The 57,671-nt window shown below is 64.3% G+C and carries 50 protein-coding genes and 1 pseudogene (2 of these 51 only partly in view); 27 read left to right on the top strand and 24 right to left on the bottom strand.

Translation table 11 applies throughout. From position 1 onward, the window contains the following. Both C404_RS43650 and C404_RS43645 read right to left on the bottom strand, forming a co-directional pair. A protein-coding gene (locus tag C404_RS43650) for a carboxyl transferase domain-containing protein (protein WP_021195115.1) crosses the window boundary here: on the bottom strand, window positions 1–2,861 show its 5' portion. 457 nt of this gene lie to the left of the window's left edge; 2,861 of the gene's 3,318 nt are visible here — the first part of the coding sequence; it begins with the start codon at window positions 2,859–2,861; its stop codon lies beyond the left edge, outside the window. Window positions 2,862–2,875: 14 nt separating this feature from the next. After that, a complete protein-coding gene (locus C404_RS43645; RefSeq protein WP_021195114.1) occupies window positions 2,876–4,579 on the bottom strand; it encodes an AMP-binding protein in 1,704 nt (567 codons plus the stop codon). A gap of 202 nt (window positions 4,580–4,781) precedes the next feature. Here C404_RS43645 and C404_RS43640 point away from each other — a divergent pair, with 202 nt between their 5' ends. Beyond that, window positions 4,782–5,525: a TetR/AcrR family transcriptional regulator gene (locus C404_RS43640; RefSeq protein WP_031329423.1), complete on the top strand. Its 744-nt coding sequence runs from the start codon at window positions 4,782–4,784 to the stop codon at window positions 5,523–5,525. Here the strand turns inward: C404_RS43640 and C404_RS43635 are convergent. Then, on the bottom strand, window positions 5,509–6,324 hold the full coding sequence (locus C404_RS43635) for an MBL fold metallo-hydrolase (RefSeq protein WP_031329422.1): 816 nt from the start codon (window positions 6,322–6,324) through the stop codon (window positions 5,509–5,511). The genes C404_RS43640 and C404_RS43635 overlap by 17 nt on opposite strands. Before the next feature lie 252 nt (window positions 6,325–6,576). On the opposite strand from C404_RS43635, the gene C404_RS43630 reads away from it, so the two are divergent. After that, window positions 6,577–8,058, top strand: coding sequence for a DEAD/DEAH box helicase (locus tag C404_RS43630; protein WP_021195111.1), 1,482 nt, complete (start codon window positions 6,577–6,579; stop codon window positions 8,056–8,058). A 39-nt stretch (window positions 8,059–8,097) separates the two neighbouring features. Here the strand turns inward: C404_RS43630 and gluQRS are convergent, their stop codons facing one another. Both gluQRS and C404_RS43620 read right to left on the bottom strand, forming a co-directional pair. Continuing rightward, on the bottom strand, window positions 8,098–9,042 hold the full coding sequence (gene gluQRS, locus C404_RS43625) for a tRNA glutamyl-Q(34) synthetase GluQRS (protein WP_021195110.1): 945 nt from the start codon (window positions 9,040–9,042) through the stop codon (window positions 8,098–8,100). A gap of 67 nt (window positions 9,043–9,109) precedes the next feature. Further along, entirely contained in the window at window positions 9,110–10,012 is a 903-nt protein-coding gene (locus C404_RS43620; RefSeq protein ID WP_021195109.1) for a LysR family transcriptional regulator, read from the bottom strand. A gap of 106 nt (window positions 10,013–10,118) precedes the next feature. Here C404_RS43620 and C404_RS43615 point away from each other — a divergent pair, with 106 nt between their 5' ends. Further along, window positions 10,119–10,817 (top strand): pirin family protein, encoded by a 699-nt coding sequence (locus C404_RS43615; RefSeq protein ID WP_021195108.1) that lies wholly within the window; start codon window positions 10,119–10,121, stop codon window positions 10,815–10,817. 78 nt (window positions 10,818–10,895) lie between these two features. Then, window positions 10,896–11,468 (top strand): flavodoxin family protein, encoded by a 573-nt coding sequence (locus C404_RS43610; RefSeq protein WP_021195107.1) that lies wholly within the window; start codon window positions 10,896–10,898, stop codon window positions 11,466–11,468. 185 nt (window positions 11,469–11,653) lie between these two features. Here the strand turns inward: C404_RS43610 and C404_RS43605 are convergent, their stop codons facing one another. Next, entirely contained in the window at window positions 11,654–12,502 is an 849-nt protein-coding gene (locus C404_RS43605) for a sulfurtransferase (RefSeq protein WP_021195106.1), read from the bottom strand. A 149-nt stretch (window positions 12,503–12,651) separates the two neighbouring features. Here C404_RS43605 and dnaE point away from each other — a divergent pair, with 149 nt between their 5' ends. The 5 genes from dnaE (at window position 12,652) to C404_RS43580 (ending at window position 20,226) form a co-directional block, all read left to right on the top strand. After that, a complete protein-coding gene (dnaE, locus tag C404_RS43600) occupies window positions 12,652–16,182 on the top strand; it encodes a DNA polymerase III subunit alpha (protein WP_031329420.1) in 3,531 nt (1,176 codons plus the stop codon). Window positions 16,183–16,266: 84 nt separating this feature from the next. Further along, a complete protein-coding gene (locus C404_RS43595) occupies window positions 16,267–17,334 on the top strand; it encodes a glycosyltransferase (RefSeq protein WP_021195104.1) in 1,068 nt (355 codons plus the stop codon). 65 nt (window positions 17,335–17,399) lie between these two features. Beyond that, window positions 17,400–18,611 (top strand): O-antigen ligase family protein, encoded by a 1,212-nt coding sequence (locus C404_RS43590; protein WP_232317490.1) that lies wholly within the window; start codon window positions 17,400–17,402, stop codon window positions 18,609–18,611. A 12-nt stretch (window positions 18,612–18,623) separates the two neighbouring features. Beyond that, a complete protein-coding gene (locus C404_RS43585) occupies window positions 18,624–19,397 on the top strand; it encodes a glycosyltransferase family 2 protein (RefSeq protein ID WP_021195102.1) in 774 nt (257 codons plus the stop codon). Continuing rightward, complete coding sequence (locus tag C404_RS43580) at window positions 19,384–20,226, top strand: glycosyltransferase family 2 protein (protein WP_021195101.1); 843 nt, start codon at window positions 19,384–19,386, stop codon at window positions 20,224–20,226. The genes C404_RS43585 and C404_RS43580 overlap by 14 nt, the downstream gene beginning before the upstream one ends. A 16-nt stretch (window positions 20,227–20,242) precedes the next feature. Here C404_RS43580 and C404_RS43575 read toward each other — a convergent pair whose 3' ends face one another. Further along, window positions 20,243–21,025 (bottom strand): glycosyltransferase family 25 protein, encoded by a 783-nt coding sequence (locus C404_RS43575; RefSeq protein ID WP_021195100.1) that lies wholly within the window; start codon window positions 21,023–21,025, stop codon window positions 20,243–20,245. 289 nt (window positions 21,026–21,314) lie between these two features. On the opposite strand from C404_RS43575, the gene msbA reads away from it, so the two are divergent. Next, complete coding sequence (gene msbA / locus C404_RS43570; RefSeq protein ID WP_261312787.1) at window positions 21,315–22,982, top strand: lipid A export permease/ATP-binding protein MsbA; 1,668 nt, start codon at window positions 21,315–21,317, stop codon at window positions 22,980–22,982. 52 nt (window positions 22,983–23,034) lie between these two features. Beyond that, entirely contained in the window at window positions 23,035–23,631 is a 597-nt protein-coding gene (locus tag C404_RS43565) for a peroxidase-related enzyme (RefSeq protein ID WP_021195098.1), read from the top strand. A 13-nt stretch (window positions 23,632–23,644) separates the two neighbouring features. Here C404_RS43565 and C404_RS43560 read toward each other — a convergent pair whose 3' ends face one another. Further along, entirely contained in the window at window positions 23,645–24,544 is a 900-nt protein-coding gene (locus tag C404_RS43560) for a LysR substrate-binding domain-containing protein (RefSeq protein ID WP_021195097.1), read from the bottom strand. Between the two features lie 101 nt (window positions 24,545–24,645). On the opposite strand from C404_RS43560, the gene mdlC reads away from it, so the two are divergent. From mdlC to C404_RS43540, 4 genes are all read left to right on the top strand, one after another. Next, window positions 24,646–26,235 (top strand): benzoylformate decarboxylase, encoded by a 1,590-nt coding sequence (mdlC, locus tag C404_RS43555; protein WP_021195096.1) that lies wholly within the window; start codon window positions 24,646–24,648, stop codon window positions 26,233–26,235. Then, on the top strand, window positions 26,235–27,719 hold the full coding sequence (locus C404_RS43550; RefSeq protein WP_021195095.1) for an aldehyde dehydrogenase: 1,485 nt from the start codon (window positions 26,235–26,237) through the stop codon (window positions 27,717–27,719). Before mdlC ends, C404_RS43550 begins: the two co-directional genes overlap by 1 nt. Window positions 27,720–27,726: 7 nt before the next feature. Then, window positions 27,727–28,662 (top strand): ketopantoate reductase family protein, encoded by a 936-nt coding sequence (locus C404_RS43545; protein ID WP_021195094.1) that lies wholly within the window; start codon window positions 27,727–27,729, stop codon window positions 28,660–28,662. A 181-nt stretch (window positions 28,663–28,843) separates the two neighbouring features. Next, entirely contained in the window at window positions 28,844–30,235 is a 1,392-nt protein-coding gene (locus C404_RS43540; RefSeq protein WP_021195093.1) for an MFS transporter, read from the top strand. 24 nt (window positions 30,236–30,259) lie between these two features. On the opposite strand, the gene rng is transcribed toward C404_RS43540, so the two are convergent. The 8 genes from rng to C404_RS43500 form a co-directional block, all read right to left on the bottom strand. Then, a complete protein-coding gene (gene rng / locus C404_RS43535; RefSeq protein WP_004631026.1) occupies window positions 30,260–31,729 on the bottom strand; it encodes a ribonuclease G in 1,470 nt (489 codons plus the stop codon). Window positions 31,730–31,853: 124 nt separating this feature from the next. After that, on the bottom strand, window positions 31,854–32,471 hold the full coding sequence (locus C404_RS43530; protein WP_031329414.1) for a Maf family protein: 618 nt from the start codon (window positions 32,469–32,471) through the stop codon (window positions 31,854–31,856). A 2-nt stretch (window positions 32,472–32,473) separates the two neighbouring features. Next, window positions 32,474–32,944, bottom strand: a complete 471-nt coding sequence (gene rlmH / locus C404_RS43525) for a 23S rRNA (pseudouridine(1915)-N(3))-methyltransferase RlmH (RefSeq protein ID WP_021195091.1) — start codon at window positions 32,942–32,944, stop codon at window positions 32,474–32,476. Window positions 32,945–32,965: 21 nt separating this feature from the next. Then, window positions 32,966–33,604: a ribosome silencing factor gene (rsfS, locus tag C404_RS43520; protein ID WP_031329413.1), complete on the bottom strand. Its 639-nt coding sequence runs from the start codon at window positions 33,602–33,604 to the stop codon at window positions 32,966–32,968. Between the two features lie 72 nt (window positions 33,605–33,676). After that, a complete protein-coding gene (locus C404_RS43515) occupies window positions 33,677–34,387 on the bottom strand; it encodes a nicotinate-nucleotide adenylyltransferase (protein ID WP_021195089.1) in 711 nt (236 codons plus the stop codon). After that, a complete protein-coding gene (hemF, locus tag C404_RS43510; protein ID WP_021195088.1) occupies window positions 34,384–35,292 on the bottom strand; it encodes an oxygen-dependent coproporphyrinogen oxidase in 909 nt (302 codons plus the stop codon). The genes C404_RS43515 and hemF overlap by 4 nt, the downstream gene beginning before the upstream one ends. Before the next feature lie 146 nt (window positions 35,293–35,438). Beyond that, window positions 35,439–36,707, bottom strand: coding sequence for a phosphoribosylamine--glycine ligase (purD, locus tag C404_RS43505; RefSeq protein WP_021195087.1), 1,269 nt, complete (start codon window positions 36,705–36,707; stop codon window positions 35,439–35,441). Window positions 36,708–36,791: 84 nt separating this feature from the next. Continuing rightward, the gene (locus C404_RS43500) at window positions 36,792–37,517 is read right to left on the bottom strand and encodes a YebC/PmpR family DNA-binding transcriptional regulator (protein WP_021195086.1); all 726 of its coding nucleotides are present in this window, start codon (window positions 37,515–37,517) and stop codon (window positions 36,792–36,794) included. Between the two features lie 183 nt (window positions 37,518–37,700). On the opposite strand from C404_RS43500, the gene C404_RS43495 reads away from it, so the two are divergent. After that, entirely contained in the window at window positions 37,701–39,269 is a 1,569-nt protein-coding gene (locus C404_RS43495; RefSeq protein ID WP_021195085.1) for a helicase HerA-like C-terminal domain-containing protein, read from the top strand. Between the two features lie 161 nt (window positions 39,270–39,430). Beyond that, window positions 39,431–39,583, top strand: a complete 153-nt coding sequence (locus C404_RS59335) for a DUF3149 domain-containing protein (protein WP_021195084.1) — start codon at window positions 39,431–39,433, stop codon at window positions 39,581–39,583. A gap of 77 nt (window positions 39,584–39,660) precedes the next feature. Here the strand turns inward: C404_RS59335 and upp are convergent, their stop codons facing one another. Together upp and C404_RS43485 are read right to left on the bottom strand one after the other, a co-directional pair. Then, the gene (upp, locus tag C404_RS43490) at window positions 39,661–40,311 is read right to left on the bottom strand and encodes a uracil phosphoribosyltransferase (RefSeq protein WP_021195083.1); all 651 of its coding nucleotides are present in this window, start codon (window positions 40,309–40,311) and stop codon (window positions 39,661–39,663) included. A gap of 63 nt (window positions 40,312–40,374) precedes the next feature. Continuing rightward, the gene (locus C404_RS43485; RefSeq protein WP_021195082.1) at window positions 40,375–41,859 is read right to left on the bottom strand and encodes an NCS1 family nucleobase:cation symporter-1; all 1,485 of its coding nucleotides are present in this window, start codon (window positions 41,857–41,859) and stop codon (window positions 40,375–40,377) included. Between the two features lie 192 nt (window positions 41,860–42,051). Between C404_RS43485 and C404_RS43480 the strand changes: the two genes are divergently transcribed. The 4 genes from C404_RS43480 to C404_RS43465 are packed head-to-tail and all read left to right on the top strand — an operon-like array spanning window position 42,052 to window position 45,210. After that, window positions 42,052–42,978, top strand: a complete 927-nt coding sequence (locus tag C404_RS43480; RefSeq protein ID WP_021195081.1) for a DMT family transporter — start codon at window positions 42,052–42,054, stop codon at window positions 42,976–42,978. A gap of 18 nt (window positions 42,979–42,996) precedes the next feature. Next, window positions 42,997–43,788 carry an SDR family oxidoreductase gene (locus C404_RS43475; protein WP_021195080.1) on the top strand — a complete coding sequence of 264 codons (792 nt, stop codon included), beginning with the start codon at window positions 42,997–42,999 and terminating at the stop codon, window positions 43,786–43,788. A gap of 10 nt (window positions 43,789–43,798) precedes the next feature. Further along, window positions 43,799–44,239, top strand: a complete 441-nt coding sequence (locus tag C404_RS43470; RefSeq protein WP_021195079.1) for a methylglyoxal synthase — start codon at window positions 43,799–43,801, stop codon at window positions 44,237–44,239. Further along, on the top strand, window positions 44,236–45,210 hold the full coding sequence (locus C404_RS43465; protein ID WP_021195078.1) for a quinone oxidoreductase family protein: 975 nt from the start codon (window positions 44,236–44,238) through the stop codon (window positions 45,208–45,210). Before C404_RS43470 ends, C404_RS43465 begins: the two co-directional genes overlap by 4 nt. A 9-nt stretch (window positions 45,211–45,219) precedes the next feature. Here the strand turns inward: C404_RS43465 and C404_RS43460 are convergent, their stop codons facing one another. The 6 genes from C404_RS43460 to C404_RS43435 form a co-directional block, all read right to left on the bottom strand. Further along, the gene (locus tag C404_RS43460) at window positions 45,220–45,528 is read right to left on the bottom strand and encodes a YkvA family protein (RefSeq protein WP_021195077.1); all 309 of its coding nucleotides are present in this window, start codon (window positions 45,526–45,528) and stop codon (window positions 45,220–45,222) included. Window positions 45,529–45,734: 206 nt separating this feature from the next. Continuing rightward, complete coding sequence (locus C404_RS43455; RefSeq protein WP_049286088.1) at window positions 45,735–46,922, bottom strand: hypothetical protein; 1,188 nt, start codon at window positions 46,920–46,922, stop codon at window positions 45,735–45,737. A 213-nt stretch (window positions 46,923–47,135) separates the two neighbouring features. Beyond that, window positions 47,136–48,296: a BMP family ABC transporter substrate-binding protein gene (locus tag C404_RS43450; protein WP_021195075.1), complete on the bottom strand. Its 1,161-nt coding sequence runs from the start codon at window positions 48,294–48,296 to the stop codon at window positions 47,136–47,138. A 64-nt stretch (window positions 48,297–48,360) separates the two neighbouring features. Continuing rightward, window positions 48,361–49,281: an ABC transporter permease gene (locus tag C404_RS43445; RefSeq protein WP_021195074.1), complete on the bottom strand. Its 921-nt coding sequence runs from the start codon at window positions 49,279–49,281 to the stop codon at window positions 48,361–48,363. A 24-nt stretch (window positions 49,282–49,305) separates the two neighbouring features. Next, a complete protein-coding gene (locus tag C404_RS43440) occupies window positions 49,306–50,415 on the bottom strand; it encodes an ABC transporter permease (RefSeq protein WP_021195073.1) in 1,110 nt (369 codons plus the stop codon). Beyond that, complete coding sequence (locus tag C404_RS43435; RefSeq protein ID WP_021195072.1) at window positions 50,408–51,922, bottom strand: ABC transporter ATP-binding protein; 1,515 nt, start codon at window positions 51,920–51,922, stop codon at window positions 50,408–50,410. Before C404_RS43435 ends, C404_RS43440 begins: the two co-directional genes overlap by 8 nt. Window positions 51,923–52,431: 509 nt before the next feature. Between C404_RS43435 and C404_RS43430 the strand changes: the two are divergent. The 6 genes and pseudogenes from C404_RS43430 to C404_RS43405 all read left to right on the top strand — a co-directional run. Next, a pseudogene (locus C404_RS43430) lies at window positions 52,432–53,647 on the top strand (Bcr/CflA family multidrug efflux MFS transporter). A gap of 254 nt (window positions 53,648–53,901) precedes the next feature. Beyond that, window positions 53,902–54,549: a 5-oxoprolinase subunit PxpB gene (gene pxpB / locus C404_RS43425; protein WP_021195071.1), complete on the top strand. Its 648-nt coding sequence runs from the start codon at window positions 53,902–53,904 to the stop codon at window positions 54,547–54,549. Window positions 54,550–54,578: 29 nt separating this feature from the next. Continuing rightward, the gene (locus tag C404_RS43420; RefSeq protein ID WP_021195070.1) at window positions 54,579–55,607 is read left to right on the top strand and encodes a biotin-dependent carboxyltransferase family protein; all 1,029 of its coding nucleotides are present in this window, start codon (window positions 54,579–54,581) and stop codon (window positions 55,605–55,607) included. Between the two features lie 18 nt (window positions 55,608–55,625). Next, on the top strand, window positions 55,626–56,369 hold the full coding sequence (pxpA, locus tag C404_RS43415; RefSeq protein WP_021195069.1) for a 5-oxoprolinase subunit PxpA: 744 nt from the start codon (window positions 55,626–55,628) through the stop codon (window positions 56,367–56,369). A gap of 57 nt (window positions 56,370–56,426) precedes the next feature. After that, entirely contained in the window at window positions 56,427–57,158 is a 732-nt protein-coding gene (locus C404_RS43410; protein WP_021195068.1) for a DUF969 domain-containing protein, read from the top strand. Then, on the top strand, window positions 57,155–57,671 hold the 5' portion of the coding sequence (locus C404_RS43405; protein WP_021195067.1) for a DUF979 domain-containing protein. It continues 470 nt past the right edge of the window; the window shows 517 of its 987 coding nt (coding positions 1–517); it begins with the start codon at window positions 57,155–57,157; the stop codon falls past the right edge of the window. The genes C404_RS43410 and C404_RS43405 overlap by 4 nt, the downstream gene beginning before the upstream one ends.

Genomic DNA, 57,671 nt, shown 5'->3' with positions numbered 1-57,671 from the left:
TCGGGGCCGACCATGAAGCCTGGCGTGTCGCACAGCGAGACGATGGGCAGATCAAACGCGTTGCACAGCTGCATGAAGCGCGATGCCTTGTCGGCCGCGGCCGAATCGATGGCGCCGCCCAGATGCCGCGGATTGTTGGCGATGCAGCCGAACGCGCGGCCCTCGATGCGGATCAGCGCAGCAATGATGCCCACGCCAAACGCCTGGCGCAGTTCCAACACTGAACCGGTATCGGCCAAGGCTTCGATCACGGTGCGCATGTCGTAGCTGCGCATGCGGTTTTCGGGAATCACGTGACGCAGGTGGCGTGCGTCGCCGGCGTCCCAGTGGGGGAGCGGCCCTTGGAAGTAGCTCAGGTAGCGGCGCGCGGTATCTACCGCTTCAGCTTCGTCTTCGACCAGCACGTCGATCACGCCATTGGGCGCTTGCATGCTGACCGGGCCGACCTCTTCAGGCGCGTACACGCCCAGGCCACCGCCCTCGATCATGGCGGGGCCGCCCATGCCGATGGTGGCGTCGCGCGTGGCGATGATCACGTCGGCGCAACCCAGCAGCGCGGCGTTGCCGGCAAAGCAGCGGCCCGACACGATACCGACGGTCGGCACGAGTCCCGACAAGCGGGCGAAGTGGATGAAGGTCGGGCAGTCCAGGCCGCTCACACCGCGCTTCTCGGTATCGCCCGGCCGGCCGCCGCCGCCTTCGGCAAACAGCACGACCGGCAGCTTCCATTGCTGCGCCAATTCCAGCGCGCGGTCGGTCTTTTTGTGGTTGAAGGTGCCCTGCGTGCCGGCCAGCACGGTGTAGTCGTAGGCGAGCACCATGCAGCGCGCGTCCTGATCGGGGAAGTGCGTGCCGTTGACGGTGCCGATGCCGGTGATGATGCCGTCGGCAGGTGTCGAGCGGATCAAGTCATCGAGCGCACGCCGCTGGCGTTGTGCGGCGATGGCCAGTGCGCCGTATTCGATGAATGAGCCTGCATCGCACAGGTGATCGATGTTTTCGCGTGCGGTGCGCTGGCCCGTCTTGCGGCGGCGTGCGACGGCATCGGGGCGGTTGGCGTCGAGGCCGAAGGCGTGGCGGTCGATGACAGCCTGCAGGTCGGGGCGAATGTGGTCCAGGTCGATCTCGGTGTCGGTGGATTCAGCGTGGTGTTCTGCGTCGCTCGGGAGCAGGGCCACCAGCGGCTGGCCTTCGCGCACCGTGGCGCCGGGTTGTGCGCACACCTGCAGCACTTGTCCAGATGCCGGCGCGAGCACCACATGCTCCATCTTCATCGCTTCAATCACGGCCAGCACTTGCCCGCGCGCCACGGTGTCGCCGGGTTGGGCGTTGAGCTGGATTAGGGCGCCGTCCATCGGTGCGGTCAGCAGTTCGGCATCGTCTGGCAGCGCGTCAAGCAGCGATTCGCCCGATTCGGTATCGTGGTCGTCCCCCACGTCTGCTGACGCGTGGAGCGCAGGATGCGCGCCATCGCTGGCGCTCACCAGCTCGGCCAGGCGCTCATCCAGAAACTTTGTGTGCACGGCGTTGGTCTGCACCCGGGCATCGCTCAGAAGGTCTTGCAGCAGGCGCTTGTTGGTCACCAATCCTTCGATGCGGAACTCGCACAACGCGCGGTAGGTTTGGGCCAGGGTTTGCGCATAGGTGCCGCGCGGCGCATGCACGATCAACTTGGCCAGCAGCGAATCGAAACGCGGGTTGGGGCGGTAGCCGGCGTAGCCGCAGGTGTCGACGCGCACGCCGGGGCCGTTGGGCGGCTCGAACGCGGTGAGCGTGCCGGTGGAAGGATGCGGCTGGCCAGACGCATCGAGCGTCTCAGCGTTGATGCGTACCTGCACGGCATGGCCGCGTGGCGCGATCGACTGGTCGAGCCCAAGTTCCGCCAGTGACGCACCTTGCGCCAGCGCCAGTTGCGTCACCACCAGATCGACGCCCGTCACCATCTCCGTGACGGTGTGTTCGACCTGCACGCGCGGGTTGGCTTCCATGAAGTAGAACGTGGCGTGCGGTGTGCCGGCGCCTTCCACGAGGAACTCAAATGTGCCGATGCCGCAGTAGCCCGCCGCTTTGGCGAGTGTCACCGCTGCATCGGCGATGCGCGTACGCAGTGCATCGTCCAAGGCGGGGCTGGGCGCAATCTCGATCAGCTTCTGGTGACGGCGCTGCAGGCTGCATTCGCGCTCGCCGAGGTGCGCGACGTTGCCTTGCGCATCGGCAACGATCTGGATCTCAATATGACGCGGCGCGGGTACCAGCGCTTCGACATACACCTCGCCGCTGCCGAATGCAGCGGTGGCTTCGGACACGCAGCGCGCATACGCCTCGGCAATCGCCTGAGCATCGTGCACGGCGCGCATGCCGCGCCCACCGCCGCCGGCCACGGCCTTGATCATCATGCCGTGCGAGGGCGGCAGCGCAGCGAAGAATGCTTGCGCATCTTCGAGCGAAGTCGCGCCTCGCGTGCCGTTGACGATGGGAATGCCGGCTTCATGTGCGAGCGCGCGTGCGCGGGCCTTGTCGCCGAAGAGGTCGAGCACGCGCGGTGCTGGCCCGATGAACTGCACGCCCGCCTCTGCACACCGACGCGCAAAGGCGGCATTCTCGCTCAGGAATCCGTAACCGGGGTGGATGGCATCTGCGCCCACAGCGCGTGCGGCGGCGAGGATGGCTTCCCCATCGAGATAGGCGCGTGGGCCGGTGCCGGGCAGGTGCACCGCTTCATCTGCGCGAAGTACATGCAAGGCATCGCGGTCGTCTTCCGAATAAATGGCGACGGAAGGCAGGCCCACCGTGGCGGCGGCGCGGGCAATGCGAATGGCGATCTCGCCGCGATTGGCGATCAGCAGTTTGCGAAACGTCATGGAGCAAGTGTGGGTTAGAGCTGTTCTGCGAGCGGCGCGAGATCTTGCTTGCGCACCTTGCCGGTGGCCGTGAGCGGCAGCGCCTCGACGATGCGTACGATGGGCACCTTGTAGACAGCCATGTTCTCGTGGCACCAGTTGGTGAGCGTGGCGTCGTCCAGCGTGCCGATGGCCTCGGGGCGCAGCATCACGAAGGCGACGGGGCGTTGACCGCGTTGTTCATCGGTGCGGCCCACCACGGCAGAACCGAGGATGGCGGGGTGCTTGCCGAGCATCGCTTCGATCTCCGCAGGGAACACGCTCATGCCGTTGACCTTGAGCATCTCCTTGCGGCGGCCGAGGTAGTGGAGATAGCCGTGCTCGTCGATGCAGCCGATGTCGCCGGTGTGGAACCAGCCATTGCGCAAGGTCTGCGCGGTGGCTTCTGGTTTGTTCCAGTAACCCTTGAGCAGCGTGGGTGTGCGCACGCACAGTTCGCCTTCGGCGCCGATCGGCAACAGCGCTTGCGTGTCGAAATCGCAGATCTTGAAGTCGGTGCCCGGCACCGGCAGGCCCACGAAGATCGGCTGCGAGCGCAGGTCGAAATCATCATCCTGCATGCCGACCGTGAAGCTGTTGCAGGTCTGCGTTTCGGTCATGCCCCAGGCGCTCTCGGCCATCATCGAGCCGGTCAGTTCGCGCCATGCGCGGCGGTATTCGGAGTTCAGCTTCTTCACGAACGATGACACGCCGGTATGCCGCAGCGAGCGCAGGTTGTATTCGTGCACACGCGGATGCGCCATGACCTCGGCTGCACTGTCGACCAGCATTGAACCGTTCGTCACGCGATAGCGCTGCACGCCGGCCATGAAGGCCTCCGCATCCCAGCGCGCAAGCAGCACCAGCGGCACGCCGAGGAACGCAGGGAAGATCAACCCGGTGTTCTCGCCGGCAATCCAGAACTGCGGGTAGAAACTGAGCATGACCGTGTCGGCATTGGCGCGCAACGATACGGCCGAGAACGCGGCGGCCATGTCCACCATATCGCCTTGCGTGTGGATGCAGCCCTTGGGCAGGCCGGTTGTGCCGCCTGTGTAGTTGAGTGCGGCAACAGCATCCAGCGAGGCAGGCGGCAGCGAGATCGGCGTCGTCTTCGCCAGGGCAGGCATCAGGTCGATGGCATCTGCGCAGTCGAGCGGCGGCTCGGTGAGCATCGCCGGAAGCGGTAGCGTCGGTTGCGCAGGGAGGACGTCTGCATAGCGCGTGACGAAGACGTGCCTGAGCGATGTTTCGGCTCGCACATCACGCACCAGCGGCATCAGGCGGTCCAGCACAACGATGGCGCACGGCGTCGCATCGGTGAGCGCATGCATCAGCTCGGCACGCTGCGATAGCGGACTGATCGGCACATACACCGCACCCAGCTTCAGGATGCCAAAGAACACCGCGTTGAACTGCGGACAGTTCGACAGGAACACTGCCACCCGGTCACCCGCGCCAATGCCGTGTTGGGCGAGCAGGGCAGCAAAGCGGTCGGACAGATCATCTAACTGGGCGAACGTGGTGTCGTGCCCGTAGAAGTGGATGGCTGGCTTGTCTGGCGTGGTGCGCGCCCAATGGCGCAGGTAATCGGTGAGGGGCGCGCGCCCTACGGGATAGTGGGGCTCGCGGGGGGTATCGACCGGCCATGCGCGCGCCCAGAGCGCGCGAACGCGGCCGAGATACTCGGACTCGTCCATCGCCAAAGCTTGTCTCCGTTGGGTTGTGCAGTGCGTGCGCAAAGTGACGCCGCACTATCTATACTTATTGGTAATTTTTTATACCAGCGGGTAGAAATATAGGAAGCGCCGTTTGATGCGTCAAGCATTTCAGCGGCGTGATGCCCCCCCAGATGCGCAGACGCGACGGCGCATCCAAAGGCGGCATGCGAGAATGCGCACCATGTCCATCGTCCGCAAATCTGCTGTTTCCGACGTGCAACCGTCTGCTGAAACCGAGGCTCCTGAGGCACCTCCGGCCCCTGCGCCCCCTGCGCCCCCTGCACCCGTTACGCGCCCGCATATCGCCGAGCGCCAGGAGGCGCGCCGCCGGCAGATTCTCGACACCGCCGCCCAGCTCTTCTTCACCAAGGGCTATGCCGGCATGACGATGAGTGACCTGTGCACCGCGTTGGGCGTGACCAAGCCTGCGGTGTACTACTACTTCACCGACAAGTACGAGATCTTCGACATCCTCTGCCGCGAGGCCGCGCAGATCTGCTTGTCGGCCATCCGCGAGACGGCCGATCCGGCGCTGCCGGTGCGGGAGCGTCTACAGGCCTGCCTGCTTGAGATGGCGCGCCGCTGCATCGACTGCCACTACGCCGCCGCGCTTACGTACCGCGACCGCCAATATCTACGCCCCGAAACCGTGGAGTGGCTGCACGGCATGTCGCGTGGCTACTACCGCGATCTGTATGCGCTGCTGGATGAAGGCAAGCGCGCCGGCGTGTTCGACTTTGGCGATGCGCGCGTCGCGGCGCACTCGATGGGCGGCGTGATGGGCTTCATGTACACATGGCACGACCCATCGCGTATCGACGCCAATGTGCTGGCGCACGAGCTGTCGAGCGCCATGATGAAGATCATCCTGCCGGCTGCCCCCAGCCCGGCAGTCTCCAGCCCGGCAACTACGCCCGCGTCTTGAGCGTTGTGCCCGCCGGTGTCTTTGGCATGGCGGGCAGGCGGAAGATCTCTGGTGTCATCAGGTCGATGCCGCAGTCGAGCGTTTCCACCCAATCGATGAAGCGGTTGACCATGGCCTTCCCGCGGAAGGCCTGGCCGTGCTGCGGCACGATCCATTCGATATCCAGCCCGCGTACCATCTGTGCCCACAGCCGGCAGACTCGGTTGCCGCTCATGTAGCGGCGGTGGAAGGGCGCCATCAGTGGCAGGTGCGCGTCAAAGTCCTCCACCGGCTTGGCCGCCACGTTGGCGTGCACCATCGATGCGCCCAGGTCACCCGAAAAGAGAATCCGCGATTCCGGATCGTAGAACTGGAAGTTGCCCTCCGAGTGCAGGAAATGCGCCGGCACTGCCAGCAGGTGCGATTGCCCCAGCGGAATCGCCATGCCCGTATCCGGAATCGGCACGATGCGGCCTTCGGTCTTGCCCACATTGCAGAAGTGCGGCAGAAAGCGCTCCCACACGCGTGAGATCAAGATGTCGCAACTGGAGCTCGTGAGCCAGCGCCCGGCGGAGGCGACGATATCCGGGTCTGCGTGCGAGGCGAGCACGTAATCGAGCTGCTTGGGCGGAAAGTAGCTGTTCATCGCCAGATAGAGCGCGTTGTACGTCATCTGGCCACCTGGGTCGATCAGCGCGCCGTGGCCGTGATTGACGATCAGGAACTGGTTGGTCTGCACTGGCAGGTCGTCGTGATCGTCCACCAGGTCGGAAAACATCAGACAGACATGCCCGGGCGTTTCATAAAGCGTGGTCACCATGGAGGGAGAGGGGCGCAGGTTGGGATGCCCGATGGTCGCGCAGCGTAGGCCTGGGCCTATTGATCCGTGTCAAGGCAGATGGGGTGCCCGCGCGGGCGCCGGCATGCTGTTCATCCGGCCTGTGCCGACCCTCACGTGATAAACTTTTGATTTTTAACGCTTTGCGCGAGCCGCTTGCGGGTTTTCCGCTTGGGTCTGTCGCGCCTGCCATGCCCCTCGGCATGCCGCATCTCCCCTATGAATACTGCAACGATGTCTGAAGCGTCTGAAGCACCGGCCACCGAATCGGTGACATTCGACAGCTTCGGCCTGCATCCGGACGTCCTTCGCGCGCTGACCGAAAGCGGCTACACCAAGCCCACGCCCATCCAGGCTGCCGCCATTCCGGTGGTCACCGCCGGCCGCGACGTCATGGGCGCTGCGCAAACGGGTACCGGCAAGACCGCCGGCTTCTCGCTGCCGATCATCCACAACCTGTTGCCCGACGCCAATACGAGTGCATCGCCGGCACGTCACCCGGTGCGGGCGCTGATTCTCACGCCCACGCGTGAGCTGGCCGACCAGGTGTACGACAACGTCGCCAAGTACGCGAAGTACACGGCGCTGCGTAGCGCAGTCGTGTTCGGTGGTGTCGACATGAACCCGCAGACCGAGCAACTGCGTCGCGGCGTGGAAATCCTTGTCGCCACGCCGGGCCGCCTGCTCGACCACGTGCAGCAGCGCAGCGTGAACCTGTCGCAAGTGCGCATGCTGGTGCTGGACGAAGCCGACCGCATGCTCGACATGGGCTTCCTGCCCGACCTGCAGCGCATCATCAACCTGCTGCCGGCGCATCGACAGACGCTGTTGTTCTCGGCCACGTTCTCGCCCGAGATCAAGAAGCTGGCTGCCAGCTACCTGCGCCATCCGCAAACCATTGAAGTGGCACGCAGCAACGCCACGGCAGAGAACGTCCGCCAGGTCATCTACACCGTGCCGGACAACCACAAGCAGGCCGCGCTTGTGCATCTGTTGAAGCAGCGTGCGGAGCAGGGCCTGCCGCGCCAGTGCATCGTGTTCTCCAACAGCAAGATCGGTTGCTCGCGTCTGGCGCGCGCGCTGGAGCGCGAAGGCATCAACGCCAACGCCATCCACGGCGACAAGACGCAGACCGAGCGGATGCAGACGCTCGAAGCCTTCAAGCAGGGCACCGTTGATGTGCTGGTCGCCACTGACGTGGCCGCGCGCGGGCTCGACATCTCGCAGATGCCGTGCGTGATCAACTTTGATCTGCCGTTCAACGCAGAAGACTACGTGCACCGCATCGGCCGCACGGGCCGCGCCGGCGCCTCGGGTGATGCACTGTCGCTGTTCGCGCCGGGCGACGAGCGTTTCCTGGCCGACATCGAAAAGCTGATCAAGCGCAATCTGCCGCGCGAGCAACTGACCGATTTCGACCCGACCGGCGAACAGGCCCGTGACCGCGAACGCCGCGAGCGCGATGAAAAGCGTGCCCGTGGTGAAGTCCGCCGTGCCCGCGAGCGCGATGAGCGCAATGGCGCCCGTGTGCTGGATCACACCATCGTGCGTCCGGCGTTCCGCCCGTCGGACGATCCGTTCTTCAATCGTCCGTACGAATCGGCGGTGCCTGCTGAATCGGCAGACGCCGCCAAGCCGGCACAACCCGCTGGCCATCCGCGCAGCGCCAAGCGCCCGATCGCAGCGCTCCTCGGTGGCGTGCCGCGCAAGCGCTAAGTCAGTCTGTTGAAAACGGCGGCGATCAAGCCGCCGGGATCACGTAGTTGCCAATCGTGCAAGGCGATTGGCCCAGGCCGGGACGGCGTCCCGGTAAAACCCTTCCAGATCTCCTGCCCGAATCTCCAGCCCCAGATGCCGCGCCGCTTCGGTCAGCGCGGCCAGCGGCTGGCTGCGGTTGATGGCGCGTGCGCCGGTCTGCTTGCTCAGCTTTTCACCGTCTGTGTTGACCACCACCGGCACGTGCATGTAGCGCACGGGTGGTAGCCCAAGCAGTTGCTGCAGATAGATCTGACGCGGCGTCGAGTCGAGCAGGTCGGCCCCGCGCACCACGTCGGTGATGCCCTGTGCGGCATCGTCAGCCACCACGGCAATCTGATACGCCCACATGCCATCGGCGCGCTTGAGCACGAAATCGCCCACAGCTTCGGCCAGGTTCTGACACTGCGTGCCTTGCCAGCGGTCCTCAAAGCAGATTGTGGCGGTGTCGGCCTCCGGCACGCGCACACGCCATGCGCGTGGCGGGCGCCCGTTCAAGCCGTTGCGACAGGTGCCGGGATAGATGAGTGTCTGGTGGCGCAGGCGGCCATTCGCGTCGATGGTGGTAACGGAATCCGCAATCTCGCGACGCGTGCAGCCGCATGGGTAGAGCCGGTCGACGGCCTGCAGTTGTGCCAGCGCTGTTTCGAAACGATGCAGGTGCGCGCTCTGCCATTGCGGTGCTTCGTCGGGCACCAGGCCAAGCGCTTCGAGTGCGGCAAGGATGTCGCGATCGGCGCCGGGCACATTGCGCTGGAAGTCGATGTCTTCAATGCGCACCAGCCACGCGCCACCGTGCACGCGGGCATCAAGCCAGCTTGCCAGCGCAGTGACCAGTGAACCGATGTGCAGCGGCCCGGTAGGCGAGGGCGCAAAGCGGCCACGGTACGTGCCGCGCACCGGTGTGGCAGAAAGATCGGGAAAATCGAGATTGGCTTGGGACAACGCAAAACTCCAGGCACGGATTCCACTATTTTGCGCGATTTTGCCTGCGTACCCTCTGCAATTGCCGCTACTGCATCAGCAGTGCCTGGGCCAAACGCGGGTCTTCCAGCTTGTCGACCCACCATTGCAATGCCTTGCCGCGCATGTTGTTGCGCCATGCCACCTGGAATGTGCCGAGGCGGCGGTCTTCGGTGGTTTCCTTGGCGATCAGCACACCGGAATCCAGATACGGCTGCGCCAGCGGTACCGGCAGCCAACCGCAACCCAGGCCGCGGATCTGCGCCTGGATCTTGTCATCCATGGTTGGCACGACCAGCGTGTCCTGGCCGGCCATGACACCGATGGTGCGTGCCGGCAGATTGCGTGACGTATCGCCCACGGCAACGATGCGTTGGCGCGCGATGGCCGCTGCGGGGACAGGCTCCTGTGCCTGCGCAAGTGGGTGGTGCGTTGCCACCGCAAAGACGAATGGAATGGCGCCAAGCGTGCGCGTCTGTACACCCTGTACCGGCGCGGTGTGTGCGGGGCCAAGCAGCAGATCGGCGCGCCCGGAGAGCAGGGCGTCCCACGTGCCGCCCAGGACTTCACGGCTGAAGCGCAAGCGGGTGGCGGTGTTCTCAGCGTAGAAATCCTGGATCACCGGCAGCAGTGCGCGGAAGTACACAAGGTTATCCAGCACGATGGTCAGCGTGGCTTCCCAGCCGGTGGCCAGGCGCTTGACGCGTCGGGCCAGATCGTCGGCGGCCTGCAGCAGGTGGCGGCCTTCGTCGAGCAGTGCGCGGCCGGCGGGCGTGAGTTCCGCGCGGTGGCGGCGGCGGTCAAACAGCAACACATCCAGGTCATCCTCCAGCTTGCGCACCACATACGTGAGCGCGGAGGGCACCTTGCCCAGTTCATGCGCGGCGGCGGCAAAGCTGCCCTTGCGTTCGATCGCGTCCAAGACTTCCAGGGATTCCAGCGAGAGCGCCATATTCAGAATTTTTGATGGAATGAATCAAAGCCGTACGGCGCAACTATAGCCAATCTGCGTACCATTCACACATCAACGCAGTAATTTGGATAGGAGATTCATCAAAATGATTGAAATCCGCCACTCTCAAGACCGCGGTTATGCAGACCACGGCTGGCTCAAGTCGTATCACAGCTTCTCGTTTGCCGATTACATGGACCCGGAGCACGTCCAGTTCGGGCCGCTACGCGTCATCAACGAAGACCGTGTCGCCGCCGGCATGGGCTTCGGCACGCACGGCCACCGCGACATGGAAATCATCAGCTACGTGCTTGATGGCGAACTGGCGCACAAGGACAGCATGGGCAACGGCAGCGTACTGCGCCCCGGTGACGTGCAACGCATGACGGCTGGGACAGGCGTACGTCACTCCGAGTTCAACCACGCGCAGGACCAGACCACGCATTTTCTGCAGATCTGGGTGCTGCCTGCGGAGTTGAACCTCACGCCTGGCTACGAAGAGCGCCGCTTTGATGATGCAGCCAAGCGTGGCAAGCTGGTACTCATTGCCAGCAGCGACGGACGCAGTGACTCGGTGACGGTGCATCAGGACATGTCGCTGTACGCCGGCAAGTTCGATGGTGCTGAAACCGCCACGCTGCCCATCACCGAGGGCCGCCGTGCCTATGTGCACGTCGTGCGCGGCAAGATCAGCGTCAACGGCTGCACGCTCGTCGGCGGAGACGCAGCCAAGCTGAGCCAGGAAAGTGCGGTGACGCTCACTGGTGGCGAAGACAGCGAAGTGCTGGTGTTCGATTTGCCGTAATGTTGGCGGCGCACGCTGTGTGCGCCGTTTTTCTTTTCCGTTGTTCTCCCGCCGTACCCCAACCCAAAGAGGATTCCCATGGCACGCGTTGCAGTCGTTTATCACAGTGGTTATGGCCACACCAAGAAGCAGGCCGAGGCCGTGTTTGCGGGCGTGCAGAACGCCGGCGCCGAAGCCCACCTGATCTCGGTGGCCGACGTCAATGACGACACCTGGGCGCTGCTCGCCGGTGTTGACGCCATCGTCTTTGGCGCGCCGACCTACATGGGCGGCGTCTCGGGCGACTTCAAGAAATTTGCCGATGCCTCGTCCAAGGCGTGGTTCACGGGCGCGTGGAAGGACAAGATTGCCGCGGGCTTCACGAACTCGGCCTCGACGAACGGCGACAAGTTCTCGTCGATCCAGTATCTGTGGACGCTGTCGCAGCAGCACGGAATGATCTGGGTGGGCACGGGCATGATGCCGGCCAGCAGCAAGGCCGCCACGCGTAACGACATCAACTACCTGGGCGGGTTTGGCGGTGCGTTGTCGCAATCGCCGTCGGATGCGAGCCCGGAAGAGGGCCCGCTGCCCGGCGATCTGGAGACCGCCAAGCTGTTCGGTGAGCGCGTTGTCGCCATCACCAACCAGCTCGTGCGCGGCCGTCAGTAAGAAGGTTGATCGCGCAAAGAAAAACGCCGGCATGTCCGGCGTTTTTTGTTGGCTAGTGACCGGTCAGAACCGCGTGCCTGCCCCGCAGAACACGCCCCGGTTCGAGCCGCCAGCGCAACTCGTCGAGCAGCCGCCCAGTGCTGCAAGGCAAAGTAGGCTGACGAGGAGGGCGGCGGCAAGACGCTTCATGCGGCGGCGCGGGTTTGGTTGCTCGCGCAGTGCGGGCAACGCTGGCCAGGGATGTAATTGGGCGATTGCTGCTCTTCCGGCGTGACGACCGCGCGACAGGCGAAGCATTGCTTCGGGCCGGCCGGCAGCAGTTCAGGATTCAGCGCCGTGCGGTGGTCGAAGACGAAGCAATCGCCGTCGTAGTGGTCACCGCCGACTTCTTCAAAGTATTTGAGGATGCCGCCCTCGAGCTGGTACACGCGCTCCACGCCGATCTCCTGCATGTGGATCGCGGCCTTTTCGCAGCGGATGCCGCCCGTGCAGAACGACACGACGGTCTTGCCGGCAAAGTCGTCCTTATGCGCGGCAATGGCGGGCGGGAATTCGGTGAACTTCTTGAGGTTGTATTCGACGACGTTCTTGAAGGTGCCGACCGCCACTTCGTAGTCATTGCGCGTGTCGAGCATCACCACGGGGCGGCCTTCGTCGTCGTGGCCCTGGTCGAGCCAGCGCTTGAGATCCGGCGGCGCGACCGACGGCGCACGACCGTCTTCCGGGCGGATCAGCGGATGGCGCATGGTGATGATCTCTTTCTTCAGGCGCACCAGCAGTCGGCGGAACGGCTGATGGTCAGACAGGCTTTCCTTCGGAGCCAGATCGGCAAAGCGTGGGTCGGCGCGCAGCCAGCCGACGATGCCGTCGATCGCCTCACGTGAGCCGGCCAGGAAGATGTTGATGCCCTCGGGCGCCAGCAGCACGGTGCCCTTGAGCTCGCGCGCCTGGCACTCGGCCAGCAGGGCGGGGCGCAGGGTCTCGCGGTCTTCGAGGGTGACGAATTTGTAAGCGGAAATATTGACGATCTGCATGTGCTGCCGCGCCGATTTTGGGGCGCCTGGGTAACCCGTTGATTCGTAAGCCGAAATTATAACGGCCCACGCAGCGGTGCGGGTTGCCGCAGGTCAATTCGGCAGGCGCCGAATGCTTGACGGAAGGTGTCAGCCGTTACAATACGCGGATGAATTCGCCGCGCTTCGTCCACCTCCGTCTCCACTCCGAATATTCCGTCGTCGATGGCAACGTCCGCCTTGACGACGCCGTCAAGGCCGCCGCCAAAGATGGCATGGGCGCCCTGGCGCTAACCGACCTCGCCAACGCCTTCGGCCTCGTGCGCTTCTACAAGGAAGCGCGCGGCAAGGGCGTCAAGCCCATCGTCGGTGCCGACGTGTGGATCACCAATCACGACGAACGCGACAAGCCCAGCCGCCTGCTGCTGCTGGTGCGCAACAAGCAGGGTTATCTGAACCTGTGCCAATTGCTGGCACGTGCTTGGCTGAGCAATCAACATCGCGGTCGCGCAGAAATCGCCTCCGAATGGTTCGACGAGCCCGGCGTGGAGGAAGCGCCGCTGGCGACCGGCTTGCTGGCGTTGTCCGGCGGCATGGCTGGCGATATCGGCATGGCGTTGGCAAACGGCAATGATGCGCTGGCGCGCAAGCTGGCGACGAACTGGTCGCGCGTGTTTCCGGGCGCGTTCTACATCGAGCTGCAGCGTGCCGGTCATGCCGGCACGGAAGCCTACGTCCAGCAAGCCGTGAAGCTGGCCGCGGCGATGCACCTGCCGGTGGTCGCCACGCATCCGGTGCAGTTCATGACGCCGGACGACTTCACCGCACACGAGGCGCGCACCTGCATCTCGGAAGGTGAGCTGCTCGCCAATCCGCGCCGCGCCCGACGCTTCACGACCGACCAGTATTTCAAGACGCAGGACGAGATGTGCGCGCTGTTTGCCGACATCCCGTCTGCGCTCGCCAATGCGGTGCAGATCGCACAGCGCTGCAACCTCACGCTGGAGCTGGGCAAGCCCAAGCTGCCGCTGTTCCCGACGCCCGACGGCATGTCGCTGGATGACTACCTTGTCCAGCTCGCCAAGGAAGGCCTGGAAAAGCGCATGGAAGTGCTGTTCCCCGACGAGGCGGTGCGTGAATCCAAGCGGCCCGAGTACTACGCCCGCCTGGAATTCGAGACCGGCACCATCATCAAGATGGGTTTCCCGGGCTACTTCCTGATCGTGGCGGACTTCATCAACTGGGCCAAGAACAACGGCGTGCCGGTGGGGCCGGGCCGGGGCTCGGGTGCGGGCTCGCTGGTGGCGTACGCGCTGGGCATTACCGATCTGGACCCGCTCAAGTACAACCTGCTGTTCGAGCGTTTCCTGAACCCGGAACGTGTGTCGATGCCCGACTTCGACATCGACTTCTGCCAGCACGGGCGCGACCGCGTCATCCAGTACGTGAAGGAAAAGTACGGCAAGGACGCCGTCTCGCAGATCGCCACCTTCGGCACCATGGCCGCCAAGGCCGCGGTGCGTGACGTGGGCCGTGTGCTCGACCTCGGCTACAACTTCGTCGACGGCGTGGCCAAGCTGATTCCGTTCAAGCCGGGCAAGCTCGTCACGCTGGAAGAGGCCAAGAAGGAAGAACCGCTGCTGGCCGAGCGCGAAGCCAACGAAGAAGAAGTCAAACAGCTGCTGGAACTCGCGCAGCGTGTGGAAGGCATGACGCGTAACGTCGGCATGCACGCGGGTGGTGTGCTGATCGCCCCGGGCAAGCTGACCGATTTCTGCCCGCTCTACACGCAGGGCGGGGAAGACGCCGGCGTCGTCAGCCAGTACGACAAGGACGACGTGGAAGCCGTCGGTCTGGTCAAGTTCGACTTCTTGGGCTTGACCACGCTGACCATCCTCGATTGGGCCGAGCGCTACATCCGCATGCTCGACCCATCCAAGGCGGACTGGAATTGCAGCCAGATTCCGCTGACGGACAAGGCGGCGTTCGACATCCTCAAATCGGCCAACACGGTCGCCGTGTTCCAGCTGGAAAGCCGCGGCATGCAGGGCATGCTGAAGGACGCCAAGCCTGACCGCTTCGAGGACATCATCGCCCTGGTGGCGCTGTATCGCCCGGGCCCGATGGACCTGATCCCCAGCTTCTGCGCCCGTAAGCACGGCCGCGAGAAGGTGGAGTACCCCGACCCGCGCGTCGAGCCGGTGCTCAAGGAGACCTACGGCATCATGGTCTACCAGGAGCAGGTGATGCAGATGGCGCAGATCGTGGGCGGTTACTCGCTCGGCGGCGCTGACTTGCTGCGCCGCGCGATGGGTAAGAAGAAGGCTGAAGAAATGGCCGAGCACCGCGCGCTGTTCCGCGCGGGTGCGGCCAAGGATGGCCTGACCACCGAAAAGGCCGACGAAATCTTCGACTTGATGGAGAAGTTCGCGGGCTACGGCTTCAACAAGTCGCACGCGGCGGCGTATGCGCTGCTGGCGTATTACACGGCGTGGCTCAAGGCGCATCACCCGGCCGAATTCATGGCAGCCAACATGTCGCTCGCCATGGACGACACCGACAAGGTGAAGATCCTCTATGACGATGCGGTCGGCAAGAACGGCCTGAAGGTGCTGCCGCCCGACATCAACGCGAGCCAGTACCGCTTCGCACCGACCGATGCCAAGACCATCCGCTACGGCCTGGGCGGCATCAAGGGCAGCGGGCAATCTGCGATTGAAGACATCCTGCGCGCGCGTGAAGACGGCCCGTTCAAAGACCTGTTCGACTTCTGCGAGCGCGTGGACCGCCGCCAAGTTAACCGCCGCACGATTGAAGCGCTCGTACGTGCCGGCGCCTTCGATAGCCTCAACGACAACCGCGCGCAGTTGCTCGCCTCGATCGGCTTGGCCATGGAAGCCGCCGAGCAGAAGGCCGCGGCTGCCAACCAGGTGTCGCTCTTCGACCTGATGAGCGGCGACGATGCCGAGGCGCATCGCCCGGAACTTGTCGACGAACCGGCCTGGACCACCAAGCGCAAGCTGCAGGAAGAAAAGCAGGCGCTGGGCTTTTATCTGTCCGGCCACCTGTTCGACGAATGCCGCGATGAGGTGCGCCGCTTTGCGCGTACCACGCTGGCCGACCTCGCCCAGGAAGTCACGAACAAGGGCAACGGTGGTGGTGGGGGCGGTGGCTATGGCAACCGCGATGCGCGCAACAAGACCGTCGCCGGCGTCATCGTCGGCCAGCGCACGCAGATGACCCAGCGCGGCAAGATGCTGATCATCATGCTCGACGACGGCTCCGCCAGCGAAGCCACGGAAGTGACGGTCTTCAACGAAGTCTTCGAAGCCAACCGCGCGCTGTTCAAGGAAGACGAAGTGCTGATCGTGCAGGGCAGTGCCCGCCACGACATGTTCACCGGCGGGGTGCGCGTGACGGCCGAATCGGTGATGGATCTGACGCAGGCGCGTGCCAAGTTTGCCCGCGCCATCCGGTTGTCGATGAACGGCAATTCGACATCCGCTAAGTTGCGCGACCTGTTGACACCCCATGTGGCAACGGATGGCAATGGCGTGTCGGTACGCATCAGCTACATCTGCGAGCAGGCTCGCTGCGAGGCCGTGCTGGGCGATGCCTGGCGCATCGTGCCTAGCGAGGAGGCGATCGCGGCGCTACGTCAGGCGCTGGACGCCGAGAACGTGCTCACGATGTACGACTGATTCGAAGAGGGTGCCGGGGGGCGCCTTCGTCGGGCGCTGGCCCGGCACCACAGCAGACTTCACACGATTACATCCTCAGCATCCATGAACGTCGGAATTTCGTGCAACGCGCTGGGTTACAGCGGCGGTAGCGAGCGCTATGCGATGGATTTGGTCCGCGGCTTGCATGAGCGCGCCATCCGTCCCGTGTTCTTTGCCAAAACGGTTGACAAGGCGCTGCCCGAATACGCCCAGGTCAAAGCCATCGCACTGCCCACGCGCAAGCTGACGGGCAAACTCAATGACCACGTTTTCGGCTGGCTAGTGCGTCATCTGGCCAGGCGCGAGCACATCGATCTGATGATCGGTTGCAATCGAACCGGGGCGTCGGACATCGCCATCTGCGGTGGTACGCACATCGGTTATCTCAAGAGCTTTCCCAAGGCCCCAGGCTTCTGGGATCGCCAGCAGATCGCGCTGGAGCGCCGCGACTACGTGCGCTCGCATGTGATCGTCGCGCACTCGAAACTGATGGCGCAGGAAGTGCTCGACTACTACGACATCCCCGAAGACAAGGTGAAGACTGTGTACCCGCCGGTGAGCGAGGCCAAGTTTTCGCTGGTGGATGAGGCCGAGCGCCAGCGCCTGCGTGACGAACTGGGCTTTGCCCGCGACCGCATCACCTTCGTGTTTCCGTCGTCGAGCCACAAACGCAAGGGCTATCCGCTGCTGGAGGCGTTCTTCTCGAAGACGACGCTGCCGGTACAACTGGCGGTGATCGGGCGGCCGGTGTCGTCAACCTCGCCCAACATCCGCTACCTCGGTTATCGCAAGGACATCGAGAACGTCTACCGTGCGGCGGACTACACGATCCTCGCCTCTCACTACGAGCCGTTCGGGTTGATCGGGGTGGAGTCCGTGCTGTGTGGTACGCCCGCCGTGCTGGCGAGCAACATCGCCTGTACCGAGGTGATCTCCGACGAGGGTGCGCCGACCTTCAACGTGAATGATCCGGCCACACTTGCTCGCACCATCGAGGCGGCGGTAGCGCGTGCGCAGGCTGGGCAGGCAAGGCTGGCGAACCCGCGCGAGCATTTGCGCTATGACCCGGGCATCCGCGCTCACATTGACGCCTTGCTGGCCCTGGCACCGGGTGCGGAGGTGCTGCGGTGAACGCGGTGGTACAGCGCGGCCGGGCTGTCGTTTCCTGCGTGCCGGTGATTCTGGCTGTGTTGGGAATGACCGTCCTGCCAGCCTTCATGTTGTCAGTGCACAGTGCCGCGTTCGTGGCGTTTTTGATGCTGTTGGTGTCAGCGCTTTGGTCGATGTTGGTGGGACATGCGGAGTTGACGGCACGAATGCGAGCGTTGTGGCGTGAGCATCGCTGGCTAATCCTGGCCATGGCGGCAATGCCGACGGCCATGTTGGTGAGTTCGTTGCTGAATCCGGCTGCGCCGCGTGGTGTGCCGTTCGCCTATGGGCGGCTCTGGTTGTTCGGTTTTGTGCTGTTTGGGCTGCTGCAGTTGCGGCCTGGGCGATTGCAGAACGTGCAATGGGGTTGCGTGGCTGGTGCTATTGCGTCAGCCGCATGGGCGTATCTGGAATTGCGTAGCAATCGGCCGGATATGGTGGGTGCCTTTTCCAACACCATTCCCTTCGGCAATGTGTCGCTGCTCCTGGGGCTATTCTCGCTAATTTCCATCGGTTGGGCACGCAATGATGGTTGGCTTCTCGTCGCGTTGCGCATGATGGGAGGCGCGGCAGGTCTCTACGCTTCGTACATGTCGCAGTCGCGAGGTGGCTGGATTGCGATTCCCGTGTTGCTGCTGATTGCTGTGGCGACACTGCGTCACGTGAGCTGGAAGAGGCGAATCATTGCGTTGCTGGTGCTGTTTGCGCTGATGACTGCCGTCAGTGTGTCATCCAGCATTGTCCGTGCCCGCTTTAATCAGGCTATAGACGATATTCATGCCTACGAGGCTGGCCGTGCCAATACTTCGGTTGGTGCTCGCTTCCAACTTTGGAAGGCGGCTACGCTCATGCTGATTCGGCACCCGCTGGTCGGTGTTGGTCGTGGTGAATTCCAGAGCACGCTACAGACGATTCACGCAGAAGGCGTGATCACGCGGGAGGTCACCGCCTTCGAGCATGCCCACAACGAGTTTCTATACAATGGCGCCACGCTTGGTGTGCTGGGCATTGGTGCATTGCTGGCGCTGTATCTGGTGCCTGCTGCGTACTTCCTGCGTGCCGCGCTGTGCGATGACCGCATTCTCCGGACTACCGGGGCCATGGGCCTCACACTGTGCGTCGGTTTCATGCTGTTTGGGCTGACCGAGGTGATGCTCATCATTGCGCAGACTGTGGTGTTCTACAGCGTGATGGTGGCCGTGTTCACCGCGCATATTCACCGGCGCCGGCAAGAGCTTGGCGCCAATCCTGTTCTCTGAGATCGTCTTCGCATGTCCGCATCCAACCGAGCCACGCTCGCCGTCATCATCGTCGCCAAGAATGAAGCCACCGACATCGGTGATTGCATCCGCTCGGTGCGCGATTGGGCGGACGACGTCATCGTCTTCGATTCCGGCAGCACGGACGGTACGCAAGACATCTGCCGCGAACTGGGCGCCCGCGTGTTCGAAACGGACTGGCCGGGCTACGGCGAACAGTCCAACCGCGCATTGCGTGAGGCCCGCACCGACTGGGTCCTGTCGTTGGACGCCGATGAACGCATCAGCCCCGAGTTGCGCGCGGAGATGATCGCGGTGCTCGAGTCGGGCAGCCCGCATACGGTGTATTCCATGCCGCGTAGCTCCAGCTTCTGCGGCCGCTTCATGAAGCATTCAGGCTGGTGGCCGGACCGCATCCGCCGCTTCTTCAAGCGCGAGCAGGTGACCTTCTTCGATGCACCAGTGCATTCTCACTTGGTGTTCCAAGGCACCGTCGGCGATTTTCGTGCGCCGATCATTCACTACTCGATTCCCGATCTGCGAGCTGCGCTGGACAAGGCCAACGATTACTCCACGGCCGGCGCCGCCGCAGCCTATGCCAAGGGCAAGGGAGCATCGTTGGGCAGTGCGATCGGCCACGGGCTGTGGGCGTTCATTCGCACCTACATCATCCAGCGCGGTTTCCTGGATGGCGCGGAAGGCTTCATGCTGGCTGTGTCCAACGCAGAGGGCACGTACTACCGCTACGTCAAGCTGATGATGCTGCATCGTCATGGCAAGCGCTGATTGCCCGCGTCGCATCGCACTGATCGTCACGACCTACAACCGCCCGGATGCGCTAGCCCGCGTGTTGGCCGGTTGTGGCGCGCAGACTGATCAAGCGTTTGATGTGATCGTCGCCGACGATGGTTCGCGCGACGATACGCGTGTGGCGGTGGAAGCCGCTGCCAAGACGGCATCGTATCCGTTGCGCCATGTCTGGCACCCCGATGACGGTTTCCGTGCGGCCGAGATCCGCAATCGCGGCGTCCTAGCCACCGACGCTGACTACTTGGTTTTTCTTGATGGCGATTGCGTGCCGCGCCCGGACTTCGTCGCCCGGCACCGCGCACTGGCCGAGCCGGGACGTCTGTTGTCTGGCAGCCGCATCCTGCTGAGCGAGGAGATGACGCGTGACGTTATCGCGCAGCAGACTGACATCCATTTGAAGGACCTCGCCTATTGGTTCAGCGCCTGGCGTGCTGGCCGCATCAACAAGTTCTTGCCGCTGCTGGTACCGGGCCTGCCCGTTCCGCGCACGTTCAAGGACACCAGCCTGCGCGGCATCAAGAGCTGCAACCTGGGCGTGTGGCGCAGCGATTTCGAGCGCGTGAATGGCTTTGACCAGAGCTTCGTCGGCTGGGGCCATGAAGATGCTGACCTGGCCGTGCGGCTGTACAACGCCGGTGTGCGGCGCAAGCGCGGCTTCTGCGCGACCGAGGTCTTCCACCTGTGGCATCGCGAGCAATCTCGCGAACAGGAAAGCCCCAACTACCGGCGCATGATGGCGCGCCGCAATACCGATGTCATCCGCGCTGAGGCAGGATTGACGGAGTTGCGCGGCCAAGGCGCCTGAACTGGCGCCTTGGCGCTTACCACGTCTTTTTCTGCTTGGCGATACCGCGGAACGGCCGCACGAAGATCTGATAGAGAAACTTGTGCACGAAGATCAGGTGCAGGCGGTGGCTGAGCCATCGCTCCTCATCGGCTTCGCGGCTCTTGACGGCGCGATCGGCCTCCAAGTTGGAGCCGGTGTCGAAATTCTGCACGCTGATCACGTACGGCACGACTGCACGCATCTGTACGATGCCTTCGCGCTCGAACTTGTGCCAGTAGTCCGCCGCCAGCCATACCGGGTAGAGCTGTTCGACCATGCGTTTGGCCGCCGCGCGTGTGACGAAATAGCCGTGCGCCAGCCACTGGTAGTTCGCCAGCTTCACCACGTTGTGGCTGGCGTCGAGCGGTTTTGCGCTGCGTTTGTAGTAACGGTTGATATACGTGAGCAGCGTCACCACGGGTTCGTCAGGTGAGACTTGCTGCGCCAGCGCATCGAGCACGGCGGGCACATCGGCCCCAAGCTTGGCGTCATCCTCCAGGATGAGCGCGTAGGGCAGATCCTGCTCCAGCATTGCGCGGTAGACGCCCAGATGGCTTAGCGCACAGCCGACTTCGCCGACGGTCAGTTCGCGGCTTTCGGCAACGGCACGGGCGTGGTCGTAGTGGCTCGCCAATGCATCAGCGGGAAGTGCTTTGCCGTACACGCCAGGAAAGCGCGTGTGCGGCAGGCCGAGTGCATCAAGCTGATCTTCGAGGGCTTTGCGGCGCTCGACATCGTGCTCGAGGTTGATGAAGAACGTGGGAACGCGCGAACTCATGCGGAAGGATCAGGTGACGCGGCAATGCGTCTTGGCTGTGGATTCTGCTACCAGGATGGGCCGAAACAGGTGATTGCCGTAAAATGCCGGGTCGCCCGTCTGTCGGATGGCAGGTGCAGCATGCACATGTTGTCGGCAATGCCCGTCGCAATGCGGTGCAATCTGCCCACCCTTATTTGAAAACGCCGTGAGTATACAAGCAAAGTCTGACCATCAAGATCCCTCCAAGCCGTTGCTCAAGCGCTTGTGGACATACCTGCGTCCTGAACTCACTGCGTTCATTCTCTCCATGGTTGCCATGGGCGTGGTGGCCGCCACGGAAGGGATCATCCCCAAGGTCGTGAAAGACCTGCTGGACCAGGGCTTTGGTGGTGAATACGCCGGCAAGCTGTGGCAGGTGCCGGCCATGCTGGTCGGCATTGCCGTGGTGCGCGGCGTGGCGCAGTTTGCGTCCACGTACCTACTGAGCCTGGTGTCGAACAAGGTGCTGTTGAACCTGCGCGTGAAGATGTTCGAGCGGCTGCTGCAGGCGCCTGCATCGTATTACCAGCAGAACACAGCGGCATCGATCATCAACGCGGTGATCTTCGAGGTCAACCAGGTGCTGCAGGTGCTGACCGGCGTGTTCATCACGATGGTGCGCGACTCGATGACGGTGCTGGCGCTGCTGGTTTTCCTCTTCTATACCAACTGGCGCCTGACGCTGGTGGTGGCGGTGATCCTGCCCGTCATCGGCCTGCTGATGTCGCGTATCAACCGCCGCTTGCGCTCGCTCAACCGCGAGAGCCAGAACCTGACCAACCAGGCCGCCTACGTGGTGGAAGAGGCCGTTGGTGGTTACAAGGTCGTCAAGCTGCACGGCGGCGAGGCTTACGAATCGCTGCGCTTCAACGCCATGACCAACCGCCTGCGCAGCTATGCCATGCGCGTGGCCGTGGCCGGTGGCCTGAATCAACCGGTGACGCAGTTTCTGGCGGCGCTCGCGCTGTCCATCATCCTGGCGATTGCCATGATGCAGGCGCAGGCCAACCAGACGACGGTCGGCGGTTTTACCGGTTTTGTGATGGCGATGCTGCTGCTGATCTCGCCGCTCAAGCATCTGACGGATGTGAACCAGCCCCTGCAGCGTGGCCTGACTGCCGCCGAGTTCATCTTCGGCCTGATTGATACGCCCATCGAACCGCAGGAAGGCGGCAAGCACATCGACCGCGCCCGCGGTGATATCCGCTTCGATCGCGTGACCTTCCGCTACGGCGCGGATGGCCGGGCGGCGCTCGACAATGTCGACCTGCATGTGAAGCCGGGTGAGATCGTTGCTCTTGTCGGGCCTTCGGGCAGCGGCAAGACCACGCTGGTGAACCTGATGCCGCGCTTCTTTGATCCGACCTCGGGCACGATCTCGCTCGACGGCGATGCGCTGGCCGACCTGTCGCTGCAGGACCTGCGCCGTCAGATCGCCTTCGTGAGCCAGGACGTGGTGCTGTTCAACGACACCATCGCTGCCAACGTGGCGTATGGCGCGCGGGACGCCTCCGAGATCGACATGGCGCGTGTGCGCCGTGCACTGGAAGCTGCTTACCTGACGGATATGGTGGATAACCTGCCGGAAGGCGTTGACACCAACATCGGCGACAACGGTTCGAAGCTCTCCGGCGGCCAGCGCCAGCGTTTGGCGATTGCCCGTGCCATCTACAAGGACGCGCCGATTTTGATCCTGGACGAGGCGACTTCCGCGCTCGACTCTGAATCCGAGCGCCAAGTGCAGGCTGCGCTTGAGCGCCTGATGGAAGGGCGCACGACGCTGGTGATCGCGCACCGCCTATCGACCATCGAAAACGCAGACCGCATCATCGTGCTCGAACACGGCAAGATTGCCGAAGCCGGCACGCACCGCGAACTCATCGACCGTGATGGGTTGTATGCTGGGCTGCATCGCATCCAGTTCGCCACTCAGTAAGCAGTTCACTTCCGGGCGGCGTGCTCGTGATGCTCACACCAAAGGAGACATCATGACGACCACCACGCCGCCCATCAGCCGGTTTCCCGTTCCTGAACTGGCTGACATTCCCGAAGACATTCGCGCGCGCATCCTCGAAGTGCAGGAGAAGTCCGGCTTCGTGCCGAACGTCTTCCTTGCGCTGTCGCACCGGCCCGATGAGTGCCGTGCGTTCTTCGCCTACCACGACGCGCTGATGCTGCGCGAAGGCAGCAGCCTGACCAAGGGCGAGCGCGAGATGATCGTGGTGGCCACCTCCGGCGCCAACCAGTGCCTATATTGCGTGGTCGCGCACGGGGCCATCCTGCGCATCTACGAGAAGAATCCGCTCGTGGCTGATCAGGTTGCCGTCAACCATCGCAAGGCTGACATCACCCCGCGCCAGCGCGCCATGCTCGACTTCGCGATGAAGGTCTGCACGGCCTCGCACACCGTCGACGAGGCCGACTACGACGCATTGCGCGTGCATGGTTTCGACGACGAGGACATTTGGGACATCGCCGGCATCACGGCCTTCTTCGGCCTGTCGAACCGTATGGCGAACGTGATCTCGATGCGGCCGAACGATGAGTTCTTCCTGATGGGCCGCCTGCCGCGCGAGAAGAAGTAGGCGGCCGGTCGGTCTAGGCCGTCAGTTCACGCAATGCTTCAAGCAGCTTGACGGCGGGGCTGGTCAGGATGCCGTGGCGGCGCCGGAACGCGGTCAGCGTGCGGCGTGCCACCAGCCCGGGAATCGGCAGCGGTTCGATCACGCCGGCGCGGCGCTCGGCATCGATCATCGGCTCGGCCATCCAACTCAGGAAGCCAGAGCGCGCCACCAGGCTCTTGAGTGCCGTGACCGAGCGCGTTTCCACCACAATGTTGGGCAGCCCCAAGCCGGCTGCCTCGAACACCTGCCGCATGTGCTCGTAGGGGCCAGTGCCGCGCGGCGGGATGGCCCACGGTGCAGCCATCGTGTCGGCGAGTGTCAGGGCAGGGCGCCTGCGTAACGAGTGTTCCGGCGATGCCACCACGAAGCTCGCGTCTTCCCAGCGGCAGTCGGCAATCGCGATGATCTCGTCCGTATCCGGCATCGCCATGGACAGCGCAAGGTCGATCTCGTGTTTGACGAGTCCCTCGGCCAGCCGGTCCCACACGCCTTCCAGAATTTCCACACGCAGGTTCGGCCAGCGCGCGACCACCGTGCCAACCGCCAGTGGCAGGACGTAGCTCGCGATGCTGCCGACCGCACCCACGCGGATGGTGCCCTTGGCAAGCCCGCGCATCGCGTCGATCTCTTCGCGCGCATAGTCGGCCTCGTGTTGCAGCAGCGTGGCGTGCGGCAGTAGCGCCTGTCCAATGACGGTGAGTTGCATCCCCTTGGAGTGCCGCTCGAACAGGGGCGCCCCTACCTCGTCTTCCAGACGCTTGATGATGCGGCTCAGCGCCGGCTGCGTGACATGCAGGACCTCTGCCGCGCGCCCGAGGCTGCCGGCCGAGACGATGGTGGTGAAGGCGCGCAACTGGCGCAGATCGAAAGGCATGCCAAAAGGTAATGACTTTCGCCTGAAAATTCAATATCGCGCAAGGTTGGGGGCTCCCATACTGGGCGGCCAATGCAAAGAGCAATACAAGGAGACGCTGCATGACCCGCACTTCGCTCGCGCTTGTCACTGTGCGCGACGCCACGATCGAGCTGCTTCGCCGGCTCGGCATGACCCACGTGTTCGGCAATCCGGGGTCCACCGAACTGCCGATGTTCCGGGATTTTCCCGAAGACTTCCGCTACATCCTCGGTCTGCAGGAGGCCGTGGTGGTCGGCATGGCCGACGGCTATGCGCAGGCGACTGGTAACGCCGCGCTGGTGAATTTGCACTCGGCAGCTGGTGTCGGCAATGCGATGGGCAACATCTTCACGGCGTTCAAGAACCGCACGCCGCTGGTGATCACGGCCGGGCAGCAGGCGCGGTCCATCCTGCCGTTCGATCCGTTCCTGGCCTCCAACCAAGCGACCGAGCTGCCCAAGCCATACGTCAAATGGAGCATCGAGCCCGCGCGCGCGCAGGACGTGCCGCTGGCACTCGCCCGTGCGTATCACATCGCCATGCAGGAGCCGCGCGGGCCGGTGCTGGTGTCCATCCCCGTGGATGACTGGGATCAGCAGACCGAGCCTGTCGCCGTGCATGAAGTGGCGTACGAAGTGCGGCCCGATCCTGTGACGCTCGCGCGCATTGGCGATGCACTGGATGCGGCGCAGCGGCCAGCGTTTGTCGTGGGTGCGGCAGTGGATCGCGCGGGCGCCTGGGATGCCGTTGTGCAGCTTGCCGAAGCGCACAACGCCCGTGTGTTTACCGCGCCCATGGCCGGACGAGGTGCGTTTCCGGAAGACCACCGCCTGTTCGCCGGTTTCCTGCCGGCAATGCGCGAGAAGATCGTCGCCCTGCTGCAGGGGCACGACGTGGTGTTTGCGCTGGGCGCACCGGCGTTCACGTATCACGTGGAAGGTCATGGGCCGCACGTGCCGGTGGGGGCCAAGCTCATACAGCTGATCGACGATCCGGCTACCGCATCCTGGACGCCCGAGGGTATCTCGGCCGTCGGCAACATCCGCCTTGGCGTGCAGGACTTGTTAGCAAGGCCCGCGCCGCCCACACGGCCACTGCCTGCGGCCCGCGTCAAATCGCCGCGAGCCGAGCCGGCATCGCCCATGTCGACGGCCTTCGTTTTGCAGACGCTCGATGCCGTGCGCGGCCCCGCAGATATCGTCGTCGAAGAAGCACCCAGCGCGCGCTCAGTAATGCAGACCTATCTGCCGATGCGTCGCGCGGGGGCGTTCTACACCATGGATAGCGGGGGATTGGGCTACGGCATGCCTGCCGCTGTGGGCGTGGCACTCGCCAAGCCGGGCACGCGCGTGATCGGCCTGATTGGCGATGGATCGAGCATGTATTCCATCCAGGCGCTGTGGAGTGCATCGCTGCTCAAGTTGCCCATGACGTTCGTGATCCTGAACAACCGCCGCTATGCTGCCCTGCAGGATTTCGCGCCGGTGTTCGGCTTTGCACCCAACGACCCGGTGCAGGGCACTGACCTGCACGGCATCGACTTCGTCGGACTGGCTCGCGCCATGGGCTGCACCGGCGAGCGCGTGACGGACCCGCACGCGCTGGAGGCCACACTGCACGCCGCGCTGCAATCCACCGGACCAACCCTGATTGAAGTGGAGATTGCCTGATGACGAACACGAATGTCGCCCCGCTGGAGGGCGCGCAAACCATCTCGATGTTGATCAACGGCGAGCGCGTGCGAGCCTGCAATGGCGCGGTCTTCGAGCGGCACAACCCGCTGGATGGTTCTGTGGCGACGCGTGCGCCTGCGGCCACGGTGGAGGATGCACGCAATGCCGTCGACGCCGCTGCCGCTGCGTTCCCCGGCTGGGCTGCCATGGGGCCGACCGAGCGTCGCGCGTTGCTGATGCGCGCCGCCCAAGCGCTCGAGGCCAAGGGCACCGCCTTTGCCGCTGCGATGGCGGCGGAGACCGGCGCCTCTGCGTTGTGGGCGGGCTTCAACGTGCACCTGGCCGCCAGCGGCCTGCAAGAGGCTGCCGCCATGGTCACGCAGATTGCCGGGGAGATTATCCCGTCCGACGTACCTGGCAGCCTGGCGATGGGTGTGCGTCAGCCCGCGGGCGTGGTGCTTGGCATTGCGCCGTGGAATGCGCCGGTCATTCTGGCTGTGCGTGCGATCGCGCTGCCGCTGGCATGCGGCAATACCGTGGTGCTCAAGGGCTCGGAGATCTCGCCTGCCACGCACGGACTCATTATCGAAGCGCTGCAGGAAGCGGGGCTGCCCAAGGGCGTCGTCAACTTCGTGACGAACGCGCCAGCCGATGCCGGTGCAATCGTGGAGGCGATGATTGCGCACCCCGCCGTGCGACGCGTCAACTTCACGGGCTCGACGCGCGTGGGGCGCATCATCGCGCAGACCTGCGCCACGTATCTGAAACCCGCTGTGCTGGAGCTGGGCGGCAAGGCGCCGCTGCTGGTGCTGGCTGATGCGGACATCGACGCTGCGGTGGATGGTGCGGCGTTTGGTGCGTTCGCCAACTCGGGCCAGATCTGCATGTCCACCGAACGCATCATCGTCGATGAGGTCATCGCCGATACGTTCGTTGCCAAGCTGGCCGCGAAGGCCGCTTCGCTGCCGCTGGGCGATCCGCGCAAGGGGCCGGCGGTGCTCGGCTCGGTGGTCGACATGAGCACGGTCGAGCGTTGCAATCACTTGATCGACGACGCGCTTGCCAAGGGTGCGAAGCTGTTGTGCGGTGGCAAGGCGACCAACACGTTGATGCCCGCCACGCTGCTCGATCACGTGACGACGGACATGCTGATCTACTCGGAAGAGTCGTTCGGCCCGGTCAAGGGCATCGTGCGTGTGCGCGGCGACGATGCTGCCATCGCGTGTGCCAATGACAACGCATATGGGCTGTCGTCCGCCGTGTTCAGCCGTGACGTGGCGCGTGCCATGAACGTGGCGCATCGCATCGAATCGGGCATCTGCCACATCAACGGCCCCACCGTACACGACGAAGCGCAAATGCCGTTTGGTGGCGTCAAGGCGAGCGGCTTCGGGCGCTTTGGCGGCCGCGCGGGTGTGGCCGAATTTACCGAGCTGCGCTGGATGACGGTGCAGACCACGCCGCGCCACTACCCATTCTGAGATGCGTATGAAGATCGCCATTCTGGGTGCGGGCGCCATGGGCTCGCTGTTCGGCGGGTTGCTGGCGGAAACCGGCGAGCAGGTCACGTTGCTCGACATCAACGACGCGCACCTCAGTGCAATCACCGCCCACGGCCTGCGGTTGGAAACCGATACCGGTGACCGCCACGTGCGCAACCTGCAGGCGTTGCGCCCAAGTCAGATAACGCAGGTGCCGGATCTGCTGATCGTCTTCACGAAGTCGATGCACACGCGTGCCGCGCTGGCGAGTGTGCGTCAGCTGATCGGGCCGTCCACGTATGTGCTGACACTGCAGAACGGTCTGGGCAATGTAGAGGCGCTGGCTTCGGCGGTGCCGCAGGAACGCATCCTCGTTGGTGTGACGACGTGGCCTGCGGATCTGGCGGGGCCCGGCCACGTGCGCTCGCATGGCGCCGGCGTGATCCGCATGATGACGGCCGATGGTGTTGACCGGCCGATGCTGGAGCGTGTCGTCAGTGTCTTGTCCGGCGCGGGTCTGCGCTGCCAAGCCGATGCCAACGTATGGGGCGCCGTGTGGGAGAAGGTCGCCTTCAATGCCGCCCTCAATCCACTGTGTACCGTGTTGAACCGTCCCGTTGACGCGCTGGGTGCTGTGGAAGATGGGCCGGCACTCGCGCTGACCATTGTCGAAGAAGTGCTGGCGGTGGCACGAGCAAGCGGCATCAGTGTCGACGCAATCAAGGTGAGTGACAACGTGCGCCATGCCATCGTCGCGCATCGCGGGCACAAGCCGTCGATGCTGCAGGACGTGCTTGCCGGGCGCCCGACCGAGATTGAGTCGATCAACGGCGCCGTGGTCGTCGCGGCGCAACGGCATGGCGTGCGTGTGCCGCATACCGAGACGCTCATGCAGTTGGTGCGACTGGTGCAGGCGCAATCCGCGCATCCGCAAACACCCTAGTTGAACAGGAGGCGGGCCCGCCTATATTGTTAACATGTTAAATAAATGGCGCGTAGACGCCAGTCCAATGGAGACAACCCATGCTGTGCTGCTTCAGACTGGCGAGCGCGTCTAGCGCGCTTGCACAGGCGTATGCGCCTGGTTCGCCATCCGGCCGTTCCACTTCTCAGCGGAGGCCGGTATGAGCCAGGATCGCGCCCCCATCGACATCGGCAGTGTCCTGGACGACGGGCCGTTTTCGTTTGCCCAAAAGGCCGCCGTGTTGCTCGCGGCATTCGCCATCGTCATGGATGGTTTTGATGGCCAGTTGATCGGCTTTGCCATCCCCGTGCTCATCAAGGAGTGGGGCATCACGCGCAACGCATTTGCGCCGGCGGTGGCGGCAGGGTTGATCGGCATGGGCATCGGCAGCGCGCTGGCCGGCTTGTTTGCCGATCGTTTTGGGCGACGTTGGGCGCTGATCGGCAGCGTGTTCGTGTTTGGTGCGGCCACCTGCATGATCGGTTTTGCACCCAATGTGGCGACGATTGCCGCGCTGCGCTTTATCGCGGGCCTGGGCATTGGCGGCGCGTTACCAAGCTCGACGACGATGACGGCCGAGTTCACGCCGGCCCGGCGCCGCACGCTGGCCGTGACCGCCACCATCGTGTGCGTGCCGCTGGGAGGGATGCTGGCGGGGATGTTCGCCGGCCACGTACTGCCGATCTACGGATGGCGCGGGCTGTTCTGGATTGGTGGCGCGCTGCCGCTGGCGCTTGGGTTCGTATTGGTTGCAGCACTGCCGGAGTCACCTCGATTCCTGGCGCGTCGCCAGTCGCATTGGCCACAACTGGCCAGGCTGCTGACGCGCATGGAGCGTTCCACGCCGGCTGATGCCACCTTCACTGATCTGGCGGGCCAGAAGGTCATCCAGCACGCTGGGTTCCGCTCGCTCTTTGCACCGGGGCAGGCGCGCGATACGGTGGCGTTGTGGGCGGCCTTCTTCATGTGCCTGCTGGCGGTGTACGCAGCATTCAGCTGGTTGCCGACCATGCTGGCCTCGGAGGGGTTGAGTGTGGCCGTGGCGGGGCAGGGTTTGACGGCCTACAACCTGGGCGGCGTGATCGGTGCGCTGGTGTGTGCCGTGGCGATCGCGCGCTGGGGCTCACGCTGGCCCATGGCATTGTGCTGCATCGGCGCAGCACTGAGCGCGTTCGCTATGCAGGGTGTGGATGCCCGGCAGAGCACGCAATTGTTGATCGTCGGCTTGGGCTTGCATGGGCTGTTCGTCAACGCGGTGCAGTCGACCATGTACGCGCTGTGTGCGTTTGTCTATCCGACGGCGGTGCGCGCCACGGGCACCGCCTCAGCCGTCGCATTCGGGCGACTGGGGGCGATCTTGAGTGCGTTTGCTGGCGCCATGGTCATCACGGCAGGTGGTTCGAGTGCTTACCTGGCAATGCTGGGGATCGCCATGCTGGTGGTACTGGGCGCGTTGCTGGTGATGCGGGAGCAGATTCCGCGGTTGACCGCACGCGCCACTCAGACGGTGGCCGCCGCGCCGGTACCGCACGGCAGCCCGGTCAAACCGTAGCGGCCGTGCACGCTTGGAGCAGTGTTACATCAAGATAATGTCGTACTGCTCCTGGCTGGCCGCGGACGATTCCACCTGCAGCGAAATCGGCTTGCCGATAAAGTCGCCCAGCATCGCCAGGTGCTGGCTTTCTTCTTCCAGGAACAAGTCGATCACCGACTGCGAGGCCAGGATGCGGAACTCGCGCGGATTGAATTGACGCGACTCGCGCATGATTTCGCGCAGGATGTCGTAGCACACCGTGCGCGGCGTCTTCACTTGGCCCTTGCCCTGGCACACCGGGCACTGCTCGCACAGCACGTGCGCGAGCGATTCCCGCGTACGTTTGCGCGTCATCTCCACCAGCCCCAACTGCGAGAAGCTGTTGACCGTGATGCGCGTGCGGTCGCGCGACAGCGCCTTGCGTAGCTCCGCTAGTACCGCATCGCGATGTTCCGCCGACTCCATATCGATGAAGTCGATGATGATGATGCCGCCCAGGTTGCGCAGCCGCAGTTGCCGCGCGATGGTGTGCGCGGCTTCCAGGTTGGTCTTGAAGATCGTGTCGTCAAAGTTGCGCGCGCCCACGTAACCGCCGGTGTTGACGTCGATGGTGGTCATCGCCTCGGTCTGGTCGATCATCAGGTAACCGCCCGATTTCAGATCGACCCGGCGCGACAGCGCACGCTCGACTTCCGCCTCGATGTTGTACAGGTCGAAGATCGGCCGCTCGCCTGTGTAATGCGTCAGGCGCTCGACCACGGCCGGCGTGTACTCCTGCGCAAACTCGACGAGCTTCTGATGGTTCTCGCGCGAATCGACCTGGATGCTGCGCGTTTCGTCCGTCACGAAATCGCGCAGCACGCGCTGGGCGAGGTTCAGATCCTGGTACAGGATCGACGGCGCGGGAAGGGTGGTGGCGTTGTGGCGGATGGTCGCCCAGATCTTGCGCAGGTAGGCGACATCGTTGGCGAGCTCTTCGTCGGTCGATTCTTCCGCGATCGTGCGTACGATGAAACCGCCGCGCTCCTCGGTCGGCACCATCGCCGTCACGCGGGCGCGCAGCGCTTCGCGCTCGGCCTCGTTGCCAATCTTTTGCGAGATACCGATGTGTGGGTCTTGCGGCAGATACACCAGCGTGCGGCCAGCAATGCTGACTTGCGTGGAAAGGCGTGCGCCCTTGGTGCCGATCGGGTCCTTGATGACCTGCACCATCAGCGCCTGGCCTTCGAACAGCGTTTTCTCGATGGCGACTTGCGGTGTGGGTGGGGCGTCCTTGGCGTCGCGCGGGTGCCAGATGTCGGCCACGTGCAGGAACGCCGCGCGTTCCAGACCGATATCGATGAAGGCTGATTGCATGCCCGGCAGCACGCGCACAACCTTGCCGAGGTAGATGTTGCCAACCAGCCCGCGCGTGAGTGTGCGCTCGATGTGGAGCTCTTGAACGGCGGCTTGCTGGACGATGGCCACGCGCGTTTCTTGCGGCGTGATATTGACGAGGATGTCTTCGGACATGGGGGATACCAAGAGAGCGGGTTTCAGCACCCGCCTCCAGGCTTGTCGTGCGCCCGAAGCGTGTCTTGAAACCGGCCCTCGCACGCTGCTCGGCGCGTGCTTCAGCGGCCGGTCAGAGGGCGAGTTACAGCGTGATGCCCGCCTGTGCGAGCAGCGCTGCCGTCTCGAACAAGGGTAGGCCCATGATACCCGAATAGCTTCCCGAAATATGGGCGACGAAGGCGGCCGCGCGGCCCTGGATGCCGTACGCGCCAGCCTTGCCGAAGGGCTCGCCGCTGGCGATGTAGCGGGCGATGTCGTTGTCCGTCAGCACGGCAAAGCGCACGTCGGAAATGGACAGCGCGTGCATCGGCGTGCCGTCGGCTTTGACGACGGTGACGGCGGTCAGCACGCGGTGTTCGCGGCCGGACATGCCGCGCAGCATGCGGTGGGCATCGGCTGCGTCAGTCGGCTTGCCGAGGATCTCGCCGCCCAGGCACACCGTGGTGTCGGACGTGAGGATCGGCAGGGCGGGGAGGTTGCGTGTGATGCGGCGGCGCACGGCGGCCTGCGCTTTCAATGCGCAGACGCGTTGGACGTAGTCATCGGGCGTTTCGCCGGGGAGCACGGCTTCCAGCGCTTCGGCATCTTCATCGCCATCGGCCAGCAGCAGTTCGAAGCGCGCGCCGATCTGGCGCAGCAACTCCTGTCGGCGCGGGCTTTGCGAGGCGAGATACAAGTGTGGGGCGCTGGTTGCTTCCATCGTCATACCCGGTGATACGGGTGGTTTTGCGTGATGCTCCACGCGCGATAGAGCTGCTCGGCCAGCAGCACGCGCACCATGCCGTGCGGCAGGGTCAGGCTCGACAGGCGGATCAGCATGCGGGCCTTGGCCTTCAGCGCCGGGTCCAACCCATCCGCACCGCCAATCACAAACGCGATGTCGCCGCCTTCCTGTTGCCATCCGGTGAGGGATTCGGCGAGTGCGACGGTGGTCAGGTCCTTGCCGCGCTCATCCAGCGCGATCATGCGGCAGCCCTTGGGCAGCGCGGCTTCGATGCGCGCGGCTTCGAGCTGCATGACGGTGGCGGCGGTGCGGCTGCCCGAGCGCTGCTCGGGCTTGATCTCGCGCAGTTCGATGCGCAGTTCGGGCGGCATGCGCTTGGCATATTCAGAGAAGCCGTCCTCGATCCAGGACGGCATCTTGTGCCCGACGGCAACGATCAGCAACTGCATGGCGAGGCTGCCTGCGTGGCGTTACGCCGCGCGCTTCTTGGCCGGAGCGCGCTTGGCTGCCGTCTTGGTTGCCGTTTTTGCGGCAGTCTTCGTGGCGGGCTTGCCGGTGCCGGTGCCGGTTGCGCGCTTGCTGGCGGGCTTCTTGGCAGCGGCGGTCTTGGCGGGCGCTTTCTTGGCCGGTGCTGCAGCCTTGGTCGGGCGCTCACCGGCCAGCGCCGGCTTGGTGGTACGACGTTTGGCCGGCGTGACCTCTTCGGCCTCGTCTTCCTCGTCGTCGTAGCCTTCGCTGGCCTTGGGCAGGCCGCGCTTGCTGGTTCCGCCGAGTTCGACGCGCACTGGCTTGTCGCCCCAGATTTCTTCCAGGTTGTAGTACTGGCGCAGTTGCGGCTGGAAGATGTGGACCACGGCGTCGCCGCAGTCAACCAGCACCCATTCGCCCACGTCTTCGCCTTCCACGGCGATGACGTGGCCGCCGGCTTCCTTGACGGCGTCACGGACGGACGCGGCGAGGGCCTTGGTCTGACGATTGGACGTGCCGCTAGCGATGACCGTGCGGTCGAACAGCTCGGTCAGGTGGGTCGTATTGAAGACCTTGATGTCTTGCGCCTTGACGTCTTCGAGCGCGTCGACGATCACGCGTTGTAGTTTGCGAATATCCATACTGAGTGAGAAGAACGTTTAAAGGGCGAGAAAAAAGGTCAAAAAAGCGCGTAAATACAGTGAATCACGCGGTCAGGCACTGACCGTGCCATTGGCACGGCGATACAGCGAATGCGATTGGATCAGGTCGGCCACGCCGGCGGGCAGGTCGGCGTCGCAGCGTTCGCCGGCGGCGAGCAGCTGGCGCAGGCGGGTGGACGACAGGTCGACGGATAGCGTCTGGTCGATCCACATATGGCCGGCGGGAGCGCATTGTACCAATGCCGTGTCACCCCGGCGCACATCCAGCTCGCGTTGCACCGGCGCGTGCAGCGCGTGCAGGTCGAAACCGGGGCGCGTGGCCACGCACAGGTGCACGTATTCGAACAGGTCTTGCCAGCCATGCCAGGTGTCCAGGCCGACGAGCTGGTCGGCGCCCATCAGCCACGCCATGGAGGTTTCCGGCCCGTAGACGCCGCGTAATTCGCGCACGGTGTCGATGGTGTAGCTGGGGCCGTGGCGGTCGACTTCCATGCTGCTCGCGTGAACCTGGGCGCGGCCACCGCGTACCGCTTTCGCGGCCAGTTCAGTCATGGCAAAGCGCAGCGGGGCGGGGGTGATGTCGGCGGCTTTTTGCCACGACACGCCGGTCGGAATCCACAGCAGTTCGTCCAGATCGAGCCGGGCGATACACAGCTCAGCCAGGGCGATATGGCCGACGTGCGGCGGATCGAATGTGCCGCCCAGCAAACCCAGGCGATACGGGCGGTCGAGATTGGGGCGCACGAAGGTGGGAAGCGTCATACCCAGTCGCGCGCCGGCAGGAAATCGGTGTAGAGCGCGGCTTCTGGCGAGCCCGCTTCGGGTTGCCAGTCGTAGCGCCAGTTGGCCACGGGCGGCATCGACATCAGGATCGATTCTGTGCGCCCGCCACTTTGCAGGCCGAACAGCGTGCCACGGTCGAACACCAGGTTGAATTCGACATAGCGTCCACGGCGATAGGCCTGGAAGGCACGTTCGCGTTCACCGTAGGGCGTGGCGTGGCGTTGCTCGGCGATGGGCAGCCAGGCGGGCAAGAACGCGTCGCCCACCGAGCGCATCATTTCGAAGCTGCGCTCGAAACCGAGTTCGGCAAAGTCGTCGAAAAAGATGCCGCCGATGCCGCGCGCTTCCTTGCGATGCTTCAAGTAGAAATAGTCGTCGCACCATTGCTTGAAGCGCGGGTACAGCTCGTCGCCGTACGGGGCGAGGGCGCTCTGGCAGGTGCGGTGGAAGTGCGAGGCGTCTTCGGTGAAGCCGTAGTAGGGCGTCAAGTCCATGCCGCCACCGAACCACCAGACGGGTTCGGCATCGGGCCGCACGGCGACGAAGCAGCGCACGTTCATGTGCACCGTCGGTACGTACGGGTTGCGCGGATGGAAGACCAATGACACGCCCATCGCTTCGAAGCCGCGTCCGGCCAGTTCGGGCCGGTTGGCGGTGGCCGACGGGGGCAGGGTGTCGCCCATCACGTGTGAGAAGCCGACGCCGCCGCGCTCCAGCAGCGAGCCGCCTTCCAGGATGCGGGTGCGGCCGCTACCGCGCAGGCGTTCGGTGGGCGGTTTTTCCCACGAATCGGTGGCGAAGGTGCCGCCGTCGAGTGCGCCGGCAGCGGTGGTGATGCGGTCCTGCAGGTCCAGCAGGTAGGCGCGGACGGCTTGGGTATCCATCAGATTCGGGCGGGGCCGTTGAGGCGGCCGGGTCATACGGTTGTCACCATTGTAGCGGGCGGGCCGCTTGGGGCTTGTTGGGAATCACCCGGGGTGACGGAAGCCGCGCTTGCCCCATGGTGGGGCATCAGCGCGGCAGGGATCGCTCAATGGCGGATGGCGCGGTGGCCGATATCGGTCCGGTACTGGGCGCCGTCGAACTTGATTTGTTCGATGGCGTTATACGCGGCGCGCTGGGCCGCCTTGACGGTGTCAGCCAGGCCGACGACGCACAGCACACGGCCGCCGTTGGTGGTCAGCACGCCGTCCTTGAGCGTGGTGCCGGCGTGGAAGGTGACGCTGTCTTCCGTTTCCTTCGGGATGCCGGTGATGACGTCACCCTTGCGCGGCGTGTCCGGATAGTTGTGGGCGGCCATCACCACGCCCAGCGCGGTACGGCGGTCCCATTCGAGTTCCATGCCGTCGAGCTTGCCGTCGATGGCGCGGTCGAGCACGTCGTACAGGTCGGTCTTCATGCGCGCCATGATCGGCTGCGTTTCCGGGTCGCCCATGCGGCAGTTGAATTCGAGCGTCTTGGGCGTGCCGTCGGCGTCGATCATCAGGCCGGCGTACAGGAAACCGGTGTACGGGATGCCGTCTTTTTCCATACCGCGGATGGTCGGCATGATGATTTCGCGCAGCGCGCGGGCGTGCAGCGTGGGCGTGACCACCGGCGCGGGCGAGTAGGCGCCCATGCCGCCCGTATTCGGGCCGGCGTCGCCGTCGAGCAGGCGCTTGTGGTCTTGGCTGGTGGCCAGCGCCACCACGTTCTTGCCGTCGCACACGACGATGAAGCTGGCTTCTTCGCCGGCCAGGAATTCTTCGATCACCACGCGCGCACCGGCGTCGCCCAGGCGGTTGTCGGCCAGCATCATGTCGATGGCGCTGTGGGCTTCTTCGGCCGTCATCGCCACGACCACGCCCTTGCCGGCAGCCAGACCATCGGCCTTGATGACGATCGGGGCGCCTTCCTGGTCAATGTAGGCGTGCGCCTGTGCGGCGTCGCTGAAGGTCTGGTACTTGGCGGTCGGAATGCCGTGGCGATGCATGAACGCCTTGGCGAAATCCTTCGACGATTCAAGCTGCGCCGCGGCCTTGGTCGGTCCGAAGATGCGCAGGCCCTTGCTGCGGAACAGATCAACGATACCGGCGGCCAGCGGGGCTTCCGGGCCGACCACCGTGAAGTGGATGCCTTCGCGCTCGGCAAACGCGGCCAGCACTTCCGGGTCCGTGATCGGCAGATTCTGCAGGCGCTTGTCGAGCGCCGTGCCGCCATTGCCCGGCGCCACGTAGACCACCTGCACCTTGGGCGAGCGTGCCAGCTTCCATGCCAGGGCGTGTTCCCGTCCGCCCGAACCGACCACCATCACTTTCATGCTGTACCTACTCAAAAAATCGAAAACTGGAAAACAAAAACGGCGATCGGTCAGGTCGATCGCCGTTATGCGCGTGTCCGGGGCTTATTCCCCGATGACCGCGTTGGTGAAGACTTCCTGCACGTCGTCCAGGTTTTCCAGGACGTCGAGCAGCTTTTGCATCTTGACCGCATCTTCGCCGGTGAACTCGACTTCGTTCTGCGGCTTCATGATGACTTCGGCCAGTTCGGCCTTGAAGCCAGCGGCTTCCAGCGCGGTCTTGACCTTGCTGAAATCGTGGGGCGGGCAGATGACTTCGAGCGCGCCGTCTTCATGCGTGACGACGTCGTCGGCGCCGGCTTCGAGCGCGGCGTCCATCAGCTTGTCTTCCGGCGTGCCCGGGGCAAAGATGAACTGGCCGACGTGGTCGAACAGGAACGCCACCGAGCCGGCGACGCCCATGTTGCCGCCGTACTTGTCGAAGCCATGGCGGACTTCAGCCACGGTGCGCGTGCGGTTATCGGTCAGGCAGTCGACGATGATGGCGGCGCCATTGATGCCGTAGCCTTCGTAGCGGATTTCTTCGTAGTTCGCGCCTTCCAGGCCACCCACGCCGCGCTGGATGGCGCGCTGGATGTTGTCCTTGGGCATGTTGGCGTCGGTGGCCTTGTCCATGGCCAGGCGCAGGCGCGGGTTGGAATCCGCATCGCCGCCGCCCAGACGGGCCGCCACGGTGATTTCCTTGATCAGGCGCGTCCAAATCTTGCCGCGCTTGGCGTCGGCAGCGGCTTTTTTATGCTTGATATTGGCCCATTTGGAATGACCGGCCATGAAACTCTCCGAGCGGAATGCGGTGGAAATGCTGTGGAATCTGGCGCCCAGATGGCGGTTTGACGCCACCTGCACGCTCTATAATCGGTCGTAGATTTTAGCATGCTGCACACGCCCGCCGACCCGTCCATCCGGTCGAGCAATAGGCGCCCGCCCCCAAAGATTGATCCCCGTCTGAATGCCATGACCGATCCCATCCTCGTTGCCAAGAACACGAAAACTGAGTTGGTGCTGCTGCCCCAGCTCGCCAACCGGCATGGCCTGATTACCGGCGCCACCGGCACCGGCAAGACCGTCACCCTGCAGACCATTGCGCAGGGCCTGTCGAAGATCGGCGTGCCGGTCTTCCTGGCTGACGTCAAAGGTGACCTGACCGGCATTTCGCAGCCTGGCCAGTCGAACGACAAGCTCAAGGCGCGCCTGCAGGAGCGCGGTCTGGAAGAACCGCAATGGGCCGGCTGCCCCGTCACGCTGTGGGATGTGTACGGCGAGAAGGGCCACCCCGTGCGCGCCACCGTGTCCGACATGGGCCCGCTGATGCTCTCGCGCATGCTGGAGTTGAACGACATCCAGACCGGCGTGCTCAACCTTGTCTTCCGGATTGCGGATGACTCCGGCCTCGCGCTGCTCGACATGAAAGACCTGCGTGCGATGCTGCAGCACGTCGGCGAGCATTCGTCGGAGTACACGAACAAGTACGGCAACATTTCCTCGGCCAGCATCGGGGCCATCCAGCGCAACCTGATCGCACTGGAAGAGCAGGGCGCCGACAAGTTCTTCGGCGAGCCGATGCTCGATATCAACGACCTGATGCAGACCGTGCGCGGGCAGGGCGTGATCAACATCCTGGCGGCCGACAAGCTGCTCAACGCGCCCAAGCTGTACGCGACGTTCCTGCTGTGGATGCTCTCGGAGTTGTTTGAACACCTGCCGGAAGTGGGCGATCTGGACAAGCCGAAGCTCGCCTTCTTCTTCGACGAGGCGCACCTGCTATTCAACGACGCGCCGCCGTCGCTGCTGCAGAAGGTGGAGCAGGTGGTGCGGCTGATTCGCTCCAAGGGCGTCGGCGTGTACTTCGTGACGCAGAACCCGTCCGACGTGCCCGACACCGTGCTCGGTCAGCTTGGCAACCGCGTACAGCACGCGCTGCGTGCGTTTACGCCGCGCGATCAGAAGGCTGTGAAGGCGGCAGCCACCACGATGCGCGCGAACCCAGAGTTCAGCATCGAGCAGGCGATTGGCGAACTGGCGGTGGGCGAGGCGCTGATCTCCATGCTTGATGAAGGCGGACGCCCTGAGATTACGGAGCGCGCCTTCGTTGTGCCGCCTGCATCGCGTATCGGGCCGATTTCGGATGACGAGCGCCGCGCGCTGCTCGCCAATTCGCTGGTAGCCGGTCGTTATGACACGGCAATCGATCGGGAATCGGCCTACGAAATCCTGACCGGACGTGTGGCGACGGGTGGGGCAGCACCTGCGCCGGCTCCGGGGTCCATCGGCACGGATTTCGGTGCTTCGTCGGGTTCGGCGCCCACGTCGGTCCCCGCACCTGCACCCGCACAGCAGGAGGGCGGCGGCTGGCTTGGCGAGGTCGGCTCGATCCTGACCAAGGGCACCGGCCGCACCGGCCGCGGGGACTCGATCGTCGAAACACTGGCCAAGTCGACCATGCGTACGATCGGCTCGACGGTCGGGCGCGAGATCGTACGCGGGGTGCTGGGCAGCATCCTGGGCGGGTCGAAGAAGCGCTGATCTGCGTGGATTTCTGACTTTCATCAGGTAACACGCGGCGGGCGGGATGAGACCGCCCCTGCGCTTGACCGCACGCAATACCTGGCCTGCCAGTCTCCCTAGACTGCATCGGGCCGAGGCATCATCCGGTGCCGCGGCCCTCAATCCGGGAGATCTGGCATATGACCGCACTCAAAATCTTGTTCACGACCGATACCGGCCTGGCGAGCCTCGCCGTCATCGGCTTTCTCATCGGCATGGGCGCGTTCTTCTGGCGCCTTTTCGTTCGCAAGATGCGCGAAGAAGAACGTGCCGCCAGGCAGCGCCCAGCCTGATCAGTGCCGCCACCGCACGCACCAAAACAAACAGCCGGCAATGCCGGCTGTTGTTGTTTGCGTAGAACGCAGGGCGATCAGTTTTTCGTGCCGAACAGGCGGTCGCCCGCATCGCCCAGGCCGGGGATGATGTAAGCGTGCTCGTCCAGGTGTGAATCCAGCGAAGCGACGAACAGCTTCACGCCCGGATGCGCCTTCTGGAACACCTCCACGCCTTCCGGTGCGGCCACGAGCGCCAGGAAGAGGATGTTCTCGTCCGGCACGCCGCGCTTCTTCATCACGTCGATGGCGTGCACGGCTGAGTAGCCGGTGGCGACCATCGGATCGCACAGGATAAAGGTGCGGTCTTCCAGATCCGGCAGGCGCACGAGGTATTCCACCGGGCGGTGGTGCTCGTCGCGGTACACGCCGATATGGCCGATACGCGCCGACGGAATCAGCTCCACCAGCCCATCGCTCATGCCCACGCCCGCGCGCAGCACCGGCACCACGGCCAGCTTGCGGCCAGCGATGACGGGCGCTTCCATCGGGCCCATCGGCGTGTCGATGTGGCGGCTGGTCAGCGGCAGGTTGCGCGTGATCTCATAGCCCATCAGCAGCGTGATCTCGCGCAGCAGCTCGCGGAACGTGCGCGTGGACGTGTCCTTGTCGCGCATGTGCGTGAGCTTGTGCTGGATCAGCGGGTGATTGAGGATGAACAGGTTCGGAAAGCGCGGATCTTGTTTCATGGCGAGAAGGATGCAGTAGTGGGGCGCATTGTACGGCGCGCCCCATGTGGATGATCGAGCGGCTTATCGGCGGCCGCGCATCAGGATGATGTAGACCACGGCCGAAATCGCCAGCCCCACGAACCACGCATACGTGTACAGCGCTTCGAATACGCCCGGCACGCTGGCCACGAAACCGGCCTGCTTGAAGAAGCCCGGCAGGTTCGGCAGCACGCCGATGATGAGTGCGACGATGGCGCGGCCGTTCCAGCCGTTGCCGTAGCCGTAGGGGCCATCCACGCGGAACAGCTCGCCGGTCTTGAGCACGGTGCGGCGCACCAGGAAGTAGTCGACCATCATGATGCCGGCCACCGGGCCCAGCAGCGCGCCGTAGCCCACGAGCCACGTGAAGATGTAGCCCTTGGTGGTCTCCAGGATCTTCCACGGCATCATCGCCAGGCCGATGCCCGCGGTGATGTAGCCGCCGATGCGGAACGAGATGCGATGCGGCGCCAGGTTCGAGAAGTCATACGCAGGCGAGACCACGTTGGCGGCGATGTTGGTCATCAGCGTAGCGGTGATCAGTGCCAGCAACGCGACGATGACCGACGGGCCCGTCATCTTGCCGGCGAGGGTGACCGGGTCCCAGATGGCCTGGCCGTAGATAACGACCGTGGACGACGTGACGAGCACCGCCACCAGCGCCAGCAGCCCCATCGGCAGCGGCAGGCCGATCGCTTGGCCAACAAGCTGATCGCGCTGGCTGCGTGCGAAGCGGGTGAAGTCGGGAATGTTCAGCGCCAGTGTGGCCCAGTAGCCAACCATGGCGGTGAGCGACGGCCAGAAGAAGCCCCAGAACTCGCCCGCACGCTTGCCGCCCTCAGCAAACGCCGATGGCGCCGACAGCATCGGGCCAAAGCCACCCGCATTGACGTACGCCCACCAGACCAAGCCCAGCGCGGCCAGGATCAGCAGCGGCGTGGCCAGCGCCTGGAAGCGCTTGATTGACTCCAGCCCCTTGGTGATCAGCCAGATGTGCAGGCCCCAGAACAGCAGGAAGCAGAACCCCTGGCCCGGGTTGATGCCCAGGCCCGGAATGTTGCTGCCCACCAGCATGTTGTCGGTGACGACGTTCAGGATCGTGTAGATCGCCTGGCTGCCGAGCCACGTCTGGATGCCGAACCAGCCGCACGCCACGATGGCCCGCAGGATGGCCGGCAACTGCGCACCGCGCACCCCGAACGATGCCCGCACCAGCACCGGGAAGGGGATGCCGTATTTGGTACCCGCGTGGCCCACCAGCACCATCGGCACGAGCACGATCAGGTTGCCCAGGAACACCGTCAGCACGGCCTGCCACCAGTTCATGCCCTCGCTCATCAGCCCCGAGGCCAGCATGTACGCCGGCACCGATACCACCATCGACACCCACAGCGCGGCGTAGTTGGTAGCCGTCCAGGTGCGGGCAGCTTGCGGGGTGGGGTTGAGGTCTTCGTTCCAGAGGGTCGGGTCGGGTGCCGCGACTGCATCGGCGCCCGCGTAGAAGGCGGGGGAGGTGGTTTGGCTCATGGGGTGTGGAATCCGTTGTCGTTGTAGCTCTATCGGAATATTCGGAATGCAGGCGCGATTGTACGGCGGTCCGGATGCGCTCAAGCGAAAGCCGTGCCACGTGCAGCGCACCTGTCGTCGGAACGTTTTGTTGAATTCCAATACAATCGACGGCGCCCTCCAACACGCCCTGCGCCTCTCTCGCGCTCCGTTGTGACCACCGCGTCTTCTGCGTCTTCCAACTCCGCACGAACCACCGACACTGGCGGCCTGCTGCTCGCCTCGGTGGGCGCCGTGCTGTTCTCTGCCAAGGCCATCGTCGCCAAGCTGATGTACCGCTATCAGGTGGATGCCGTCATGGTCATCACGCTGCGGATGCTGCTGGCTGCGCCGCTGTTCATGGCGATGGGGTGGTGGCAGTCGCGCCGCGCGGCGCCGCTGGCGCCGGCGGACCGCTGGCGCATTGTTGGCCTGGGCATCATCGGCTACTACCTCTCCAGCTTTCTCGACTTCCTGGGGCTGCAATACATCACGGCGGGGCTGGAGCGGCTGATTCTGTTCCTCACGCCGTCATTCGTGCTGTTGATTACGTCGACGGTATTCAAGCGGCGCATCACCGGCTTGCAATGGGTGTCTCTGGCGCTGGCGTACGCGGGCATCGTGCTGGTGTTCGCGCACGATCTCAACCTGGGCGGCAACAACGTATGGCTGGGCGGCGGGTTGGTACTCGCCAGCGCCATCAGCTACGGTATCTATCTGCTGGCCAGCGGCGAGCTGGTCAAGCGCGTGGGTTCGATGCGGCTGGTGGCGTATGCCATGTGCGTGTCAACGGTGGCCTGCATCATTCAATTCCTAGTGCTGCGGCCCATGTCGGCGCTGGTGCTGCCTTGGCAGGTGATTGGGCTGTCGGGCATCAACGCGGTGTTCTGCACAGTGGCGCCCGTCACCATGACGATGATGGCGGTGGCCCGAGTGGGAGCGCCAGTGGCATCGCAGGCGGGCATGATCGGGCCGGTGTCGACGCTGCTGCTGGGCTGGTGGCTGCTGGGCGAGCCAATTACGGTGTGGCAGATCGCCGGCAGCGCGCTGGTGTTGGCCGGCATGGCGCTACTGTCGCGCCGTGGCAGCCAGGCCAAATAACACAAGGAGCTGGACAGGATGGACTTAGGGCTGAAAGGCAAGCGCGCACTGGTGTGCGGCGCAAGCAAGGGATTGGGCTTCGCCTGCGCCGATGCGCTGGCGGCCGAGGGTGTGGATGTGGTGATCGTCGCCCGTGGCGCTGAAGCACTGCTGGCGGCAGCCGAGCGTATCCGTGGCGCACATGGTGTCCGCGTTGAAGCGGTTGCCACCGATATCACCACTCCGGAAGGCCGGGCTGAAGCACTGCTGGCCTGCGAACGCCTGGGCGGCTCGCCCGACATCCTCGTCAACAACGCGGGCGGCCCGCCGCCGGGCAACTTCCGCGACTGGGATCGCGATGCGTGGAATGCCGCCCTCAACGCCAACATGCTCACACCTATCGACCTCATCAAGGCGACTGTCGACAAGATGATCGAGCGCCGCTGGGGCCGCATCATCAACATCACCAGCGGTGCGGTGAAGGCGCCGATTGATGTGCTCGGGTTGTCCAACGGCGCACGCTCGGGCCTGACCGGCTTTGTGGCCGGCCTCGCGCGCGAAGTGGCCAAGCACGGCGTGACGGTTAACAACTTGCTGCCTGGCCAGTTCGAGACAGACCGTCTGACCAAGACGCTGGAGGCTGGCGCCAAGGCTGCCGGCATTAGCACAGAAGACAACTTTGACCGCAAGCGCCAGGGCAACCCAGCGCGGCGGTTCGGCCAACCCGCGGAGTTCGGCGCCGTGTGCGCCTTCCTCTGCAGCCAGCACGCGGGTTACCTGAACGCGCAGAACATCCTGCTGGATGGCGGCGCCTTCCCAGGCACTTTCTAAGCCCAGTCCTATGACCACCATCACGCCCGAAGGCGCAGCCCCCGCATCGCGAAAGCGCCGCATCGCCCTGATCGCGCACGACCACAAGAAGGACGACATGATCGCCTTCGCGCAGACGCATCAGGCCTACCTCGCGCAATGCGACCTGCTGGCGACCGGCACCACCGGCGGCCGGCTGGAGGCGGAAGTCGGCCTGTCCGTGCAGCGCATGCTGTCCGGCCCGTGGGGCGGTGACCTGCAGATTGGCGCACAGCTGGCGGAAGGCCGTGTTGACGCGGTGATTTTTCTGCGCGACCCGATGACGCCGCAGCCGCACGAACCCGACATCAACGCGCTGGTCCGCGCCTGCGACGTGCACAACATTCCCTGCGCCACCAACCTGGCGACCGCCGATCTGGTGATGTCCGCCCTGCAGCGGGTGCAGCCTGACCCGAAGGAGATCCACGCATGACGAAAGCCATCCGCATTTTTGAAACCGGCGGCCCGGAAGTGATGCAGTACGTCGACGTTGACGTGCCTGCACCCGGCCCCGGCGAGGCCACCATCAAGCAGCACGCCATCGGCCTGAACTACATCGACGTGTACTTCCGCACGGGGCTGTATCCGCAGCCGCTGCCGGGTGGCATCGGCATGGAAGCCTCGGGTGTGGTGGAGGCGGTGGGGCAGGGCGTGACGCACGTCAAACCGGGCGACCGTGTGGCCTATGCAGGCCGCCCGACTGGCGCTTACGCGGCGATGCGCACCATGCCGGCCGACATCCTGGTGCGCCTGCCGGACACTATCGACTTTGAGACCGGCGCGGCGATGATGCTGCAGGGCATGACCGCGCAGTACCTGATTCGCGACAGCTACCGCGTGCAGCCGGGCGATACGGTGCTGTTTCACGCAGCGGCGGGTGGGGTGGGGTTGATCGCATGTCAGTGGCTGAAGGCACTCGGCGCTACGGTGATCGGCACGGTCGGCAGCGATGCCAAGGCGGAACTGGCCCGCGCACACGGCTGCGATCACACCGTCGTCTACACGCGCGAGAACTTCACCGAACGCGTGCGCGAGATCACCGGTGGCAAGGGCGTGCCGGCGGTCTACGACGGGATCGGCAAAGACACGTTTACCGGCTCGCTGGATTGTCTGGCGCCGCGCGGCTGGATGGTCAGCTATGGCAACGCCTCGGGCCCGGTGCCGCCCTTTGACATCAGCGTGTTGAGCGCGAAGGGCTCGCTCAAGCTCACGCGCCCGACGCTGATGACGTACACGGCGCGACGCGACTTGCTGGAGCCGATGGCAGCGGATTTGTTCGATGTGGTGAGCAGCGGCAAGGTGAAGATCGAAATTCACCAGCGCTACGAACTGCTGGACGCGGCGCAGGCGCACCGCGATCTGGAAGCGCGCAAGACGACCGGCTCGACGATCCTCTTGCCGTAAGCAGGGAAGTTACCGCCCGCTCGGCCCGGTTGGCGACACTCGGCGCCGGGCGGCGGCAAAGCGCGCGTCCTCACGCACGCGTTCGGGCAACGCACGCAGCAGAAAATGTAATGCGAGCGGCACCAGCACGATGTCGTCCACCCAGCCGATCACCGGAATGAAATCCGGAATCAGATCGATCGGCGAGACCACATAGCCCACCAGCAGCAACGCAGCCGGCGCCAGCCACCACGGCGCGCCCGGATGGCGCAGCGCAAACCACAGCAGGCGCACGTCATTGCGCACTACGCTCCACAGGCGGAAGAGTCGTCCGAACATCGTGGGCTCCTTGATGAAAAGCCGGCGTCACATGAGGCGTGGTAACCGGCGGACCATCGTATCAGCTTGGGGAAACAGCCTGGTTTTCAAGATTTGAACACCCATCGCCCATGAAAAAAGCCGGCACCTCGTAAGAGGGCGGGCTTTTTACTGAAGTGCTTGAAACCGAAGCGGTTAGCTCGCAGCCATGTCACCAGTGTCGTGCATCACTTGCTCACCGCGCGCTGGTGCTTCACCCAGAGAAAGCGGGAGTACGCATCGATGCGGTTGGTGCGGCTGCCTGCCTGGATGCCGGCGTCGTTCATCATCGTTGCATAAGCATCGTCGCGGAACAGGGCCGCAAAGAGGTAGCCGCTGCGCAGGTAGTTGGTATCGCTGCCGTGACCGGTGCCGGTGCTGCCGTTCAGGCGACCGGCATAGTGGTGGTCGCCCAGGCGCATCACGTCGTAGACGCTGTTGGCGATGGGCGCCATCTGCGCCGCGCTGATGCCATAGCGGCCGCTCTGGTACAGCCGATAGAGCCCGGCCACGTCGAGGCTGCCGTGATTGCTGTCCTCGCCGGCGCGGTTCGGCATCGCGTAGGCCCAGTCGTAGGCGGGGCGACCTTCCTTGTCGGTGTAGTCGGTCAAGCCGTTGTTGAAAAACCAGTCCACGTTGGCTCGCACGATCTGGTCAAAGCGCTTCACGCGTGCCGGGTCGTCTTTGAGTAGCTGATGTGCTTCGGCCAGGTTAGCGAAGGCGTAGCTGAACATCATCTGCTGATTCCACGGCACCGGCTTGCCGGTTTGGTAGGGTGAATTGGCGGCAAAGGTCATGTGCTGGTTGGCAGACAGGTCCAGCAGCGAGCGCAGGATGTGCTCGTCCACGGTCTTGTCGGCCTGCGCGATGTAGGTCTTGGCACGTTGCAGATAGGTTGCCCCGAAGTGAAATGGATCGCCGTTGCTGACCGACTGGTGGTGCAGCGCCGGGGTCCGGAGAATCTGTTTGGCACAGTTCGCGAGATGACCCACCGGGTCGCCTTGCTCGCCGCCGGTTTCGATTGGGGCGGCATCTGGGCGGTTTGGCCAGACCGGATCGATGCGGCCGGTCCACACAATGCGCTGGCCGGCTGGGGCTGGCAGCAGGTCATTGCGCTGGGAGAGCAGCGTGTCGCAGAAGGACACCATCGTGTCCAGGATCTCCTTGTGTGGCGCAATTTCGTAGACGAGGGCGAGGGCTTTCAGGTTTTCACCGCTGTGGCCCTGGGCCCATTCGCTGCCATTGCCGGTGGCTGCGGGCTGCAGGGTTTGCGCGACGGCGACAAACGACTGAATTTCGTTCTCGGTGACGGGGCCGTCGAGGCTTTCCACCAGCAAGCCGCCATCGTTGCTGCGTGCGTAGGCAGGCACCACCATGCCACTGAGGCAACAGCAGAGCAGGAGCGCGGAGACTAGGCGCAACGTGGTTTTCGTGATCATCGGGGGAACTTTGACGGGTGTGTGGAATGTGGTGCTCCGCATTTTCACGAAATCACACATGTGCAGGCAAGCGACGGGAGCAAGAGGCGCGGCCATGAAAAAAGCCGGCCCTCTTGCGAAGTGCCGGCTTCTTGCTGCAACGGACTGGACTTAGCCCGGAATCTTGCCTTCCACGCCTTCCACGTAGAACTTGATGCCGTGCAGGAAGCCGTCGTCGGCGACCTTGTCGGCGGGCAGAACTTCCTTGCCGGTGTTGTCCTTGAGCGGGCCCTTCCAGATCGGCGCCGAGCCGTCGATGATGCCCTTCTTGCGGGTCTCGACCAGCGTCTTCACGTCTTCCGGCACTACGGCGTTATATGCGCCCAGGTCGATCGCGCCTTCCTTCAGGCCCCACCACACGGTTTCCGGCTTCCACTGGTTGTTGAGCACGTCTTCAACGACCTTGTTGTAGTAAACGCCCCACTTGTTGATCGAGGCGGCCAGGTGGGCCTTCTCGCCAAACTTGGTCATGTCGCTGTCCCAGCCCAGTGCGTACACGCCTTTCTCCTGCGCGGTCTGCACCACGGCAGCGGAATCGGTGTTCTGCATCAGCACGTCGACGCCCTGGCCGATGAGGGTGGTGGCCGCTTCACGCTCCTTGCCCGGATCGAACCACTTGTTGACCCACACCACGCGGGTGGTGGCCTTCGGGTTGACGCTGCGCGCGCCCAGCGTGAACGAGTCGATATTGCGGATCACTTCGGGGATGGGCACCGAACCCACCACGCCCAGCTTGCCCGACTTGCTCAGCTTGCCGGCCACCACGCCCGCCAGGTAAGCGCCTTCATACGTGCGCACGTCGTACTGGCCAAGGTTGTCGGCGGTCTTGAAGCCCGTGGCGTGCTCGAACTTCACGTCCGGGAATTCCTTGGCGACCTTGAGCATCGATTCCATGAAACCGAAGCTGGTGCCGAAGATGACCTTGTTGCCTTGCGTTGCCAGATCGCGGAAGACGCGTTCTGCATCAGCAGCGCTCTCGGGCACGTTTTCCACGAAGCTGGTTTTCACCTTGTCACCGAACTTGGCTTCGACTTCCTTGCGGGCGGCGTCGTGCGCGTACGTCCAGCCTGCGTCGCCCACGGGGCCAACGTAGACGAACGCAACCTTCAACGGCTCGTTGGCCGGTGCCGGTGCGGTAGCAGCGGGGGCCGAGGATGCGGCTGGCGCAGCAGTGTTGCCGCCTGCGTTGTCATTGGACTTGCCGCAACCCCAGAGGGTCAGGGCGGCGCCGGCGGCCAGGGCGGCCAGCGTGATCCTGCGGGTAACGTTCATCGATTTCTCCTGTTGTGTGGCTCGTTGACTGTGTTGAAGCAAAAAAAAGCGGGATGCAGAAAGCTTAGGCAGAACCTGGTCGGAACGGCTTACCCAGGGACGCGGGCATGTTCAGGCGAATCCAATCCGGGTTGCGCGAGATGATGGCCAGCACGACGATGGTCGCAGCAAACGGCGCCATCGACAGAATCTGCGACGGCACCGACACGCCCATCCCCTGCAGGTAGAACTGCAGGATCGTCACGCCGCCGAACAGCAGCGCGCCAAACAGAATGCGCAGCGGGCGCCAGGTGGCAAAGGTGGTCAGCGCCAGGGCGATCCAGCCGCGGCCGGCAACCATGTTCTCGACCCACATCGGCGTGTAGACCAGTGATAGATACGCGCCTGCCAGCCCGCAGCACGCACCGCCGAACAGCAGCGCGCCAAAGCGGATGGTGCGCACCGGATAGCCCAGCGCGTGGGCAGATTCCGGCGATTCACCGATCGCGCGCAGCGTCAGGCCGGCGCGCGTCTTGAACAGGAACCACGCAATCGCGCCGCACAGCAGAAAGCTGAAGTAGACCATCCAGTGGTGTGCGAACAGGGCGGGGCCCACGAACGGGATCGACTCCAGCCCGGGGATGCCATGCGCCTGCGCCGGCAGCGACATGCCGACAAAGCGCTGGCCCATGAAGGCCGACAGCCCGGTACCGAAGATCGACAGGGCAAGGCCCGTGGCGACCTGATTCGTGACGAGCACCAGCGCGAGCCAGGCAAACAGCACGGCCATCACCATGCCGGCAATCGCGCCGGCGGCAAAACCCAGCAGCGGAATCTGCGTCTGGTAGCCCACCATGAAGCCGGCAACGGCAGCGACCAGCATCATGCCCTCGGCGCCCAGGTTGAGCACGCCCGAGCGTTCGTTCATCAAGAGCCCGAGGGCGGCCAGCAGCAGCGGGGTGCCGGCGTTGATCGACGCGGCGATCAGGGGAGCAAGACTTTCCATGTTTATTTTTCTCTCTTGGCCCGATCAGTGGTGCGCGCGCCAGCGCAGGCGGTATTCGATGAGTGTGTCGCAGGCCAGCAGGAAGAACAGCAGCATGCCCTGGAACACCCCGGTAATGGCCGACGGCAGGCCCAGGCGCGATTGCGCGAGTTCGCCACCGATATAGAACAGCGACATCACGACCGCGCCCAGTACGGTACCCACCGGATTCAGGCGGCCGACAAAGGCCACCACGATGGCGGCAAAGCCGTAGCCGGGGGAGATGGAGGGCAGCAACTGCCCGATCGGCCCTGTTACCTCGAACGCGCCGGCAATGCCTGCCAGCCCGCCCGAGATCAGCAGCGCGGTCCACAGCGCCTTACGCGACGAGAAGCCTGCGTAGCGCGCTGCCTGCGGTGCCAGCCCGCCCACCTGCAGGCGATAACCCGCAAAGCTGCGGAACACGAACAGCGTCATCACGGCAGTCATGATCAGCATGAACAGGAAGCCGATGTGCAGGCGCGTGCCGGCCACCAGCGTGGGCAGCACGAACGCGCTGTCGAACACGATCGACTGCGGGAAGTTCATGCCGTTCGGGTCCTTGAGCGGCCCGTTGACCATGTACAGCAATAACAACTGCGCGATGTACGTGAGCATGAGCGAGACGAGAATCTCGTTGGCATGAAAGCGATCGCGCAACAGCGCCGTGATTGCTGCCCACAACGCGCCGCCGACCAGGCCTGCAATGACGGCGAGCACCAGCGCGAAGGCGCCCGGGATGGATGGCGTCGGCGTATCGAAAGCGATGATCGTGGCCGCCGCAAAGATGCCGCCAACGATGAGCTGCCCCTCTGCACCGATGTTCCACACGTTGGCGCGATAGCACACCGACAAGCCCAGCGCGCACAACACCAGCGGCACCGTTTTGAGCAGCACCTCACCAATCGCACGTTTGTTGGCCAGTGGCTCGATCAGGAACACGCGCAGGCCGGCCACCGGGTCCTTGCCCAGCAGCGCGAACAGCAGCAGGCCGAACACCATCGTTAGCACCAGCGCGATCAGCGGCGAGGCATAGGCCATGGTGCGCGACGGAATCGCGCGCAACTCCAGCGAGATAGGCAGCGCCAGGCGGCTGCCATGCATGACATCAGCCATGGGCCACCTCCGAGGTTGCTGCCGCCGAAGCCGGGGCCTTATCCCACATGCCGCTCATCCATAGGCCGATCTGTTCGCGGTCGGTGGCGTGCGTGGGGGTGGAGGGCGAGAGGCGCCCGTTCGCGATCACGTGCAGGCGATCGCACAGCGCAAAGAGTTCGTCGAGTTCTTCCGACACGATCAGGATGGCGCAGCCCCCGGCCTTGAGCGCGAGGATTTCGTTGTGGATCTGTGCCGCCGCGCCCACGTCCACGCCCCAGGTGGGTTGCGCAACGATGAGCACGCGCGGCGCGCATTCGATTTCACGGCCGACGATGAATTTCTGGAGGTTGCCGCCCGACAGGCTCTTGGCCAGTGCGTCCGGGCCGCCGGCTTTCACGCCGAAGCGGCTGATGATGCTGGTGGCCAGCTTGGCAGCAGCCTTTTTGTCGATCAGCCCGCCGCGTACCTGCGGTGCACGCTGATGTGTCAGCAGCGTATTGGCCGCTAGCGACAGCGATGGCACCGCGCCGCGCCCCAGGCGTTCTTCCGGCACGAACGACAGCCCGCGCTTGCGACGCGCACGCGGGTCCAGCTTGGCGACCGGCTCGTCGCCGATGCTGATGGCCTGTGCCGAAGCACGCGTGTCTTCGCCGGACAGCGCGGCCAGCAATTCCTGCTGCCCGTTGCCCGACACGCCCGCGATGCCAACGATCTCGCCACTGCGCAACTGCAGCGCGATGTCGCGCAGTTCGGTCGCAAAGGCGTGCGCCTTGGGCAGCGACAGGCCGGCCACCTCCATGCGGACCTCGCCCGGCGTGGTCTGCGGGCGCAATTCGCGCGGAGGTTCGCCGCCAATCATCATGCGTGACAGCGATGCCGCCGTTTCCTGCCGCGGGTCGCATACGCCCGTGACCTTGCCCATGCGCATCACCGTGGCGGTGTGGCACAGGGCCTGGATCTCGTCGAGCTTGTGGCTGATGTAGAGGATGCTGGTGCCCTCGGCGGCCAACTGGCGCAGCGTCACGAAGAGCTTCTCGACGGCTTGCGGCGTCAGCACCGAGGTCGGCTCGTCGAGGATCAGCAGGCGCGGTTTGGTGAGCAGCGCGCGCACGATCTCGACGCGCTGGCGTTCACCTACGGAAAGCGTATGGACATGGCGATGCGGCTCCAGCGGCAGGCCGTACTTGTCGCCGGTGGTGCGCACCTGTTCGGCCACGTCGCGCAGATCGGTGCCCGAGGGCAGGCCCAGCAGGATGTTCTCGGCCACCGTGAGCGTGTCGAATAGCGAGAAGTGCTGGAACACCATCGCAATGCCCAGCGCGCGCGCCTGGTGCGGGTTGGCGATGGTGACGGGCTGGCCGTCGAGCAGCATCTCGCCGGCGTCGGGCTGCACCGCGCCGAAGATGATCTTCATCAGCGTCGACTTGCCGGCGCCGTTTTCGCCCAGCACGGCGTGGATCTCGCCTGGCGCGACGGTGAGGCTGACGCCGTCGTTGGCGACCACGCTCGGGTAGCGTTTGGTCATGCCTGTCAGCGACAGGCGCGGTGGGAGTGGTGTCACAACAGTTGGCTCGTGGTTTCCGTGCCGCTCACCGCGAGCGCAAGGCTGTCGCGGAGGCGATCTCTTATGAACGTTGACGACACTTCACAACAGGCGATGCTGACGCAGATTCGCGCCGACGCATCGCAGCAATCATCATGAATGGGTGATGCTTTTCATCAAATGTGAATTATATCTTCCGGCGCAGCGCCAGATGGCGCGGATAGCGCATGGGGGCTGGTTGACTCCTGCCTCTCACGAGGGGTGCGGGAGTGCAAGTCCCGTGCCGGGCCGAATTGGCTGAATTGCGAGGGGTAGCTTGTTATGCTGGGGTATGCAGGTTGCGCTGATGTCCCCTGTGTGGGGCGGATGAGCGAGGCTGCTCGCGGCATGCACCTGCCCGGTGCCTGGGCGCGATCTGTCACTTTGCGCTACAGTTCGCGGTTTGCCCCGGCTGGGATGTCACGTCCGCTGCCGCGCTGTGTTCCCCTCCCATGACTGCTCCCGCTCCCGCACGATCCCGCCTGCCTGGTCCCATTCCCGGCTGGCTTTTGCTGCTTGGCATGCTCACCGCCGTCGGCCCGCTGTCGGTCGATATGTATCTGCCGAGCCTGCCGACCATTGCGCGCGACTTGAATACCTCGTCGGCGGCGGCGGGCATCACGCTGACCGTCTTCCTGATCAGCCTGGCGATTGGCCAACTGATCTACGGTCCGGCCAGTGACCGCTTCGGGCGTAAGCCGCCGCTGTACATTGGTCTGGCGATGTACGTGGCGGCTTCCATTGGCTGCGCGTTTGCCAAGGACGCCACCATGCTGGCCGTGCTGCGCGGCGTGCAGGGCTTTGGCGGCTGCGCGGGCATGGTGATCGCGCGCGCGGCGGTGCGAGACCGCATGGACCCGGCCGGCGCCGCGCAAGCGTATTCCACGCTGATGCTGGTGATGGGCGTGGCGCCCATCCTCGCGCCGATGATCGGCGGGGCGGTGCTGCAGGTCGGTTCGTGGCGGATCATCTTTGCGCTGCTGACGGTCTTCGGCGTGCTGGCGCTGGCGGCCGTGCACTACCTGATGCGCGAGACGCTGGCGCCGGAAAAGGCTCGCAAGCTGGCGGTCAGCCACGTGCTGCGCGACTACTGGGAGCTGCTGCGCGACCACCACTACGCTGCCTATATGTGGTGCGGTGCCGTGTTCCTGTCGGGCATGTTTGCGTACATCACCGTGTCGTCGTTCGTGCTGATCGACGAGTATGGCCTGTCGCCGTCGCACTACGCTTGGGTGTTCGGCAGCAACGCAGCGGGGATGATCGCGGCCTCGCGTTTGAACGTGCGGCTGGTGCGCAAGTACTCGCCGGCGCGCGTGTTGCGCCGGGCGCTTGTGGATTCCGGTCGTGACCAGCGTGCTGGCGACGGCAGCGGCTGCGGCCGGGTTCACACCACTACCGCTCGTGCTGGTGGCGTTGTTTTGCTACATCGCCTCGATCGGCTGCATCTCGCCCAACACGGGCGCGTTGGCGATGGCGGGGCAGGGCGCGCGCGCGGGCACGGGTTCGGCGCTGATGGGCGCCATGCAGTTCGGCCTGGGCATGGTGACGGGTACGGTGGTCGCGGCCATCGGGCAGAGCGCGCTGCCACTGCTGGGCATGATGGCTGTCTGCGCTGTCGTGGCGCTCATCCTGGGCTTGCGCGCCACGCGCGAAGAACCCGGCGCCTGATTCCCGCTATTTCTCTACGCCTCTTGCTCTAGAGGCGTCTTCATCCTTTCATATGACTTTGGCATAACATGCCAGTCACGCTGGTCGTGTCCGACGCCTATGATGAGGGCAGTCGCGCCACGATCAGACGCGACCCAACCCTGCGCGACTAAGGGTTACTTCTTATACAGAAATTATCAACGTTTTATTAACGTATCGCTTTAGTTTTTCATCCGCACGCCGTCATGCGCGTGCTTTCGAGACCGGGGGCTAAGTTGCAGTGCACGATTCACCGGCTGGGCGAACTGGCGCTGTTGTGCGAAGTGCCGCCGCCGGCGACCTTGAAGTGCCAGCAGCGCATCTGGGCCATGGCCTCGCGCGCGTCCAACTGGGCTGGCGTGGTAGACGTGGTCCCCGGTATGAACAACCTCACGCTCGTGTTTGGCCCGCTGGCCGATGCGCGCGTGCTCGAAACCTTGCTGCGCGAAGCGTGGGAAGACAGCGAGGCACTGGTGGCCGACGGCAAGCTGGTCGACATCGAAGTCGCCTATGGCGGTGACGATGGCCCCGACCTGCGTGATGTTGCCAAGCACACCGGCCTGACCCCGGCCGAAGTGGTGCGTCGCCACACCGCTCCCGAATACATCGTCTACTTCCTCGGTTTCCAGCCGGGCTTTGCCTATATGGGCGGCCTGGACAAATCGCTCGCCACGCCGCGCCGCGCGGAGCCACGCATGGCCGTGCCTGCCGGCTCGGTCGGCATTGGCGGCGAGCAGACGGGCATCTACCCGGCCGCGTCCCCCGGCGGCTGGCAATTGCTCGGCCGCACGGATGCGGCGCTCTTTCTGCCGCAGCGTGATCCCCCCACGCTGTTGGCCCCCGGAGACCGCATCCGCTTCGTTGCCTCGAAGGTGCGCGCATGAGTTCCTCACGTTCCCAATCCATCCAACCCATGATCGAGATCGTGAGGGCGGGTGTGCTCGCGTCTGTGCAGGATCTGGGCCGCACTGGTTACCGCCGCTTTGGTGTGTGCACGTCGGGGGCGCTCGATCCGCTGTCGCTGTATGTGGGCAACCGCCTGGTCGGCAACCGCAGCGATGCGGCTGGCATCGAGTTCACGCTCGGCAACGCCACCCTGCGCTTCCAGGCCAATGGCCTGATCGCGCTGACGGGCGCCGATTGCCGCGCCACGCTCGATGGCACGCCGGTGCATGCCTGGCGCGCCATCCCCGTGCAGCGCGGCCAGACGTTGACCTTGCGTGTGGCGCAGGGCGGCGTGCGTGCGTACCTGTGCGTGGCTGGCGGCATCGATGTGCCGGAGATGATGGGCTCTCGCAGCACGGACCTGAAGGCCGGGTTTGGCGGCTTTGAAGGGCGCCCGCTCAAAGACGGCGACAAGCTGGCCGTGTTGCCTGCGGATACATCGCACGCACCCGACATCAGCAAGGACGCCGTCGCAGTGAAGGCCGCGCGCTGGACGTTTGACCGTGCGCAAGATGGCACGCCAGTGATGCGCGTGCTGCCTGGCCCGGAATACGATGACTTTCTCGCTGATGCACAAGCCGCATTCTGGGAATCGGACTGGACGCTGACCCCCAACAGCAACCGCATGGGCTTCCGCCTGCAAGGGCCAGAGCTTGCGCGCAAGAAGCAGCAGAGCGGCGATCTGCTCTCGCACGGCGTGGTGCCTGGCGTGATTCAGGTGCCGCCGTCGGGCCAGCCGATTGTGCTGATGGCCGATGCGCAAACGACCGGCGGCTATCCCAAGATCGGCACCGTGATCCTGGCCGATCAATGGCGCCTGGCACAGATTCCGCTTGGGCACCGCATCCGCTTCGAGCGCGTGACGCTGGAAGAAGCCGAAGCCGCGCGCGCCGAGGTGACGCGCTATCTGCAGCAAATCGAAACCGCGCTGGATTGGCAGCGCCAGGGCATTCTGTCGACCGCGCGGCGTACCGCCAAAACACGACTGAACGCCTGAGACACCGGACACGACACCATGACCACGATTGATCTGAACGCTGACCTCGGCGAGGGCTGCGACAACGACGAGGCGCTGCTTGCGCTGGTGAGTTCCGCCAACATCGCCTGTGGCTGGCACGCTGGTGACGTCAATACGATGCGCCAGACCACGGCGTGGGCGCTGCGCGAAGGCGTGTCGATTGGCGCGCATCCGAGCTTTCCGGACCGGGAGAACTTCGGCCGCACCGAGATGCACCTGCCGCCAGAAGAGATCTACGCCGGCGTGCTGTTCCAGATCGGCGGCCTGTCGGCCATCGTGCGTGCGCAGGGCGGCAAGCTGGCCCACGTGAAGGCGCATGGCGCGCTGTACAACCAGGCGTCGCGTGATCGCCCGCTGGCAACGGCCATCGTGCGCGCGGTGCGTGATTTCGATCCCTCGCTGGTGGTGTTCGGGCTGGCCGGCGGTGAACTGGTCAAGGCCGCGCGCGAGCTTGGCTTGCAGGCCAAGGAAGAGGTGTTTGCCGATCGCGGTTACAACGCCGACGGCTCGCTCGTCAAACGTGGCACGCCCGGCGCGCTGATCGACGACGAAGCCGCCGCACTCGACCAGACGCTGACCATGGTGCGCGAGCAGCGCGTGAAGGCGATTGATGGCACGTGGGTTCCGATCCACGCGCAAACTGTTTGTTTGCACGGCGACGGCGCACATGCGCTGGCGTTCGCGCGACGCATTCGGGAACGGCTGGGCAGTGAAGGGATCACTGTCGGCGCCGGCGCCTGAGCCACGACGGCCCCGTCCTTCCAACGGGGCTTTTTCATCATTTGGGGGGAGCACCACATGAGTACGGCAGTCAATCTGTGGCCACTGATCGGGGTGGCCATCATCATCGTAGGGTTCGTCCTGCGATTCAATCCACTGCTGGTGGTGACCGTGGCCGGCCTGGCGACGGGGCTGTCCGTCGGCATGGACCTTGGCACGCTGTTGGAAACCTTCGGCGAGAAGTTCATCAACAGCCGGTCGCTGGCGGTCTATGTGCTGATTCTGCCGATCATCGGCCTGCTGGAAAGTTTCGGTCTGAAGGAGCGCGCGCAGGACTGGATCTCCAGCATGGCGAGCGCCACCTCCGCCCGCATCCTGATGCTGTATTTCGTGGTGCGCCAAGCGCTGGGTGCACTCGGCCTGACCTATATCGGCGGACATGCACAAACCGTACGGCCATTGCTGGCGCCCATGGTGGAAGGCGCTGCAGCCGCACGCCACGGCGATCTGCCGCAGCCGATCCGCGACAAACTTCGCGCGCACTGTGCGGCCTGCGACAACGTCGCCATCTTCTTCAGTGAAGATATCTTTATCGCCTTTGGCGCAGTGCTGCTGATGGACGCCTTCCTCAAGGAAAACGGCATTGCTGGCGTTGAGCCCCTGCACCTCGGTCTGTGGGCGATCCCCACCGCCATTGCCGCGTTCCTTATCCACATGTTCCGCCTGGTACGGCTGGATGCCAGCATCCAGCGCGATGTCGAGGCCTGGAAACGAGCCAATCCCTCCCAGACGAATGAGGTGACAGCATGAGCACACTGCTGACCATTAACAGCGTTTTCTATCTGATCGGCTTTATCGTGATGCTGCTGGTTGGCATGACACTGCGAGATAAGGGCAACCCAAAACGCCTGACGACGGCATTGTTCTGGTTCCTGTTCGGCTTTGTATTTCTGTTCAGTGACTTGATGGTTTCAACGCTCGGCAAGCCGATGGCGTATCGCATTGTCGGGGTGATCGTTGTGGCGATCTCGTTGATTGCCGGTGCTGGCTTGCTGTCGATCGGCACCTACAGACAGCGCACCGCAGAACAACTCCATGCCTCTGCGAACAAGCTGCGCAATAAACTGTTTGTGCCGGCGCTGCTGATCCCACTCATCACGGTGCTCTGTACGCTGTTGCTCAAGGGTGTCTCAGTGGGTGGCATGTACATCCTGGATCAGAAGCAACTGACCTTGACCGCGCTCTGCGTGAGCTGTGTGTGTGCCATCTTGGTCGGCTGGGGGCTGACCGGTGGGTCGCCGCTGCATGCGGTGCGAGAGTCGC

The sequence above is a fragment of the Ralstonia sp. AU12-08 genome (assembly GCF_000442475.1).
GTDB classification, from domain to species: Bacteria; Pseudomonadota; Gammaproteobacteria; order Burkholderiales; family Burkholderiaceae; genus Ralstonia; species Ralstonia insidiosa.
This window is presented reverse-complemented; position numbering and strand designations above follow the sequence as displayed.

Bases quoted from the DNA above. Each gene is read 5' to 3' on its own strand.
- C404_RS43645 (WP_021195114.1), bottom strand. From the start codon at position 4,579: ATGGACGAGTCCGAGTATCTCGGCCGCGTTCGCGCGCTCTGGGCGCGC.
- C404_RS43640 (WP_031329423.1), top strand. From the start codon at position 4,782: ATGTCCATCGTCCGCAAATCTGCTGTTTCCGACGTGCAACCGTCTGCT.
- C404_RS43635 (WP_031329422.1), bottom strand. From the start codon at position 6,324: ATGGTGACCACGCTTTATGAAACGCCCGGGCATGTCTGTCTGATGTTT.
- C404_RS43630 (WP_021195111.1), top strand. From the start codon at position 6,577: ATGTCTGAAGCGTCTGAAGCACCGGCCACCGAATCGGTGACATTCGAC.
- C404_RS43620 (WP_021195109.1), bottom strand. From the start codon at position 10,012: ATGGCGCTCTCGCTGGAATCCCTGGAAGTCTTGGACGCGATCGAACGC.
- C404_RS43615 (WP_021195108.1), top strand. From the start codon at position 10,119: ATGATTGAAATCCGCCACTCTCAAGACCGCGGTTATGCAGACCACGGC.
- C404_RS43610 (WP_021195107.1), top strand. From the start codon at position 10,896: ATGGCACGCGTTGCAGTCGTTTATCACAGTGGTTATGGCCACACCAAG.
- C404_RS43605 (WP_021195106.1), bottom strand. From the start codon at position 12,502: ATGCAGATCGTCAATATTTCCGCTTACAAATTCGTCACCCTCGAAGAC.
- dnaE (WP_031329420.1), top strand. From the start codon at position 12,652: ATGAATTCGCCGCGCTTCGTCCACCTCCGTCTCCACTCCGAATATTCC.
- C404_RS43595 (WP_021195104.1), top strand. From the start codon at position 16,267: ATGAACGTCGGAATTTCGTGCAACGCGCTGGGTTACAGCGGCGGTAGC.
- C404_RS43590 (WP_232317490.1), top strand. From the start codon at position 17,400: ATGACCGTCCTGCCAGCCTTCATGTTGTCAGTGCACAGTGCCGCGTTC.
- C404_RS43585 (WP_021195102.1), top strand. From the start codon at position 18,624: ATGTCCGCATCCAACCGAGCCACGCTCGCCGTCATCATCGTCGCCAAG.
- C404_RS43580 (WP_021195101.1), top strand. From the start codon at position 19,384: ATGGCAAGCGCTGATTGCCCGCGTCGCATCGCACTGATCGTCACGACC.
- C404_RS43575 (WP_021195100.1), bottom strand. From the start codon at position 21,025: ATGAGTTCGCGCGTTCCCACGTTCTTCATCAACCTCGAGCACGATGTC.
- msbA (WP_261312787.1), top strand. From the start codon at position 21,315: ATGGTTGCCATGGGCGTGGTGGCCGCCACGGAAGGGATCATCCCCAAG.
- C404_RS43565 (WP_021195098.1), top strand. From the start codon at position 23,035: ATGACGACCACCACGCCGCCCATCAGCCGGTTTCCCGTTCCTGAACTG.
- C404_RS43560 (WP_021195097.1), bottom strand. From the start codon at position 24,544: ATGCCTTTCGATCTGCGCCAGTTGCGCGCCTTCACCACCATCGTCTCG.
- mdlC (WP_021195096.1), top strand. From the start codon at position 24,646: ATGACCCGCACTTCGCTCGCGCTTGTCACTGTGCGCGACGCCACGATC.
- C404_RS43550 (WP_021195095.1), top strand. From the start codon at position 26,235: ATGACGAACACGAATGTCGCCCCGCTGGAGGGCGCGCAAACCATCTCG.
- C404_RS43545 (WP_021195094.1), top strand. From the start codon at position 27,727: ATGAAGATCGCCATTCTGGGTGCGGGCGCCATGGGCTCGCTGTTCGGC.
- C404_RS43540 (WP_021195093.1), top strand. From the start codon at position 28,844: ATGAGCCAGGATCGCGCCCCCATCGACATCGGCAGTGTCCTGGACGAC.
- rng (WP_004631026.1), bottom strand. From the start codon at position 31,729: ATGTCCGAAGACATCCTCGTCAATATCACGCCGCAAGAAACGCGCGTG.
- C404_RS43530 (WP_031329414.1), bottom strand. From the start codon at position 32,471: ATGGAAGCAACCAGCGCCCCACACTTGTATCTCGCCTCGCAAAGCCCG.
- rlmH (WP_021195091.1), bottom strand. From the start codon at position 32,944: ATGCAGTTGCTGATCGTTGCCGTCGGGCACAAGATGCCGTCCTGGATC.
- rsfS (WP_031329413.1), bottom strand. From the start codon at position 33,604: ATGGATATTCGCAAACTACAACGCGTGATCGTCGACGCGCTCGAAGAC.
- C404_RS43515 (WP_021195089.1), bottom strand. From the start codon at position 34,387: ATGACGCTTCCCACCTTCGTGCGCCCCAATCTCGACCGCCCGTATCGC.
- hemF (WP_021195088.1), bottom strand. From the start codon at position 35,292: ATGGATACCCAAGCCGTCCGCGCCTACCTGCTGGACCTGCAGGACCGC.
- purD (WP_021195087.1), bottom strand. From the start codon at position 36,707: ATGAAAGTGATGGTGGTCGGTTCGGGCGGACGGGAACACGCCCTGGCA.
- C404_RS43500 (WP_021195086.1), bottom strand. From the start codon at position 37,517: ATGGCCGGTCATTCCAAATGGGCCAATATCAAGCATAAAAAAGCCGCT.
- C404_RS43495 (WP_021195085.1), top strand. From the start codon at position 37,701: ATGACCGATCCCATCCTCGTTGCCAAGAACACGAAAACTGAGTTGGTG.
- C404_RS59335 (WP_021195084.1), top strand. From the start codon at position 39,431: ATGACCGCACTCAAAATCTTGTTCACGACCGATACCGGCCTGGCGAGC.
- upp (WP_021195083.1), bottom strand. From the start codon at position 40,311: ATGAAACAAGATCCGCGCTTTCCGAACCTGTTCATCCTCAATCACCCG.
- C404_RS43485 (WP_021195082.1), bottom strand. From the start codon at position 41,859: ATGAGCCAAACCACCTCCCCCGCCTTCTACGCGGGCGCCGATGCAGTC.
- C404_RS43475 (WP_021195080.1), top strand. From the start codon at position 42,997: ATGGACTTAGGGCTGAAAGGCAAGCGCGCACTGGTGTGCGGCGCAAGC.
- C404_RS43470 (WP_021195079.1), top strand. From the start codon at position 43,799: ATGACCACCATCACGCCCGAAGGCGCAGCCCCCGCATCGCGAAAGCGC.
- C404_RS43465 (WP_021195078.1), top strand. From the start codon at position 44,236: ATGACGAAAGCCATCCGCATTTTTGAAACCGGCGGCCCGGAAGTGATG.
- C404_RS43460 (WP_021195077.1), bottom strand. From the start codon at position 45,528: ATGTTCGGACGACTCTTCCGCCTGTGGAGCGTAGTGCGCAATGACGTG.
- C404_RS43455 (WP_049286088.1), bottom strand. From the start codon at position 46,922: ATGGTGGTGCCTGCCTACGCACGCAGCAACGATGGCGGCTTGCTGGTG.
- C404_RS43450 (WP_021195075.1), bottom strand. From the start codon at position 48,296: ATGAACGTTACCCGCAGGATCACGCTGGCCGCCCTGGCCGCCGGCGCC.
- C404_RS43445 (WP_021195074.1), bottom strand. From the start codon at position 49,281: ATGGAAAGTCTTGCTCCCCTGATCGCCGCGTCGATCAACGCCGGCACC.
- C404_RS43440 (WP_021195073.1), bottom strand. From the start codon at position 50,415: ATGGCTGATGTCATGCATGGCAGCCGCCTGGCGCTGCCTATCTCGCTG.
- C404_RS43435 (WP_021195072.1), bottom strand. From the start codon at position 51,922: ATGACCAAACGCTACCCGAGCGTGGTCGCCAACGACGGCGTCAGCCTC.
- C404_RS43420 (WP_021195070.1), top strand. From the start codon at position 54,579: ATGATCGAGATCGTGAGGGCGGGTGTGCTCGCGTCTGTGCAGGATCTG.
- pxpA (WP_021195069.1), top strand. From the start codon at position 55,626: ATGACCACGATTGATCTGAACGCTGACCTCGGCGAGGGCTGCGACAAC.
- C404_RS43410 (WP_021195068.1), top strand. From the start codon at position 56,427: ATGAGTACGGCAGTCAATCTGTGGCCACTGATCGGGGTGGCCATCATC.